This is a genomic window from Micromonospora sp. NPDC093244 (assembly GCF_040683695.1).
GTDB lineage: Bacteria > Actinomycetota > Actinomycetes > Mycobacteriales > Micromonosporaceae > Micromonospora.
This window is the reverse complement of sequence record NZ_JBFBEO010000009.1, coordinates 1-57,671: the sequence shown is the minus strand read 5'-3', so window position 1 is coordinate 57,671 and position 57,671 is coordinate 1. Positions and strand designations below refer to the sequence as shown.

Sequence of the window (57,671 nt, the reverse complement as noted above, 5' to 3'; positions counted from 1 at the left end):
ACCGGCCGCGAAAGGGCTTAGGTTAGCCTACCCTTCATGACAGTCGGATCGGCGTCGAGCACCCTGACCCAGACCCTGCCCATCGCCCCCTGGCGGCTGTTCGCCGTCGAGGTCCGGGCCGTACGCCGGCTCAGCCCGTCCTTCACCCGGGTCACCTTCACCGGGCCCGATCTGCACCGCTTCGCCGACAACGGCTACGACCAGCGGATCAAGCTGGCCCTGCCACTGCCCGGCCGGCACGGGGTGAATCTCCCCGAGGGCCCGGACTGGTACGCGAAGTGGCGCGCCCTGCCCGAGCACGAGCGCAACCCGGTGCGCACCTACACGGTCCGCGCGGTCCGCCCGCACGTGTCCGAGGTCGACGTCGACCTCGTTCTGCACGGGGACAGCGGCCCGGCCACCCGCTGGGCGCGGCGGGTACGCCCGGGCGACGAGATCGCCCTGCTCGGCCCGGACGCCGGCTACGACGGTGACCACGGCGGAGTCGAGTTCAAGCCCTCGTCGACCGGGCACCTGCTGCTGGCCGGCGACGAGACGGCCGTGCCGGCGATCAGCGCCATCTGCGAACGCCTCCCGCTCGACGCGTGCGGCACCGTCCTGCTGGAGGTGCCCGACGCCTGTGACGTGCTGCCGCTCGTGACGCCGCCGGGCATCGAGGTGCGGTGGCTGCCCCGGGGCGCAGGCGGGCACGGCAGCCACCTGGTGCCTGCCGTCGCCGCGGCGGCGGGACAGCTGCTGGCCGGCGGTACGCCGCAGGTGACCGCGCAGTCAATCACTGACGTGGACGTGGACGCCGAGTTCCTCTGGGAGGTGCCCGAGGAGGTGCCGCCGTCGCGGCTGTACGCCTGGTTGGCGGGGGAGGCGGGTGTCATCCGGACCCTGCGTCGACACCTCGTCGTCGAGCGTGGTCTCGACCGGCGGGCGGTGGCCTTCATGGGTTACTGGCGGCTCGGCCGGGCTGATCCGGTCTGATTCGACAGGTCGGGACGTTTCCCGATCGCACGGCGGGTAATCAGCCGCGCCCACGCAGTCGGGCGGGGTGCCTCCGCATCCTCGTCCTGGAGCAAAGGAGCGGCCCGCCGTGTCGGATCAGAAACCCACGGTCGTCCTCGTACACGGCGCGTTCGCCGAGTCGGCGAGCTGGAACGGTGTGATCGAGCGGCTCGGTTCCGCCTACTCCGTGGTGGCCGCCGCCAACCCGCTGCGCAGCGTCACGGCGGACGCCGCGTACCTGCGGGACGTCATCCGGGGGATCGGCGGTCCCGTCCTGCTCGTCGCTCACTCGTACGGCGGAATGGTCGTCACGGAGGCGGCGGCGGGCGACCCGACGGTGCGTGGCCTGGTCTACGTCAACGCGCTCGTCCCCGAGACGGGGGAGTCGGCGCTGGCGCTGTCCGCCAAGTTCCCGGGCAGCACGCTCGGCGACACCCTGGTCTCCTACCCGGTGTCCAGCGGGGGCAACGAGGTGGCGATCGGCCAGGACGCCTACCACACGCAGTTCGCCGCGGACGTCAGCGACGACATGGCGGCGTTGATGGCCCGGACGCAGCGGCCGATCACCGAGCAGGCGCTCGGCGAGGGCCTGCCGACGCAGGCCCCTGCCTGGCAGACGTTGCCCAGCTGGTTCGTCTTCGGTGACGCGGACCGCAACATCCCGGTCGCCGCGCATCGCTTCATGGCCGAACGGGCAGGTGCGCGCGGGACCCGGGAGGTGGCCGGCGCGTCCCACGCGATGGCGGTGTCGCAGCCCGGCGAGGTCGCGGAGTCAATCATCGAGGCGATGCGGGGCGTCGGAGCCTGATCATCGCGGGCGTGGCGTGCGCGCCGGCGTCGCCGCCCCGGCGGCCACGCTCGTTCCGCTACGAGCCGTCCGGGGTGTCGGCGGTGGGAGCCGTGTAGCCCAGCTCGGAAGAGATCTGGTTCGCGGTCGCGAGGAGCAGCGGAAGGTTGCTCTTCAGCTGGTCGAGGTTGGCGATGACCTCGATCGCGGTGATCGAGGCGGCGGCGATGACCAGTCGCCGCGAATCCCGGATCGGCGCGGCGACACACATGACGTAGGCGTCGTGCTCACCGTTGTCGGCGGCCCAGCCGCGTTCGCGGATGCCTACCAGTTCCGCTTCGAGCAGGTCGTGGTCGGCGAGGGTGGTGTCGGTGAACCTCTCGAAGACGACGTGCGAGAGAAGGCGGTCGCGTTCCTCGGGGGGCAGGTAGGCAAGGATCGTCTTGCCCACGGCGCTCGCGTACACCGACACCGCGCGGCCCACCCGGGAGGGCAGCTTCACGGCGTCGAACGCCTGGCTGTCGACCTTGTCGATGTAGATGATCTCGTCGCCGGTGAGTTGGGCGAGGTGCACGGTGTGGCCGGTCGCGCGTTGCAGGGCGCGCAGGGGCGCGGCGGCGAACTGGCGCAGGTCCATCGAGCCGAGCGCGAGTTCGGACAGTTCGATCAGCCCGCTGCCGAGCACGTAGGTGCCGGCGCCGGTGCGGCGTACGAAGCGTTCGGCCTCCAGCGTCCGCAGGATCCGCAGGGCTGTGGACTTGTGGACGCCGAGCACGTCAGCCGCCTCGGTGAGTGACAGCGGGCGTTCCGCGGATCGGCGGATGAGGTCGATCGCGCGGCGAATGGATTGGGCCACCGGCCAGGTCTCCCTTCGTGCGACGGCTGTCCCACCGGCGCTGCTCGTTGCGTAATGTGCAATGTAGCGGACGCGATACGCAACAACTCCTTGACGTCGTTGCATATGTCGCTACGATCGTTGCAAATGTGTTCCGCGGTGTCGTCTCTGACCACCGTCTGGGACGAGCGGTCCTTCTTCGACCCGGGGAGCGGTTCATGACGGTGCCCGAGCCCCGAGGGCGGGCCGCCGACGCGGACTGGTTCGGGACCGCCGCCGAAGCGCTGCCGACCGACGCCGGCGACAGTGTCCTCATCGGCCGGATCTGGGATCCGTCGGTCGACGGCCCCTCACCCGTCACCGTCCGGGACGGCCAGGTCATCGACATCAGCCACCGGTTCCCCACCGTCCGGGACATCTGCGAACTGCCCGATCCCGCCGCGACGGTGGCCGCGCTCGACGGGCGGGTGCTCGGCAGCATCGGGGCGGTGCTGGCCAACACCGGTGCCGGGACCCGCGACCGCACCCAGCCGTGGCTGCTCGCCCCGGTCGACCTGCAGGCGCTCAAGGCCGCCGGGGTGACCTTCCCGGTCTCGATGATCGAACGTGTCATCGAGGAACGGGCCCGGGGAGACCTGGCGCTCGCGGCGGACCTCCGTGGCCGGATGCTCGCCGACGTCGGCGCCGACCTGCACAGTCTGGTCCCGGGTTCGGCGCAAGCGCGGCAACTCAAGGATCTGCTGGTCGCCGAGGGCATGTGGAGCCAGTACCTGGAGGTGGGGATCGGCCCGGACGCCGAGATCTTCACCAAGGGGCAGATCCTCTCCGCCGTCGGCACCGCCGTTCCGGTGGGCGTGCTCGCCACGTCGACCTGGAACAATCCGGAACCCGAGGTCGCGCTCGTCGTCCAGTCCAGCGGCCGGATCGTCGGTGCCACCCTCGGCAACGACGTGAACCTGCGGGACGTCGAGGGCCGCTCGGCGCTCCTGCTCCCGCTGGCGAAGGACAACAACGCCTCGTGCGCCCTCGGTCCCCTGATCCGGCTGTTCGACGAACGGTTCGACATGCGGCGGGTGCGCGAGCTGGAGGTGGCGCTGACGATCCGTGGGGTGGACGGCTTCCAACTGGAGGCGGTCTCGGAGATGACCCGGATGTCACGTGACCCGGAGACGCTCGTGCGGCAGATGATCGGCCCGCACCACCACTATCCCGACGGCGCCGTCCTGATGCTCGGCACGATGTTCGCGCCCATCCAGGACCGGGACCGGCCCGGTGAGGGCTTCACCCACAAGATCGACGACGTGGTACGGATCGGGTGCCCGGCGCTCGGCACCCTGGTGAACCGGGTGCGGCACGCCCAGGAGTGCGCGCCCTGGCACTTCGGCATCCGCGACCTGATGGGCAATCTGGCACGGAGAGGACTGCTGTGAACGTGGTCAGCACTGTCGACCCGCGCGACGGTAGGCGTCGCCCGACGGACCTCGTCGAGACCGACGAGTCCAGGCTGGAGGCGACCGCGGCCCGGGCGGCCGCGGCGGTGCCGTGGCTGTCCGGGCTGGGCCGGATCGGCAGAGCGCAGATGCTCGACGCGATCGCGGCGTCCCTGGAGTCCCGCCGGACGGACCTCGTCGCGACCGCGCAGGCCGAGACCGGACTGGCCCACGCCCGGCTCGACCAGGAACTCACCCGGGCGGCACTCCAGTTCCGGATGTTCGGCGAGGTGCTGCGGGACGGGGCGTACGTCGAGGCGGCCATCGACCACGCCGCCGACACGCCGCTCGGGCGCGGCCCGGACCTGCGGCGGATGCTCGTACCCCTCGGGCCTGTCGCGGTCTTCGGTGCCAGCAACTTCCCGTTCGCCTTCTCGGTCGCCGGAGGCGACACCGCCGCCGCCCTCGCGGCCGGTTGTCCCACGGTACTGAAGGCACACCCGTCACACCCGCTGACCTCGCACGCGTCCGCCGAGGCCATCGCGTCGGCCATCCGCGAGCTGGGCGCGCCCGAGGGCGTGACAGCCATCGTGTACGGGGAACAGGCCGGCCGCGCGCTGGTGCGCCACCGGGCGATCCGCGCGGCCGCACTGACCGGCTCCCTCGGTGCGGCCCGCGCCATCCAGGCGGCCATCGACGAACGGCCCGACCCCATTCCCCTGTACGCCGAGCTGAGCAGCCTGAACCCGACAGTCGTCCTGCCCGGAGCGGCGGCCGACCGGGGAGACCAGATCGCCGAAGGGCTGTTCGCCTCCTTCACGGCGTCGGGCGGTCAGTTGTGCACCAAGCCGGGGCTGGCGTTCATCCCGTCCGACCCCGGCGGCGACCATCTGGTCGAGGGGCTACGGGAGCGGGTCGACGGCTCCGGCGGCGCGGTCCTGCTCAACGAGCGCATCCGGGACGCGTACGAGAGCGGGGCCGCCGCGTTCGAGCGGGCCGGCGCCCGCGTCGCGGCGCGGCCCCGGGTCGAGCCCGGCGCGGGGTTCACCGTCGCGCCGACCCTGCTGGAGGTCGGTCTGCCGGGCCTGACCGCCGAGATCGCCGACGAGTGCTTCGGTCCGCTCCTGGTGGTCGTCCGGTACCGCGACGTCGCCGACCTCGACACCGTGCTGGCCACCGTCCCGCCGTCGCTGACCGGCTCGGTCCATCACGGCCCCGGCGACGACGCCGACGTCATACGCCGACTCGTCGACGGGCTCGCGGAGCGCGCGGGTCGCATCGTCTTCGACGGCTATCCCACAGGCGTCCGGGTGTCCTGGGCCCAGCACCACGGCGGGCCCTGGCCGTCGACAAACACCGTGCACACGTCGGTGGGCGCCACGTCGATCCGACGATTCCTTCGCCCCCTGGCCTGGCAGGACGCCCCGGCCTGGATCCTCCCCGAGGAGCTGCGGGACGAGTACACCGCCATCTCCCGGCGGGTCGACGGGAGATGGGAGCCGGCAACGGCCCGTCCTGGCCGGTAGCTCACCCGTCCCACCGGCCCGGTGGCCGGACCTGTGAACAGAGAGGTGCGTTGATGTCGACGACGGATCGGCCGCTGCGCAGCGGCGAGTGGTTCGGTGCGCAGGGCCGCAACGGGTTCATCCACCGGTCCTGGATGCGCAACCAGGGTTTCGCCGACGACGTCTTCGACGGTCGCCCGGTGATCGGCATCGCCACCACCTGGTCGGAGCTGACCCCCTGCAACGCCCACCTCAGGGACCTCGCCGAGTCGGTGAAGCGGGGCGTGTGGGAGAGCGGCGGTCTGCCGCTGGAGTTTCCCGCGATGAGCCTGGGCGAGCCCCTCATGCGCCCCACGACGATGCTCTACCGCAACCTGCTGGCCATGGAGCTGGAGGAGTCGGTCCGCGCCAACCCGCTCGACGGGGTGGTCCTGCTCTCCGGCTGCGACAAGACCACTCCCGGCCTGCTGATGGGCGCGGCGAGCGTCGACCTGCCGACCCTCATGATGACCGGCGGGCCGATGCTCAACGGCAAGTTCCGGGGCCAGGACATCGGCTCGGGCACCGTCGTCTGGCAGTTCACCGAGGAGATGCGGGCCGGTCGGATGACCGCCGCCGACTGCGCGGAGGCTGAGGTCGGCATGTCCCGCAGCCGGGGCCACTGCATGACCATGGGGACCGCCTCCACGATGGCCTGCGTGACCGAGGCGCTGGGCGTGCAGCTGCCGGGAGCCGCCGCCGTACCGGCCGTCGACTCCCGCCGGTACGCGCTCGCGCACGCCGCCGGCCGCCGGATCGTCGCGATGGTCGACCAGGACCAGCGGCTGTCGTCGGTGCTCACCCGGCAGGCGTTCGAGAACGCCATCCGGGTCAACGCCGCGATCGGCGGATCCACGAACGCGGTGGTCCACCTGCTCGCGATCGCCGGACGCCTCGGCGTCCCCCTGTCGCTCGACGACTTCGACACCCTCACCGCCGACGTGCCGATGGTGGTCAACCTGATGCCGTCCGGGGCGTACCTGATGGAGGACTTCGCCTACGCGGGCGGCGTACCGGCAGTGATGGCGGAGATCGCCCCGCTGCTGCACCTCGACCACGTCACAGTGAGCGGGGCGACAGTGGCCGACAACATCGGCGACGCCCGGTGCTGGAACCGGGACGTCATCGGCACCATGGCCGAGCCGTTCCAGGCAGCCGGCTCGGGCACGGTGGTGCTGCGCGGGTCGCTCGCGCCGTCCGGGGCCGTGCTGAAGGTCTCCGCCGCCTCGGCCCACCTGCTCACGCACACCGGGCCGGCGCTCGTCTTCGACCGGATCGAGGACTACGTCGTCGCCGCCGACGACCCGGACCTGGACGTCACCCCCGAGACGGTGATCGTGGTACGCAACGCCGGACCGCGCGGCTACCCCGGCTTCCCCGAGGTGGGTAACGTGCCCATGCCCCGCCGGCTGCTCGCCGACGGCATCACCGACATGGTGCGGATCTCCGACGCCCGGATGAGCGGCACCGGGTACGGCACCTGCATCCTGCACGTGGCACCGGAGGCGTCAGTGGGTGGTCCTCTCGCGCTGGTGCGTACCGGCGATCTGGTCCACGTCGACGCGTCGGCGCGCCGACTGGACCTCCTGGTCGACGACGAGGAGTTGACCCGACGCCGTTCCGGCTGGCAACCGCCACTGCCGACGGCCGAGCGCGGCTGGACCCGTCTGTACAGCGAGCACGTCCTTCAGGCGGACCAGGGCGCCGACCTCGACTTCCTCGTCGGCGGCAGCGGCAGCGCCGTACCCCGCCACTCGCACTGACGGTCACGAGAGGAGCTCCACGTACCCGTCCGTGCCGTTGACCCGGATCCGCTGCCCGTCGCGGATCAGCGTGGTCGCCTGTGCCACCCCCACCACGGCGGGCAGCCCGTACTCCCGGGCGATCACCGCGCCGTGGGTCATGAGGCCGCCCACCTCCGTCACCAGCGCGCGGACCGCGACGAACAGCGGGGACCAGCTCGGGTCGGTGAAGGCGGTGACCAGGATGTCGTCCGGTTGGAGGTCGGCCTCGGCCAGGTCCAGGATGACGCGGGCGCGCCCTTCGACCGTCCCACCGGACACCCCGAGGCCGACCAGCGCGCCGGTCGGCACGTCGTCGCGCCGGTACGCCCCGAAGAGCGCCTCGCCCTCGGACGTGAGCACGCGGGGCGGGGTGAGCTGCCGGTACGACCGGAACTCGTCCCTGCGTCGGCGGATGAGCCTGTCGTCGGCGCGTCGGGTGCGCACGACGTCGTGCAGTTCGTCGAACGTCAGGTAGAAGATGTCATCGGTCGCGCTGAGCACACCGGCCCGTACGAGTCGTCCGGCCTCGGCCAGCAGGGCCTGCTTGTAGACGAGGTAGCGGCTGACGATGGCGTACTTGGGATATTCGCGGTACCCGATGAAGGTGCGGACCCGGTCGATCATCCGTTTGGTCTCGTCGGCCTTGCGCTGCCCGTCCGGCAGCGCCCTCAGGCGTTCCAGGACATCCTGCTCCTTCTCGAGCGCCGCCTGGCGTCCCTGCTCGAAGCGCCGCTCACGCGCGCCGGGTTCGAAATTCCTGACGTTGTCGAGGATGAGCGGCGCGAGGGTACTCGGGCGCTCGACCCAGCGCGTCCTGCTGATGTCGATCTCGCCGACGCAGCGCATGCCGTACCTGTCGAGGTAGGCCTGGAGGGCGGCGCGGGCCTCCTGGCCGCCCGGCAGCCGGGCCAGGTCGTCGAGGAAGTTCTCGTCCGGAGCCCTGTGCAGGAAGGCCACCACCTCCGGGTGGGGGCGGACGACGTCGGCGACGTCCAGGAGCGCCAGCCCCATCTCGGACGTGATGTTGTGGGGCGCGGACAGGGTGAGTGCGTCTGCCGCGTTCTTCTCACCCAGCCACTCCTGTAGCTGGTCGTTGAGCCACCAGGTGGCCTCCATTCCCGCCATGACCGCCTGCATGTTGAGCGGATCGGCGAGTGCCCGCTTGTGCTCCCCGAAGGCCTCCAGCAGGAAGGTGAACAGCGCCGGACCGCTGACCGTCGCGATGTCGCGCCGCAGGTCGGCGATGGACGTCTGGCTGCGCTCGATCAGTTCGGTGACGATGGCCGGATCGGTGTCGATCGGGGTGGGGGCGGGGCCGGGTGGCCCGGCGGGAGCGGCATCGGTGACGATCGGGACGAAGTCGGCGCGGTCGAGGATGGTCTCCAGGGCGTCCCGGGTCAGCGGATCGTACCTGCCCACCAGTGCCAGGAGGGCGGCGCGGCCGGCCGGCGAGGACAACTGCCGGGTGGCGTCGACGAACAGTCGGCCACCTGCCGCGTGCATCGGCACCATGGCCGTCAACTGCCACATGGAGAGCCCCAGGGGCGTCATGGCGTCGGTCATCATCTGCTGGTGACCGACCGAGAGGTAGACGTGGTTCTCCGCGTCGCCCGCCTCGGGGACGGGGAACAGCGTGGTGACGGGCCGGCTCTGGACGATGTGGAAGTCGGAGTCCACCAGGCACCATTCGATGTCCTGCGGGTGGCCGAGGTGGGCCTCGATCCGCCGGCCGAGCCGTACGAGCCGTAGGACCTGCTCATCGGTGAGGGCCGGCTCCTCCTGCCGGTCGTTGTCGACCGCCTGCCGCGTCGTCCCGCCGGTCGGCACGGGCTGGATGGCGAGCGGCTTGGCGGCGATGGCCCGCTCGACGACGCGGTCGTCGCGTACCCGGTAGGCGTCCGCGTTCACGAGCCCGGAGACCAGGGCCTCGCCGAGGCCGACGACGGCCTCCACGGATGCGACCCTGCGGTTGGAGGTGACCGGGTCGGCGGTGAACAGGACGCCCGCCGCCTGCGGGACGAGCATCCGCTGTACGACGACGGCCATCTCGACCGCCCGGTGGTCGATGCCGTTGCGCTGGCGGTAGGTCACCGCGCGCTCGGTGAAGAGGGAGGCCCAGCACCTGCTGACGTGCCGCCGGATCTCCGCCGCCCCGATGACGTTGAGGTACGTGTCCTGCTGGCCGGCGAACGAAGCGGTCGGCAGGTCCTCCGCCGTCGCGCTGGACCGGACGGCGTACGCCGCGTCGTCGCCGAGCCGGGTGAGCGCCTTGTCGATCGCCGCCGACACCTCGTCGAGGAGGGCGACACCGTCGAGGGTACGGCGGATCCGGGCGCTCACCGCGCCGATCGCCTCCCGGTCGTCCGGGTCCAGCCCGCACAGGTGGTCGAGCAGGTCCCCGATCGCCGGCGCCCCGGCCAGGACCAGCCGGAAGGCGTCCGTCGTCACGCAGAACCCGTCCGGCACGCGGACACCGTCGATGCGGGACAACGCCCCGAGGTGCGCGCCCTTGCCGCCGACGAGGGCGATCCGCGACTCGTCGACCTCGCGCAGGCCCACCACATACCGTTCGCTCATCACGGCCCCTTTGAGAAATGTCGCTCTGTTTCACCGGCGGATCGGTCTGGCGCCGTGCGCGTTTTCGTCCGCTCGCGGCTCCGGCCGACGATTCTGCGCCGCACCCCGGGTCTTGTGGCAAGCCCCCGGGTGCGATATACGTTTTAGAGGGAACAATTCCGCGCCGTCTTCGCCGCTGCGGACGAAAACTCTTCTCGCGAATGCGTCTCTCAGAAAACGTCCGGGACGTCACCGTGCCTCGCGCGGGAGGATGGTCATGGCTGGTCGGCGGCAGGTGCTGTTCATCCAGGGCGGTGGCGCGGGCGTGCACGACGACTGGGACAGGGCGCTGTCCGAGAGTCTGCGACGGGAGTTGGGCGACGGGTACGAGGTCCGTTATCCGCGGATGCCCGACGAGGGCAACCCGACCTACGCGACCTGGAGCCCGGCCATCCGGCGGGAGGTCGCGGCCCTGGACGACGGGTCGGTCGTGGTGGGGCACTCGGTGGGCGCGACGATCCTCGTCCACACGCTCGCCGACCGACCGCCGCGGCGGCACCTCGCGGCCATCGTTCTGCTCGCCGCCCCGTTCGTCGGTCCGGGCGGGTGGCCCTCCGACGAGTTCGAGATGCCGGACGACCTCGGCGAACGGTTGCCGTCCGGCGTGCCGGTGCACGTGTTCCACGGGCTCGAGGACGACACCGCGCCGCCCGCGCACGCCGACCTGTACGCCCGGGCCATCCCGCACGCCCGGCTGCACCGGCTGCCCGGCCGCGATCACCAGCTGGGCGACGACCTCGCCGAGGTGGCGGCGGTGCTGACGCTCCTCGATCCGTGTACCCCCTGATCTCCTCCAATCGGAGGCTGCCCGCCGGCGCGCGCCGAAAACTGGTGCCCGTCCGGCGGTAACCGAACCGACCGGCCAACCCGTCAGGTCAGGTGACAGGGTCGCCGTGTCGGTGGCCGACCGGGGAGGAGTACGGGACATGCACGACGTCCGCAGGCTATTGGGGGACGATCTGACCCGGCATCCCGCCCCGCCGCTTGGTGATCTGGTCCAGCAGGCGATGGTGCAGGGTCGCCGGCTGCGCCGCCGACGCCGCCTGGCGGGGTTCGGTGGCGGGTCGGCGCTCGTGCTGCTGCTCGTCGTCGGGTTGGCCGTCGGGCCGTTCGACAGGTTCGGGGCGGTCCCCGTTGATGTCGGCGCGCCGGCCGGACCGGTTGTCGGATCATCGGCCGGGACGCTGGCCACCGCCTCGCCACCGCCCCCGCTCGGGGCGCCCGGCGCCGCCACCGCCCCGGGGCCGCTCCGCTGGGCGCCGGGGCCGCCGACCGCGACCCGGGTGCTCGGCTCCGTGGCGGTCGGGCGCAAGCCGGTGAGCGATGCGCGGACCACCACCCCGCAGGCCGCCCTGGAGCTGCTGACCCGGCTGTTGCCGAAGGGCAAGACCAGCCACTACGCGATGCTGCCCAACGACGGGGCGGGCCCCGGTATGCCCTTCGTCCAGCTCTACCTGGATCGGGGCAAGGGGCCGGGGATGCTGCGGCTCTCCATCTACCAGGACGAGCGCGGTGGCGACCCACCTCCAGGGACGGTGGAGCTGACCGAGCTGCCGGACAACTGCGTGCAGGACAGGATGGTCACCGTGCACCACGGCCGTGGCCTCCGGATCGACCTGCTGATCTCCGCTTGCCTCGAGGGGGACGGGATCAACAATCCGTCGGCGATCCACGCCCTCTCCGTCCAGGAGGCGGTCGATGTCGCGGCCAACCCGCTCTGGGGTACGGAAATGCCATCCGACATCGTCGCCTCCGGTGCCAAGACCTTCACGCCACTGGCCCGGTCGAATGGCTGACGAGGAGTTCGTCGAATTCGCGCAGGCGGCCGGCGGCCGCCTGCGCGACGCCGCGTTCCTGATGTGCCGCGACTGGCACCTCGCCCAGGATCTCACCCAGACGACGCTGGCCAAGGTGTACGCCAACTGGAGGCGGGTCCGTCGAGCCGACGACCCCCACGCGTACGCCCGCAAGATGCTGGTGCGCTGCGTGATCGACCAGCAGAGGCGTCGATCCAGCCAGGAGTTGGCCGTGTCGAGGCCGCCGGAGCGGGCCGAGGAACATCCCGCGGAACTGCGGATGACGCTGCTGGACGCGATCGCCACCCTGCCACCGCGGGACCGGGCGATAGTCGTCCTGCGGTACTGGGACGACCTGAGCGTGGAGACCGTCGCCGAGGCCGTCGGCGTCTCGATCGCCGTGGTCAAGAGCCAGAGCATGCGCTCGCTCAGCCGGCTGCGCGAGCTGCTCGGCGAGAGCCGGCTCGAATTGTTCGCCGAGGAACGCCACTGAGCGGTCCGGTCCGGTTCGGCGGTGATCGTCGCCGGTCGGCGGGTGCGCGTCGCGTACGCGTCACATTGTCGTGGGTCTGGGGAGGTCCATCGTGTCCGTGTCGGTCAGAGGGTGTGGCGCAGGCCGACGCCGGGTCGCCGTGCTGGCAGCGCTGCTGTCGGCAGTGGTGGTGTTCGGTGGCGGCTGCCAACGTTCCGAGTCGGACGACGTGGCCGGTACGCCACAGACGGCGAACGCCACGTGGCTCGACGCCGGCATGTTGCTGAGCCCTGGTGATCTGGGTGCCGCCTGGCGGGAGGGCGACGCTCCGGCCGGGTCGCCGCCGTGGCCGTGGGAGCAGAGCAGCTGCCCGCACTATCGCGGCGGCGACTACCCGGCCCGGTCGTACCGGCAGAGTGCCGTGGAGCGCTTCTACCGCCCGGCGGACGGGTCGTCGCCGGCACACCACGTGGTGGAGAGATTCGCGCCCGGATGGGCCGAGCGCAACGTCGAGGACGTCCGGCGCGTCCTGGTGCGGTGCGCGGACTACCGGATGCTCGGATCGCATATTTCATTTACCGTCGTCGATCAGCATTACCGCGCGGGCGCCGGGATGCTCATCCGGGGTCGTATCGAGCACGAGGACCGTCCGGCGACCGTCACGTATTTCGTCGTGCTGAAACGAGGCGAGGTGGTGTCGACGTTCAGCCTGCCGGATCCGGGTAGTCGCGCCGCATTGGATTCCGTCGCGGCGAGAGCGGCGGCCCGCCTTGGCTGAACGGAACGGCAGAGGGCTGCCTCGCCGCTGGGTCGTCTCGGCGGTCACGATGTCCGTCGCCGGCGTCGCCACCGCCGCCTACGGCGCCACGCGCGGTGTGGGCCACGAGGGTGCCGCCGCCTCGCCGAGTCGGACGCCGGCCCAACCGGTCCCCACGACGCCGGCGGTCGACTGGATCGGGCAGGCGCGAACGCGGATCGAGACCTACGTGCGGCAGTACGACGGCCACCTGGCCGTCGCCGCACTGGACCGGCGCGGGTCGGCGGCGGTGACCGTCGGGGCGCGACGTTTCGAGACCGCCAGCATCGTCAAGGTCGACATCCTCGCGGCACTCCTGCTGCGCCAACGACCGCCGGGCAAGGCCCTGAGTTCGGCCAACCGGGAGTTGGCCGAGGCGATGATCCGGTCCAGCGACAACGACGCGGCGAGTGCGCTGTGGCAGAAGATCGAGGGATCGCGGGGGCTCACCGCCGCGAATCGCACACTCGGTCTGCGGGAGACCAAACCCGGCTCGCAGTGGGGTCGGACCACCACCACTGTGGCCGACCAGATCCGGCTGCTGGGCGCGCTGACGTCGCCGACCGGGCCGCTCACCGCGCAGGACCGCCGTTTCGTCATGGGGCTCATGTCGACTGTGGTGCCGGAGCAGCGCTGGGGGGTCACCGCCGGGCGGGCGCCCGGCAACCGTGGCACCTACGTCAAGAACGGCTGGGACACCGCCGACGCCGACGGTGGGCGCTGGCTTGTCAACAGCATCGGGCGGGTTGTCGAGGACCGCCACGACTGGCTCGTCGCCGTGCTCTCCGACCATCACGTGAGCCGGGAGGCAGGTGTCCGGGTCGTCGAGAAGGCCGCCACGTACGTGCTTCGGGAGCTGCGCGCCGCCGCGGCGCACGACACCCCCGCCCAGGGGTAGCTCGCGCGGCGCGCGGCGTCGGCCGGCTTGCGCGACGGGGTTGTGTTCCCTGGGGATTACGACTTGACGAACAGCATGTTATCGCTCACAGTCGATGGACAAGGACGACGGCACCCGAGGCTTACCGGGCGAGCCTGCTGCGTCGACCTCGAATCACACGTGCGCCAGGACATGCCGGAGCAGTGTTAACGCAAACATTCTTGTGGCATGCGCCAGGCCGTGCGTCGCGGTGCGCCCAGCTCGGGTGAACCGTTCGGCTCCTGGTTACTGGAGGAGGACCATGTCTGCCCTTGATAGGTCTCCATCGATCGTATCGCCGTCACGGCGGCGGCGAGGATGGTTGCTGCGACTCGTCACCGCCGGCGTGGCGGCGTTGGTCGCCGGTGGTGCCGCCGCAGTGGCGGTGACGTCACCCGCCGCCGCGGCGACTGTCGACACCAACGCCTGGTACGTGCTGGTCAACCGCAACAGCGGCAAGGCCCTGGACGTGTACAACCTGGCCACCAACGACGGCGCCCGGATCACGCAGTGGACGCGGAACAACGGCAACCAGCAGCAGTGGCAGTTCGTGGACTCGGGCGGCGGCTACTACCGGTTGAAGTCGCGGCTGTCCGGCAAGGTGCTGGACGTCTACAACTTCTCCACCGCCAACGGCACCAGCATCGTGCAGTGGAGCGACGGCAACGGGACGAACCAGCAGTTCCGGCTGGCCGACTCGGACAGCGGCTACATCCGTCTGATCAACCGGAACAGCAACAAGGTGGTGGAGGTGCAGGGCGCCTCGACCGCCGACGGAGGCAACATCGTGCAGTACGACGACTGGAACGGCAGCAACCAGCAGTGGCAGCTCGTCCGTGTCGACGGTGGAGGCAACCCGACCACGCCGCCGCCGACGGGTACGTGCAGTCTGCCGTCGTCGTACCGGTGGTCGTCTTCGGGTGTGTTGGCGAACCCGAAGTCGGGGTGGGTGTCGTTGAAGGACTTCACTGTGGCGCCGTACAACGGTCGGCACCTCGTGTACGCCACGACGCATGACACCGGCACCCGGTGGGGTTCGATGAACTTCGGCCTGTTCTCGAACTTCTCGGAGATGGGTTCGGCGAGTCAGAACACGATGAACTCCGCGACGGTGGCGCCGACGTTGTTCTACTTCGCGCCGAAGAACATCTGGGTCCTGGCGTACCAGTGGGGTGGCACGGCGTTCTCGTACCGGACCTCGAGCGATCCGACGAACCCGAACGGCTGGTCCGCGGCGCAGACCCTGTTCACCGGGAGTATCACCGGCTCGGGCACCGGCCCGATCGATCAGACGTTGATCGCGGACAGCACGACCATGTACCTGTTCTTCGCCGGTGACAACGGCAAGATCTACCGGGCGAGTATGCCGATCGGGAACTTCCCGGGCAGTTTCGGCTCGTCGTACACGACGATCATGAGTGACACCACGAACAACCTGTTCGAGGCCCCCCAGGTGTACAAGCTCCAGGGCCAGGACCGGTACCTGATGATCGTCGAGGCGATCGGCTCGCAGGGCCGCTACTTCAGGTCGTTCACCGCCACCAGCCTGTCGGGGTCGTGGACGCCGCAGGCCGCCACCGAGAGCAACCCGTTCGCCGGTAAGGCCAACAGCGGGGCGACCTGGACCAACGACATCAGCCACGGCGAACTGCTCCGCACCAGCGCGGACCAGACATTCACCGTCGACCCGTGCAACCTGCAACTGCTCTACCAGGGCCGCTCGCCCAGCTCCGGCGGAGACTACGGCCTCCTGCCCTACCGACCCGGCCTCCTGACCCTGCAACGCTGACGCGACACCACGCACGGCGGGCACGGCCAACAGGCCGTGCCCGCCCTGCCGTGCGGGAGGTGGTGCTGGGCCACCGCCTGAATGACGTCGACCCGACGCCGCCGCGTGCCAGAGTGGGACATGCCATTGAGCGCGTACCACCTCAGAGCGTCGATCGCCGTGTCCGACATCCAGACGGCTGTCGCCTTCTACGAAGGCAAGCTGGGCCTACCGGTGCTGCGGTCCGGTCCCAGTGCCACCATCGCCGGCGGCAGCCGGATCTACGGCTCCGGTGGCGGGCCGGCGCTGAACGTCTACCAGTCGGTCACCGCCGGGAAGACCCAGGCCACTCTGGCGACGTGGTACGTCGACGACCTCGACCGGATCGTCGACGAACTCACCTCGGCCGGTGTCGAGTTCGTCCGCTACGAGCAGTTCGACCACGACGCCCGGGGGATCACCCCGCGCGCTGGAGGCGGACGGATCGCCTGGTTCCAGGACCCGGACGGCAACACCTTCGCAGTCGAGGCCGACACCTGACCGTCGGTGCGTTAGGCGTCACCTTGACGCTGGCGGCTAATCGTATTAGCTTAAAGCTAACGCAAATAGCTAACCGGGGAGAGCTGATGACCGAATACTTGACCGCCGACTGCGGCACCATCGCGTACGAGGTGACAGGCGACGGACCACTCGTCGTCCTCGCCCACGGCATGGGGGACAGCCGCGAGGCGTACCGTTTCGTCGCCCCACGCCTGGCGGCCGCCGGCTACCGGGTGGCCGCGGTCGACCTGCGGGGCTGCGGCGAGTCGAGCGTGGGATGGCCGTCGTACAGCCGCACCGACATCGCCGGCGACCTGCTCGCGGTGATCAGGCACCTCGGCGGCCCGGCCGTGCTTGTCGGTCACTCGATCTCGGGTGGGGCCGCCACCATCGCCGCCGCCCAGGCACCCGACCTGGTCACCGGCATCGTCGAGTTGGCGCCGTTCACCCGCAAGCAGTCGATCAGGCTGGGCGACCTGCGGGTCGGCCGTTACCGCAGGGGCATGATCCGACTGCTCGGGGCCGGCCTGCTGGGCAGCGTGCCGCTCTGGCGCAGCTACCTCGAGGTCGCGTACCCGGGCAGGAAGCCAGCCGACTGGACCGCCCGGATGGCCCGCGTCGATGCCATGATGCGCGAGCCCGGCCGGATGAAGGCCCTGCAGAAGATGGGCCAGTCGTCGCCTGTCGACGCCGGGGCGCAGCTGGCGAACGTCCGCTGCCCCGTGCTCATCGTCGAGGGCACGCTCGACCCGGACTGGGCCGACCCGCGCGCCGAGGGCGAGGCGATCGTCGCCGCGCTCCCGGCGGGTCTGGGCCGGCTCGACACCATCGAGGGCGCCGGCCACTACCCGCACGCGCAGTACCCCGACGAGGTGACCTCGCTGGTGCTGACCTTCCTGCGCGCGAACGCCCATGCCTAGGGCCGGCCTCGCCCCGGCGGCGGTCGTCGCTGCCGGGGCCGCGCTCGCCGACGAGGTCGGCTTCGCCAACCTGTCGATGGGTCTGGTGGCCGAACGGGTCGGCGTCCGGACACCGTCGCTCTACAAACACGTCGACTCGCTGGAGGCGCTGCGTCGGGGCATCTCCATCCAGGCCCGACACGAACTCGGTGACACGCTGGTCCGGGCGACCGTCGGCAGATCCGGCCCGGACGCCGTCCGCGCGTTCGCCGACGCCTACCGCCGCTGGGTCCTCGACCATCCGGGCCGCTACGCCGCCACCGTCCGCGCGCCCGACCTCGATGACGAGGAGGACCGCCGCGCCGGCGACGAGGCCCTGCGGATCCTGCTCGACGTCCTGGCCGGCTTCGGGTCGCCGGGCGCCGATGCCATCGACGCCGCCCGTGCGCTGCGCTCGGCGCTGCACGGCTTCGCCAGCCTGGAGAGCGCCGGCGGCTTCGGGCTGCCCCGCGACGTCGACCGCAGCTACCGGTTCCTCGTCGAGACTCTGATCAGCGGCCTGGGAGCCGACCGGGCCGGTGACGGCGCAGGGGAGGCCTGACCGCCGCTCCCCGCCGTCGTCAGACCAGCAGTTGCTCCCGCAGCCGTGCGCCCAGGTTGATCGCGCCCACCGCCTGGGGCCCGGCCGGATCGTGCACGCCGACCGTGTTGTTGCGGCGCATCAGCTCACGGACCGCGGGGGGCAGTCGGGGCGGATCGTCCATGGCGGCGAGGACCTGCGCGGCGCTCGAGATCAGTCGATCGACCAGGGCGGCGGCGTCGGTGTCCACCCGTACCCGGCCGTACTCCCAGCCGGCGGTGGTGAGGTCCAGCACCTCGAACACGCGGGTCACGACCGGGACCGGATCGGTCACCCGCTCGAGACGGCGCGCCTGGCCGCCGACCACGGAGACAGCGGCGGCCAGCTGGGCGTACGGGTGGTAGCCGCACGGCAGCGCGAACAGGGGCCACCGCAGCGCCGGACCGACCTCCTTCCACAGTGGCCGGTAGTTGCGGCGGTTCACCAGCAGTCGTCGACCCGTCCGTCGGTGGTAGTCCTGGGCCTGGGCCTGCAGGTCGGCGTGGGCCTCGTCGGCGACCTGGCTCACGATCCCCGCCGCCACCACCAGGCCGTCATCGCCGTCGAGGACTCCGGTGACCGCCTCGACCTGCTGGGCGAACGGGATCCGCGCGTGGGCGCCGTACCTCTGCCGGACGTCCCGCAGCAGCGCCTGCTGCCGCTGCGGATCGAGCTGGACCCGCCCGCCACCCAGCAACCGCTGGAGCCAACCCATCTCGCCTCGTTTCAGCAGAGCCGTCCCGGACCGCGGCAATGCTAGTGCGTCGGACCCCGCCCGGTGCTGAAGGGGTGGCGACCGGCCACGGTCGTCGGCAGGCGGGCCACCCTCCCAGGGTTCGCGAGGGCGGCCCGAGTCGCCGCGTGGTCAGTTCCGCAGCGCCCACTGCTGGTTCTGTTGTCCGTTGCAGGACCAGAGGATGAGCTGCGCACCACCGGGTCAACGACATTCATTGACATGAATGAAACAAACATCATACGATTCGGTGCGCATCGATTCGCCACCGCCGCCACCACCGTCGCCCGTGGCTAGTCGCCAATCCCCGCGCCTCCACGATTCCGAGGAGCCACCTCGTGCGAACACCGTCCCCGAGTGGGCCAGGCAGAGCCCGCCATCCCAACCCGAGGCGCAGTCGCGCCCGACGTCTGACCACCCTGGCGGGTGCTCTGCTGGGCATCCTCGTCGGCATCGGCGTCACCCCCGCCGCCCCGGTGGCCGCCGCCATCGAGCCGGGGCGGAGCACCCCGATCGTCGGCACGCCGTCCGGCCGCTGCCTCGAGGTGCCCAACTCCAGCACCACGAACGGCACCCAGACGCAACTCTGGGACTGCAACGGCAGCGCGGGGCAGACCTGGACGTGGACGTCGACCAAACAACTCCAGGTGTACGGCAACAAGTGCCTGGACGCCTCCGGCCGCGGCACCGCCAACGGCACCCAGGTGATCATCTGGGACTGCAACGGTCAGAACAACCAGCAGTGGAACGTCAACAGCAACGGCACCATCACCGGCGTACAGTCCGGGCTCTGCCTCGACGCCAACGGCGCCGCCACCGCGAACGGCACCAGGATCATCCTCTGGGCCTGCAACGGAGGCGCCAACCAGCAGTGGGCCTCGCCGACCACCACCCCGCCGCCGACAAACCCGCCGACCGGCGCCCGCCCGTGCGACATCTACGCCTCCGGCGGCACCCCGTGCGTGGCGGCGCACAGCACCACCCGGGCTCTCTTCGAGGCGTACGCCGGCAACCTGTACCAGGTCCGGCGCTCGTCGGACAACACGACACGCAACATCGGGCTCACGGGCACGGGCGGCACCGCCAACGCGGCGACGCAGGACTCGTTCTGTGCCGGCACGACCTGCGTGATCACCGTCGTCTTCGACCAGTCCGGTCGCGGGAACGACCTCTGGTACCAGGGGTCGAGCGTGGTTCCCGGCTCACCGCAGAGCAGGCCGGCGGTCGCCACTTCGGAGTCCCTCACCGTGGGCGGCGCGAAGGCGTACTCGCTCTACATCAACCCCGGTAACAGCTACTGGCGCGACGGACACCTGACCGGGGTGCCTACCGGCGCGGCTCCCGAGGGCATGTACATGGTGACAAGCGGCACCCACGTCAACAGCGGCTGCTGCTTCGACTACGGCAACAGCGAGACGACGCGCAAGGCCGACGCCGCCGGCGCGATGGACGCCATCAACTTCGGCAAGCAGTGCTGGTTCGGCGGCTGCTCCGGCAGCGGACCCTGGGTGCAGGCCGACCTGGAGTGGGGCCTCTTCCCCGGTGGAAGCAGCTCCTGGAACCCGAACCAGCGCGCGTTCACCAGCAAGTTCGTCACCGCGACGCTGAAGAACAACGGCACCACCCGCTTCGCCATCAAGGGCAGCGACGCGCAGGCGGGCAGCCTCTACACGCTGTGGGACGGGTCGCTCCCGCCCGGATACAGCCCGATGAAGAAGCAGGGCGCGATCATCCTGGGCAGTGGCGGGGACTGCTGCAAGCCCGACGGCGGTGCGAACCTCAGCGCCGGCACGTTCTACGAGGGGGCAATGGTCGCCGGCTATCCCAGTGACGCCACCGAGAACGCGGTGCAGGCCAACGTGGTCACCGCTGGCTACCGCTGACCTGTACGGGAAGCGAGCGGCACACCCGTGCGCCGGTCACCAGTCGATGGTGGCCGGCGCACCCGCGCGGCCGGTCAGGAGACCGCCGCCTTCACCAGCTCGACGACCCGCTTCTCCACCTCGGGGCTCCACGCGCGCAGCGCGTACGCCACAGGCCACAGGTCACCGTCGTCGAGGTTGGCCGAGTCCTGGAAACCCAGTGTCGAGTACCTGTAGTTGAACTTGGCGGAGTCCTGGAAGAAGACGACGATCTTGCCGTCCTCGTTCGCGTACGCGGGCATCCCGTACCAGGTCTTCGGCGCCAGGTCCGGGGCGGTCGCGGTCACCGTCACGTGCACCCGCTCGGCGAGCGCGCGGTCCTCCGGCTCCATCTGCGCGATCCGGTCGAGGACCGCCTGGAGGCCGTCGGCCCGCTTTGCGCCCTTACGGCCCTCGGCACGCAGCTCGGCGGCGCGCTCCTTCATCGCGGCGCGTTCCTCCGCGGTGAAGCCGTCGGATGGGGTCGTGGACGTCTTCGCGGACATTCGCGGGCTCCCTCTCTCTGGTGAGGCTCGGCGTGCTGCCGTCTACCTGGTAAAAGGCTAGGCTCGGCGGCCCGCGGACGCTTCTTGATTCCTGATCGATGACGGGTGCGGCGTGACCTTCCTCCGTGACCGCGCCACATGACCGGGCCGTCCGTACCCGACTGGGCGGCACACCGTCGGACCAGCGTCCGCCGGACACGCACAAGCCCTGGTCGGAACGTGTCCGACCAGGGCTTGTGCGGTTGTCCTACCGGCGGCGTCGCCGGTCAGGAGACGAAGCGGGTACGGCGGCGGCGCGCCATCAGGAACAGGACGGCGCCCGCGGCCAGCAGGGCGACCCCGCCGCCCAGCGCCAGGCTGGACTGGCCGGTGATCGGCAGCGACGGGCCGTCGCCGGCATCTCCGCCACCGGCGCCGCCACCGGCAGGGTTGACGACAAGTGCGGCGACGTCGTTGTCGGACGTGACGTCAGGGGTCGAGGACTTCGCCGTGACGGTGCCGGTCAGCTCCCCGGCGGTGTCGACCCGCAGCCCGAAGTTCCAGGTGACCGCCTCACCCACGTCGAGCGGGTGGACGGCCGTTCGGCAGACGTAGCCGGCGTCGGCCTTCGCGCAGCCGTCCGGCACCGCCGTGACGGTGGTGCCCTTCGGCGGTACGACGGTCACGGTCGCGGCCGGCTCGCTGATCCCGGAGGCGTACGCGGGGCCGAGGTTCTTGACACCCACCTTCGCGGTGACCGTGGCGCCGACACTGGCGCGGACCTGCCCGCCGACGGCGCTCACGTCGGAACGGTTCGTGCCCTCGACGGTGAGGATCACGTGCTGCGAGTCCAGGAAGACCGAATCCTCGGTCTGGGCGCCCTGTGCGCGCAGACCGTCGGTCTTGCGGACCAGACCGAGGGTGCCCTGCGTGCCGCGGGTCGGCTTGGTGGCCCGGACCATGTCGAGGTTGTCCCGCCCGTCGACCGGAGTCGACCAGGTGAACCCGGCCCCGGCGACACCCGGCGCCGGCACCTGCGGCCGAAGCTGCAACGGCAGATCCTCGGACAGCCGGTACTCCTGACCGGGGGCCAGCGTCGCCTCGAAGTGGCAGTACGCGGCGAAGCTGCCGTACTGGCAGTTGTCGTAGCGCTTCGGCACTGTGAACATGGCCTCGTAGTAGAAGAACAGGTCGACGCCGGTGATCGCGTTGTCCCCGGCGTTGCGCACCGTGAGCGGGTTGGTGAAGACGTCACCCGGCTTGGCCTTCTTGCTGATGATCGGCCCGACCTCCAGGGCGACCTTCTCGCTGACGGTCACCGTCGACGTCCTGGTGTACGTCTGGTCGCGGCTGGCCACCTTGACGCTCACCTCACCCTCGTCGCCGACCTTCGCCGCCGCCAGCGGCCGGAAGGTGAGCGTGGTGATGCCCGCGAACAGGTTCTCCGAGGCGAGCGTGTCGAACGTGCAGGTGATCGTGGTGCCCGACTGCTTGCACGGGTCGAGGCCCTCGAACGTGAGCGCGGCCGTGGCGACACCGGCGAGCTTCGCGGTGTCGATGGTGACCGTGACGTCGTTGAGCGTGAAGTCGGTGTCGTAGTTGTAGAGGTAGACGGACTGGGTCTTGCCGATCGAGCCGGGCACCAGAGCGGTGTGGTCGAGGCGGAGTTGCGTGCCCTTGGGCAGCGCGACCGCGGACGGCGGCGCCACGGCGTTGGCGCCGAGCGCCCCGATGGCGCAGGCGCCGAGCCACGCGGCGACCCGCAGCAGACGTGAACGACTCACTGATGTTCCTCCCCCGTTGATGAACGGGGGAGATCGTAGCCGCTGTGACCTGTGCGTGGGGGGCGTCGGGACGACGGACCGTCCTTGCTGGACGTAGGCTTCGGCCTATGTCCAGCTGGCCATGGCAGGGCCGGGCGACGAACGTGTCAGTGGTGTTCGTGGTCGGCCTGGTCGCGCTCGTCGGCCTCGTGGTGCAGTCCGAGGGCGTCGACACCGCCGCCGACCGGGTGGCCCTGCTGGTGGTGCTGGCGTCCTCCGGGGCGCTGTACGTGCGCCGCCGTCACCCGGTGTGGGTGGGCGTGGTGGCGCTGGTGGCCGTCGGCGCGTACGGGGCACTGCTGCACCGGCCGGGGCCGATCATGCTGGTCTTCGTCGTGGCGCTCTACACGGTCGTCGACGAGGGTCACCTCGCGGTGGCGATCGGGCTCGGGGTCGCCTCGGTGGTCGCCTTCGCCGCGGCGGACGGCGGCAACCGTGTCGGGCCCGACTCCAACGGTGCGACGCTGCTGCACGCCGGCTGGCTCGTCGCGGTCATCGTCGGCGTGACCCGCAACCGCCGGGCGTACGTCGCGGAGGCGCGGGCCCGGGTGCTCGAAGCGGAGCAGACCATGCGGGAGGAGGCCCGTCGGCGGGCCACCGAGGAACGCCTGCGCATCGCCCGTGAACTGCACGACGCGCTCGGCCACCACCTCTCGCTGATCAACGTGCAGGCCAGCGCCGCGCTGCACCGCCCGGATCCCACCCGGTCCGTGCAGGCCCTCACCGCGATCAAGCAGACGAGCAGGGACACGCTTCGCGAGTTGCGCGCGACGTTGGACGTCCTGCGGCAGGAGAGCGGGACACCCGCCGCGGCACCCGGCCTGAACCGTCTCGAGGAGCTGGTGCACGTGGCCGGAGGGTCCGGGTTGGCGATCCGTGTCGACGTGACCGAGACGCGGCCGTTGCCGCCGGAGGTCGACCTGGCGGTGTACCGGATCGTCCAGGAAGCGCTCACCAACGTGGCCCGACACGCGGGCGCGACCGCCGCCGTGGTCCGGGTGCGGCCCGAGGGGGACGACGTGCTGGTCGAGGTCGACGACGACGGCAGCGGGTCAGCCGGGCCGCCCGGCAACGGCATCATCGGCATGGGTGAGCGTGCGCGGTCGCTCGGCGGTTCGCTCACCGCGCGCCCGGGGCCGGAGGGCGGCTTCCGGGTGCGGGCCCGCCTCCCGCTACGACCAGGCGATGTGCCGGCGGGAGCGTCGGCGTGATCCGGGTGCTGCTCGCCGACGACCAGACCCTGGTCCGTGCCGGCTTCCGGTCCATCCTGGAGGGCGAGGACGGCATCGAGGTGGTCGGTGAGGCCGCCGACGGCGCCGAGGCGGTACGTCTCGCCCGCCTGTCGCGGCCGGACGTCGTCCTGATGGACATCCGGATGCCCGGGCTGGACGGCCTGGCGGCGACCCGCGAGATCACCGCGCGCTCCGAGATCCGGGTGATCATCCTGACCACGTTCGACCTGGACGACTACGTCTACGGCGCACTGCGGGCCGGCGCCAGCGGTTTCCTGGTCAAGGACACCGAGCCCGCCGAGCTGATCCACGGCGTGCGGGTGGTGGCCCGTGGTGACGCGCTGATCGCGCCGTCGATCACACGCCGGCTGATCTCCGAGTTCGCCGCCCGGGCCCGGCATCCGGACCCGGGCCCACGGCTGAACGCGCTCACCGACCGGGAACGCGAGGTGATGGCGCTTGTCGCGGCCGGGCTGTCCAACGACGAGATCGCGGCGCGACTGGTGTTGAGCCCGGCCACCGCCAAGACGCACGTCAGCCGGATCATGACTAAGGCGGGGGTCCGGGACCGGGCCCAGTTGGTCATCCTCGCCTACGAGTCCGGTCTGACGGTCCCCGGATGGCTCGCCCGCGACCGCCCGTGACCCGGCCGCCGGTCCCGCTCAGCCGGCACGCCGGGAGCGGGCCAGCGCCAACCCGCCGAGAACGATGCTGACGAGGCCGACCACCAGGGCCACGTAGGCGCCGCCACGTCCGTTGCCGGTGCCGATGCCACTGTCGGAGGTGGCCACGACGACGCCGCCGAGGACGACACCGACCAGCCCGGCCGTCACGGCCACGGCCGGCCGGAGCCGCGCGTTTCCGGCACCGGTGGCGGGGCGGGCCAACGCGAGCCCTCCGATCACCACGCCGATCAGTCCCAGCACAGCGGCCACGGAGGCGCCGAGCCGACCGGCGCTCATCGTTGTGACGCTGGCGGCGAGCAGGTGAGTGTCGTACATGGCGGTTCCCTTCGCTCACGGGCGGATGCCGTTGCAGCGTATGGAGCCGCAGGGTCACCGGTCGTCAGGCCGGAGTTGTCGATGGGCCTACCACCACGGGTGTACTGACGCGACGCGACGCACCACCCCGGTTGCGGCCCGCACACGCCAACGCCGCCGCCTGCCGAGGAACCGACAGGCGGCGGCGCTGACGCGACGCTCAGGAGTACGGGAGCCGCAGCACCGACTGGTTGCCGATGCCCACAGTGCTGGGGTTGCTGCCGATCGCCGACCAGACCTCCACCCGGACCGTGCCGTTGCTCAGCGCGCCGAGCGTTCCGGTGGCCGAGGCGAGGCCGGCGGCCTGGGTGTAGTGCTCGTAGCCGGAGACCGGGTCGGTGGCGAAGTACCGCCACGTCTCGACCCGTTCCCAACTGCCGTTGCCGGTCAGGTCGTAGGAGACCCGCACCTGCACGCCGTTGCCGACCGCCGTACCGGCATCGACGAACAGGTCGAACGCGGTCTGCGCGCCCGAGTAGGCGAGGGTGAGCCCGGTCGCCGTGAACACCTGGGCGTTCGTCGGCGTACCGTCGTGGTTTCCGTTGGCGGCCGCGACAGTGGTCGTGGCCGCGCCACCGGCGGCGCCCAGACCGCCACCGGGCAGCAGATACCGCGTCGGGCTGCCCGTCGGCGGCGGAGTCGTCGGTGGCGGCGTGGTCGGCGGCGGAGTCGTCGGCGGGGGATCGGTGGGCGTCGGGGACACGCCGCCGGCCGCGTTGCCGCCACTCCAGGTGTACGCCCCGGTGGTGGCCGTCCTGCCGGCGCCCACGGTGAGCGTGGTGCCGTTGGAGAACGTCACAGTGACGGGTGACGCGGTCGGGTTCGACGCCACGTAGGTACGCGCTCCGTTGCGCGAGAAGACCGCCGACAGCGGATGGTTGCCGGTGACCGTCGTGTCGACTGTGCCCAGCGCCGCGAGGTTGCGGATCCAGTGGAAGGTGTGCGCACGGCTCTCGCCCTCCTCCGGGGTGTAGCCGGGGTTCGCCCGCAGGTTCGCCAGCGCCGCGTCGGGATCGCCGAGGGCCTGGAACTGCCAGAGGATGTCCTGCCACACCGTGGGTTGTCCGCCGTTGTTGCGGACCAGTTCGGCGTAGTTGGTGCGTACGTACGCCGGGTTGTTGCCGAGGTAGAGGTGTCCGCCGGTGACGGGCAGCAGGTTGATGCCCTGGATCATCTCCGGGTCGGCGCTGAACCAGGTGGCGTACGCGCCGCCGTCGCCCCAGACCATGCCGACCGTGGAGTGCCCGAAGGCGGCGGGGAAGTTCTGGTCGCTGACGTCGAACCAGTACTCCTGGATGGCGGCGGCCTGCGTGGTGTAGAGGAAGACACCCGCGTCACGGACGGCCGTGTTGCCGGTGACCTGCCCCCACTGGATCAGGGCGTTGGCGAAGTTCATCCCCTCGGACGAGGACTCCTGGTTGTTGCCCGAGCCGAACGAGCCGTGCCCGGACGCCCAGTCGTGCCCGGCGTAGATGTCGAAGTCGCGCAGGTAGGGAAAGCGGGTGTCGTCGCGCCGGTAGTTGTTGGCGTCGCGGATCAGCAGGTCCACCATGCCGCCGTAGCGGCTGGTGCTGGCCCACGACGGGTCGAACTTGGCAAGTGTCGCGGCGGCGGCGATGTAGTAGCCGTAGTGGAAGTGGTGGTCGTTGAGTTCCTGGTCGGAGCCGTACGACGCCGGGTAGCCGATCAGGGTGCCCCAGTTGTTGTCGTAGTAGAAGACCCGGCTCGTCTTGCCGCTGGACGCGGTGAACCAGTCGGTGAGCGTGCTGCGGATGGCGTTCAGCGCGCTGTCGCGCGTCGTGGTGTCGTTGACCAGGTCGGCGATCTCGGCGATCCGCGCGGCCCGGCCGAGACCCTTGCCGGTCCAGTACGTGTCGCCGCCGCGCTGGTCCATCGGGTTTGCGCGCACGGCGGCCAGTTGGCTGGTGAGCGTCGCCAGGTCGCTTCCGCTGCCGTCGCCGACGGCGGGCAGCTCCGGCAGGACACCCTGGTACTTCATGGCGGTACGGAACTGGTTGACGCCTGTGAGCACCTTCATCCGACCGCGCGCCGACGGGTAGGTGGGCGTGATCGCGGTTGACCCGCTCAGCGACTTCCACTGGTGCGGGTAGAGGCTGACCACCGTCTGCGTCGCGGTGCCCTCCCGGGCGGTGGTGGTGAACGCGTACGTGGTGGTCAGGCCGCTGGTCGCCGGGTTGTAGGCGTACGACACCTGGGTGCCGGTGACGTGGGCGTGCGCGTACCGGCCGTAGGTGGCGGCCAGGTCGGCGCGTTCGGTCGCGCTCGACGTCGGCGGCAGGAGAGCGACGGAGAAGTAACCCCGGCCGTTCAGGGTGGACGTGATCCGGCCGGACGCCACGGTCCAGCTCGCGCCGCTGGGGGCGTACCCGACGTAGTCGTGGCCGTTGACCCGGAAGCCGATTGTCGCGCCACTGCTGGACCAGACCTCGGGGGTGCCGGCGGTGCTGATCTGCGCGTTCCCGCCGCTGGTCTGGAAGTACGCGAAGGGCAGCCCGTGGCCGATTGTGGCGCGCATGGTGCGCGTGCCGTCACTCCAGTACGGGCTGACGGTCCAGTCGGTCCAGCCGTCGACCGTGACCACTGGTGCGCCGAGGCCGGCCACGCCCACCCGGATGTCCTGGACGTACGGGTAGTGGAATTCACCGACGCCGGTCGCGGTGCCGCTGATGGCGGGTGTGGAGTTGGCGGAGAAGCCGAGGCCGTCGGTGTAGGTGTCGTACGAGATCGGGTGGGCGTGCAGGGGCTCGCTGAAGGAGCAGTCGGTGCGCTTGAACAGCAGCGAGGACCACCAGTCGTTGGTGGGTACCGCGCCGGCGGGGGCGTTGGCGGTGACGAACTGCCGGGGGTTTGTGGACATCGGTCCGCACCCCGTGGGCAGCGGCCCGACCGGGGTGGTGGTGTAGCTGCCGGCGCCGACGGGTGCGGCCGCCGCGGGGCCGGTGACGGGGATGGCCAGGCCGCCGACGACAAGCGTGAGGGCTGTCGTGACGGCCAGGATCCATCGGCGGTGGGGGACGGGAGGTTTCATGGTGCCTCCATCGCGCGTCGGTGCCGGTGGGGGCCGGCCCGACGCCTTCGTCTTAATTGAGGAGAAGGTCTGCTGAGAGAGCGCTCTCTCACCCGGCACGGTAATCGAACGCCGAGAATCTCGTCAATGTGTCCGGCTGGTTGCGTGCTGATGTCGCGATTTGCCGCCGGCGGGGCCGACCCGATCCCGGGGCCCGACGCGCGGCCGTCAGCCCAGGTCGTACCAGCGGGCCCACTCGTTCGCCACGGCGACCCGGACCGGGTCCGGGTCCGCCCAACTCCAGTTGGGGTGGGCCCGGTTGGTGAGAAGGACGAGCACGAGCCGGCGGTCGGGGTCGACCACCAGGGAGGTGCCTGTGAAGCCGGTGTGCCCGAAGGTGGTCGGACGGCTGATCCGGCCCATGAACCAGGGCTGGTTGAGCACCACGCCGAGGCCGTGGTCGCTGGTGCGACCCGGACGCTCGGCGTCGACCGCGGGCAGGCCCGCGTTGGCGTTGGTCAGCATCAGCCGTACGGTGCTCTCGGCCAGGAGCCGTTGCCCGCCGTACACGCCGCCGTCGAGCAGGAGCCGACCGATGACGGCGACCTCCTGCGCGGTGCTGAAGACGCCCGCGTGCCCGGCGACGCCGCCGAGGTGGTTGGCGACGTCGTCGTGGACGACCCCGCGCAGCAGCCCACGCGAGGATCGCGCGTCGGTGGCGACCATCCGGGCCGCGCGTTCGGCGCTGCTGATCCAGGTGTTCGGGGTGAAGCCGGTCCACAGTAGACCGAGCGGGTCGGTCAGGTTGGCCTTCAGTGCCTGGTCGAGCGTCTGGCCGGTGACCTTCTCGACGAGCTTGCCGGCGACCATCAGACCGACGCTCGAGTACCGGAACACGCTCCCCGGTACGGCGCCCGCGACCAGCGGAGTGGCGAGCACCGCCCTCCACCTCGCGTCCAGGGTGCCCGAGCCGGTGCCGCTGGCGCCGACCGGCAGGCCGCTCGTGTGCGCCAGCAGCATCGCCACGGTGACCGCCGACTTGCCGGTGCCTGTGAAGTCCGGCAGATAGCGCACCACAGGCGCGTCCAGGTCGAGGCGACCCCTCTCCACCTGCTGCAGCACGAGGATCGCGGTGTAGACCTTGGTGATCGACGCCAGGTCGAAGATCGAGTCCGGACGCATCTGGACACGCTGCGCCGCCGGCAGGAGCACCGGTCCCGCGTCGAAACGCAGGGCCTCACCCACGGTGACCCGCGCGCTCGTCTGCCCGTCCGTGCTGACCAGAGCCACCGCCCCCGCGTACGACGGGTGCGCGGGATTGTCGGCTGTGGGTTCCAGGTGTTCGGTGAGTAGGCGGGTCAGCCGTTTACCGAGCGTTGTCGCCACAGTGCCCAGGGAAATGGTGGCACCGCCACGACCGACGGCCACTGACGCGGCCGGCCGAGCACCCGTCTGTTCCACCGGGTGGGTCGCCTGGCGACCGGTGAGTGCCGCGGCGGCGGACAGGCCGAGACCGAGCAGCGAACGACGATTGAGGCGCACGGGGTGGATCATCCCAACCGGCCGGGCGTGTCGACAGCAGTCGACACGCCACGACTGCCGGACGAGATCAGCGGAGACCGGCGAACAGATCGTCCTCCGGCAGCGGCGCGTCGGTGGTGTCCCGGACCCGGACGAACGTCTCCATGCCCATCAGCTCGGTGAACCGCTCCCGGCCCAGCTGGAGGAAGAAGATGTTCTCGGTCTGGCTGGCGTGCGTGGCCAGGGCGTCGAACTTCTGCCCGCCGTACGCCCGGGTGTCCACCCAGGTGGAGATCTCCTCGTCGGGCAGGCCCAGCTGCGGCTGTGGCTCGTCCGGCTCGGCCCACTCGACGCCCATCTCCTGCATGATCTTGCCGAACTCCGCGAACGCCGTACGCGGCACCGTGGTCCAGTACACCTTCGCGGGGATGTCGGTCTTCGCGACGGCCGCCATCGTGATCCGGTGCGCCTGGATGTGGTCCGGGTGGCCGTAGAAGCCGTTCTCGTCGTAGGTGACCACGACGTCCGGGCGGTACCGCCGGATCAGCTCCGCCAACCGGTCCGCCGCCTCGTCCACCGGAGTGGTCCAGAACGAGCCGGGGAGGTCGTTGGTAGGCCACCCCATCATCCCGGAGTCGGCGTACCCGAGGGTCTCCAGGTGGGCGACCTTCAGCGCCGCGCAGCTGGCCTCCAGCTCGGCCTGGCGCATCGCCACGACGGACGCCGGGTCGTGCCCCGGGTCGCCGGGCTTGACCCCGCCCGGACCGTCACCGCACCGCCCGTCGGTGCAGGTCACGAGCACGGTCGTGACCCCCTCAGCCGCGTAGCGGGCCAGGACGCCGCCGGTGCTTGTCGCCTCGTCGTCGGGGTGGGCGTGCACCGCCATCAGGGTCAGGGTTCGTTCAACCATGCCGTCAGCCTACGAGGACCGGCGGGAATCGGTGGTGACCCGCGCCACGGCGCCACCGAGCGCGACCGCCGGGGCTACGACCAGAGTCGGCGCGACTTCGCCCGGTTGATCTGGCACATCGCGTCACCGAAGTGGGCGTTCGACGACGCGACATTCGACCGCAGCGGCACGGGCACAACCTGCCCCGGGAGGCGCCCCGCGCCTTCGCTGAGGCGGTGCTCGACGTCTGCGCTCAACGCTGAGTCCTCGGACGTTCCACGCGGACCGGGTCGCCGCGGACCAGCTCGTCGTGCACGCGCCAGCGGGCGGTACGCACCGCGCGCCGTGCGGCGTCGTCACCCTCCTCGACGCGCTGACGCAGCAGGCGCAACGCGATGCGGCGGTTGAGGGTGAACTGCCGCTCCGCGTCCACCACCACGACGATGCCCGACGGCCGGTGGGTCGCCCGTACCGCCGTGCTGGCCTTGTTCCGGTGCTGACCGCCCGGCCCGCCGGTCCGGCAGCCGACGATCTCGACGTCCGACTCCGCGAACGGCGTGGACGGGGCGTCGCCATGGGGCCGCCGCGCCGTGACGTACCAGTTCTTCCGGCCCGTGCCCGCCCGGTACGGGCTGGGTGCCTGCCAGCACAGGGTGCCGGTCCACGAGGCGGCGAACGCCTCCGCGTCCCCGCCGGAGATCCCGATGAGCACCGACCGGTAGGTGCCGGGCCGCTCACCCGGCACGGCCTCGACCTGCTGGACCGTCAACGCCTGACGGCCGGCGTCACAGGTGAGGCGGTGCAGCAGCCGGCCCACCGCCCACGCGCACTCCTGCGGCCCACGACCGGCGGACAGCAGCAGGTACGTGCTCACGGCCGGCCCCGCCCGTGCCGCCGGTCCCGCCGCCCGCTGCGGGACGCCGCCCCGAGGTCCGGCGTCTTGTACGTCACCAGGGGTGTCGTGTCGACCACCGGCGTGGCCAGATCGTGCGCGACGAGGTCCGCGATCACCTGCTCGATGCGTTTGTACGCCGTCGGCGCCTCCTCGAACAGCAGCTGCCGGTCGCCGCACACCACGACCGAGCCCACCGGCGTACGACGCAGCTCCTCCACCGTGTGCTTCGCCCGGCTGCGGCGCAGGGCGTCGGCGCGCGACATCTTGCGACCCGCGCCGTGCGCCACCGAGTGGTTGGCGTCCGCCCCGGCGTGGGCGGCCACGAGGCAGGAGGTCGTGCCCCGCGTACCGGCGATGAGCACGTCCCGGCCGTCGCCCGGCGCCGCGCCCTTGCGGTGCAGGTAGACCCCGTCGCGAACCTCGACCAGGTTGTGGCACTGGTCGACGATCGGTTCGGTCGGCTCGGCCCCCAGCGCGTACGCGACCCGCGCCGCGAGGATCCGACGGTTGAGCGAGCCCCACCGTACGGCGGCGTCGTGCAGCGCCAGGTAGGCCTCGGGGTCGACGGCCCGGCCGGCGCCGTGGACTTCGGTATGCGCCCGCAGGATCCGTTCGCCCAACCCCCGTGAACCACTGTGGACGATAAGCACGAGCGCGCCGGTGTCGAGCCCGAGACGGCTCGCGTGCCCCGCGTCGAGGACTGTGTCGACGCGTGCCAGTTCGACGAAGTGGTTGCCCCGGCCGACCGTACCCAGCCCGTCGAGGTGGCCCGCGGGGATCTCCGCCGGTACGACGGCCCAGGCCGGATCGTCGGCGTCGCGCCGCGGGTCCAGCGCGCGGTCGAGGTCGGGGAACCGGGTGGCGAGGCGTTCGGGTACGGCACGCCTGAGTCGGATGGGGAACACTGCGATGCCGCAGCCGATGTCGGAGCCCACCAGATGCGGGTACAGCACCGTCGACGCCATGGCGGCGCCGATCGGGGCGCCCTTGCCGGGGTGCAGGTCCGGCATCGCGGCGACGTGAACCATGCCGTCGAGGGCGGCGACCTGCTGACACTGTGCGAGCGCGTCGGACTCGATCCAGCTCGTGGGAGAGGCGAAGACGGCGACGGTGGCGGGCGTGCGGGAGTACACCTGGGACAAGGGGTGCTCACTGTTCTGAAGAGACGGACGGACGGCGGCGCGGCCCGGGAGTCGTCACCGGGGGCGCGAGCGGGGGTGTGTCCGTCAGTACGTCATGGGTGTCACTCTCGCGGAATCCGCGAGCACCCGGCAAGCGAGTTTTCCTCGCGGCATACGCTGCCGCGATGAGCGCACCGCGACGCATCCTGGTCTACGGCGTGTACGGCGCCGGCAAGTCCACCCTCGCCGCGCGCCTGGCAGAGCACCTCACGGTGCCCTGGTATCCGGTGGACGACCTGCTGTGGCAGCCGGGCTGGGTCGAGGTGCCTGTCGCGCAGCAGCGCAGCCGGATCGAGGAGATCTGCCGACGGGACCGTTGGATCATCGACGGGGCGTACCACGGCTGGCGGGACGTGCCGTTGGCCCGGGCCGACCTGGTGGTCGGCCTGGACTACCCGCGGTGGCGTTCGTTCTGGCAGTTGCTGCGCCGTACCGTGCGCCGTCTGGTGACCCGTGAGGTGATCTGCAACGGCAACCGCGAGTCGCTGGGCAGTGTGCTGTCGCACGACTCGATCCTGATCTGGCACGTCGCCGCGTTCGGCCGGGCGAGGCGACGGATGCGCGCCTGGCGGGATGACCCGTCCGTGCCCCAGGTGCTGCTGTTCGACTCACCGGCGGCCCTCGACGAGTGGCTGGCCGGACTGCCCCGCGGGTGAGCGTACGGGCCGGGCCTCAGCTCGCCGTCGCCGGTCGGACCGCGCGTCCCCGGACGCAGGGCGAGGACGGGCTGTTGCTTGTCGCCGGGAAACGGAACCGCAGCAGCTCCTCGATGACGAATCCCTGTGCCGTCACGGCGGCGACCGTGTCGCGGCCGGTGTGGCAGCCGGCGAAGAGCGTCGGCCACACAGTCGCGTCGAGCAGCCGCTGGACGCGCCGCAGACGGCCGGACTCCTCGGCGGCGACGTGTTCGAAGAACCGCAACTGGCCGCCGGGGCGCAGCACCCGGGCGGCCTCGGCGAGCGCGACCGCCTGGTCGGGCACGGTGCACAGCACCAACGCGACCACTGCCGCGTCGAACTGGCCGTCCCCGGCGGGCAGCGCCTCGGCCAGACCGTCGACGACCGTCACCGGCACGGGCGCCGTCGACGCCGCGCGCAGGGCCGCGGCCCGCAGGCGTGGCTCCGGTTCGACAGCGAGGACCTCGGTCACCGCGGGCGGGTAGTGGGGGAACATCCGACCGTTGCCCGCGCCGATCTCGATCACCCGACCGGACAGCCCGGCGACCAGCTCCCGTCGGTGCTCCGCCGTGCCCGCGCGGTCCATGGCGACGCTGAGCCGCTCGTACACCCGGGCGAACACGGGGTGGGAAACCGTGGCCATGCCGACCTCCAGTGGTGGTGAACTCCGCGCACCGTTCTCCGGCGATTGTCACGCAAGCGCGCACGGTCTCCGTCTTACTGGTCAGGGGAGGAGGCCCAGACGCCGCACCAGCTCCCGCACCGCCCGAGTGAACGGCTCGTCGGACTCACCCGGCCAGTGCCCCTCGATCGGGGGCGGCACGCTGTCGCTGGGCGGTGTCACCACGTCACGGGGGTCGCGCTGGCGGCGGTCCACCGCGTCCGCCGGGTCATCCGTGCCGGGCGGAACCGGCGACCGGTGGGCGGAGAAGAGCCAACCGCCGATGGGGTCCGTGTCGCGCCACAGGTTCACCCAGCGCCAGCCGACCCGCCTGCCGATCTCCCGCAGCGCGGCGTCGTCGACGTAGGCGGGGAAGAGCCGCGCGTACAGCCGCCGCAGCGGCGAGCCGTGGGTGAGCAGGGCGACCCGGTTGCCGACGTGTGGCGGCAACTGGAGCACCGTCGCGGCGAGCAGGACCGAGCCGTGACTGTGCCCGGTGAGCAGCACCGCGTCCCCGCGCCCCACGAGGTACGTGATGCGCCGGGTCAGCTCCGGCACGGCCCGTTCGGAGTAGCAGGGCGGCGCGAACGGGTGGGCGGCCCGCGGCCAGAAGGTGCCGAGGTCCCACAGGACGCCCACGTGCCGCCGGAACGGGACCGTCCGGTACGCGAAGACACCGCCGACGACCAGGCCGAGGATGATCGCCGCGATCGCCCAGCTGGTGGACGCGATGCCGAAGGTGACGGCGTGGGCCGGCAGCCCGGCGAACCGCTCCACGACGTCACTCGGGAACTGCCCGAGCAGGCCGATGGTGGCGGTGGCCGTTCCGAGCCCGGCGAAACAGCCGTAGGCGACCGCAAGCGGCACCAGCTTCTCGGTGAACCGGGCGCGAGCTATGGCGTTTCGGACCTGCCGCAGTCGAGGCGCCGCCTCCGCCGGCGGATCCGGGTAGTCGTGCGCGACGATCGCCGCCGCGGCCCGGCGCCGGGCGCGTCGGGAGACGAGCACGAGCAGGCCGGCGACGACAAGCGTGAGCACCACCGCGCGCAGAAAACCGAAGACCACCCAGGTGTACGCCGGGGGAGGGCCGGTGGCGATTCCCTCCCCGGTCGGCAGATCGCGGTCCAGGAAGTCCGCCGCCCGGTAGACCAGTTCGGCGGAGTACGCCACCGCGACACTGATTCCCGTCGCCGCGACGAAGAGGGCCCCCAGCCCGAACATCGACGTGACGCCCCGCCCGCGGTCGCGCCGCCACAGCAGCACCACGCCGAGGACGGCCAGCAGCGCCGTCTGCGCCAGGAACACGCCGGCCAGTGTGGTGTCGTAGCCGGGAAGCCCGCGCTCGTGGCTCCACGGCTGGGAGCTGACCAGCGTGTGGACCATGACGACGACGGTCAGGACGACCGCGACGGTCCGCAGCGCGGAGGTGATCCGGTCGAGGCGGCGGTCGGTGGCGCCCCTGTCGATCAGCGGCGGTGTGCAGAGCAGGCCCACACAGGCGGCCAGGACCACGGCGGTGGCCACGCCCAGCCCGATCGTGGTGACGGTGGCGCCGGTCGCGGCCCGGGCGAGCAGCAACGTCAGGTCCAGCGTCGCGAACGCGGCGGCGACGTGGATGGAGCGCAGCCGCCCCACGAGCGGCTCGGCGTCCCACTGGCCGATGGCGCCGAGGGGAAGGTCGGAGACGTCCCGCTCGGGTGCGCGGAACGCGGCGAACGCCCGTCCCGGCCGGTTGCTGGACCGCCAGACCAGGCCGATGGCGGCGGCGGGCACCAGCGCGAGCACCGCCAGTCGCAGCCCGACCGGTTGCCCACCCAGCCAGGACAACCAGCTGCGGCCGGCCAGGCAGCGGGGCGAGGCCGCGCACGTCCAACCGACCAGATCCAGGGCGACGCCGGAGATGGCGAGCACGTACAGCGCGGTGAGGGTGAGCGCCAGCACCCGGCACAGGGACTTGACCACGGCCTCCGAGCGGGGGTCCGCCGGACGCATCCAGATCGCGACGTTGACAAGCATGAACGGCAGCAGGAAGACCAACGCCAGGGTGCGGGCCACCGTCCCGGACGGCAGGTCACCCCAGCGGTACGCCTCGAGCGTCACCCCGTGCGTGGCGCCGGTGTCCGTACGCCCGGGTCGTTGCCTGTAGAAGCCTCCGCTGCGGTCGCCCGCGACCTGCGTGATCTGCCGCAGGTCAAGCACCTGGTCGGGGCTGGCGCCGGAGACGCCGTGCACCCGCACCTCCACGACGTCGCCGGGGACGTCCGGCCCGCTCAACCGCGCTGATCCATCCGACATCGCCCTCCGACGCGTCCTGACCGGCATCGGGCAGGTCCTTGCGCCGAGGCCGGGCCACCAACTCCGCGTTCTACCCGGCCGGGGCGGCCCCAACCGCCGGCCGGCGGCTCACGCGCTCGCGACCGGGTCGGCTCACTCGGACCGCCCGGAGCGGGCCAGCTGCCGGTAGGCGCGCGGTGAGACGCCGGTGGCGGCAGGTACTTCGACGACAACCAGGAGGTGGAGGTCGTACCCGGCGGGTCGGACGCCACCGGCGGGGTGGCCGCTCACGCGCTTGACCCGGCCGCCGCCGACCGGCTCTGGACGTACGCCGAGAAGGCGGTTGTCACGCGCTGAGCACGATGCGGCCATCGGCGGCGCGGTACGGGATTGATCCGGTTGACCCCGGGTACGTGCCGCCATGGTCGATGTCGGTCGGCAGGGAGCGGACGGGGGCACGCCGACCCGGACCGGCCTGGCGGCGAGGCTCACCGGGCTGCGTGAGCGTTCGGTGGTCGAACTGCGGGACCGGGGGCGTCGGGTCCGCGCGATCGGCGGGCTCGCCGTGCAGGCCGGACTGGCCGCGGCGCTGTCCTGGCTGGTGGCGCACGAGCTGCTGCACGTCTCGCAGCCGGTGTTCGCCCCGATCTCGGCGGTGTCGACGCTCGCCGCGTCCGTCGGCCAACGGTTGCGCCGCACCATCGAGCTGGTCATCGGCGTCACGGTCGGGGTGCTGATCGGCGATCTGCTGCTCCTGGTGATCGGCACCGGCTGGTGGCAACTCTCCCTGATCGTCGTCCTGGCCGTCCTGGTCGCGTTGTTCCTGGTCGGCAGCGCCGCGGTGATGATCCAGGCCGGCGCCACGGCGGTGCTCATCGTCGCGCTGACTCCGGCCGTGCGGGACCTGGAGATCCCCCGCTTCGTGGACGCCCTCATCGGGGGATCGGTGGCGCTGCTGGTGACGGCCGTCCTGCTGCCGCTGAACCCGTTGCGGGTGCTCAACCGGGCGGCTCGGCCGGCGCTGGACCTGCTCACCGCCCAGCTCGACGCGACGGCGTCCGCCCTGCGGGAGGGCGACGTCGCCCGTGCGCGTGCCGCGTTGACCGCGCTGCGGGAGAACACCGATGAGGTGAACGCCCTGATCGAGGCGACCAAGGGCGCTCGGGAGGCCAGCACCCTGTCGCCTGTCAACTGGCATCACCGGCACGGGCCGGTGAGCCGCTACGCCCGGATGGCCGAGCCGATCGACCGGGCGATGCGCAACAGCGGGACGTTGATCCGCCGGGCGGCGACCCTGATCGAGGACGGCGAGCCGGTCCCGGAGCCGATGCCCAGGGCGGTCGCCGACCTGGCCGAGACGGTCCGGCTGCTCAAGCAGCAGTTCGCCGCCGGCGACGAACCCCTGCGGGCGCGGGAGGCGGCGTTGCGGGCGGTCTGCGCGGCGGGTGACGCGTACCGGGCGGGCGTCGGGTTCTCCGGCGCCGTCGTGGTGGCGCAGGTCCGGACGACGGTCAGCGATCTGATGGTGTGCACCGGGCTGACCCAGGAGGCCGCGAACCGGCTGGTCCGGCGCGCCTTCGGTGAGCTTCGGCCACTCGCCGCCTCCAGGGATGACGACGGTCTGGCACCACCGGCGACAGCAGATTGAGCCATAGGTGTTGCACACTGAGCCAAAGTGGTGCCATGATGGTGCCATGGAGCTGAGGTCGTACGTCGAGAACCTGCGAACCGAATTCGCCGTTGCGGCGGAGGGAGTCGACCCGGAGGCACGGGTGCTGGCCGAGAGGCTCTTCACCCAACTGGAGGCGGCCACCCGCCTCACGTTGCTGGAGGCGCTGTCCGACGCCGCCGACGAGATCACCCGGGAGCTCGCCCCGGGGTCGGTGCACGTCCGGCTGCGCGGCCGCGAACCCGACTTCGTGGTGACACCGGCCAACCTCCCGGTCGACCCGGCGGGCGAGGTCACCGGACCATCCCCGATGCCGGCCCCACTGCTCCCGCCCGAGGGCGACGACGGCGGCACATCGCGGATCAACCTCCGCCTGCCCGACCACTTAAAGGCCAGCGTCGACGAGGCGGCCAGCCGGGCCGGGCTGTCGGTAAACGCCTGGCTGGTACGCGCCGTCGCCGGCGCGGTCGCGGCCGGCGGGACGGACCGGCAGCCACCCCGCCGACCGGAACCGCCCCGATCCGGCCAGCACTTCACCGGCTGGGCGCGCTGACCCCCGTACCCCCTCTCCTTCCTCCGCCGCCCACCGGCGGTGACCTTCGCCGACCACCTTCCGGGAGACCGCCATGCCTGTTTTCGACACGCCAGAGCCGATTTCCGTCCAGATCGAGATGCCGGTGGGGGACGCGTGGATCGCCGCCACCGACCGCACCGACACCGTGGTCCAGGTGCGACCCCGGGACCCGTCGAGCAAGGCCGACGTGAGCGCGGCCGAGCAGACCACTGTCGAGTACGCCGCCGGGAAACTGCTGATCAGGGTGCCCAAGAGCTGGCGCCGCTACGGCTTCGGGTCCGGCCCGTCGGTCGACGTCCTGATCGAGCTGCCCACCGGGTCGCGGCTGCACGCCGAGGCGTCCTGGGCGGCGTTCCGCTGCGAGGGCCGGCTCGGTGACTGCCGCATCAAGACCGGCAGCAGCATCCGGCTCGACGAGACCGGGCCGCTCGACATCGACAGCAGCCACGGCGAAGTCGCCGTCGAACGCGTCGCCGGCTCCGCCCGGGTGAAGGCGTCCTCCGGCAAGGTCCGCATCGGTGCGGTCGACGGCACCGCCGAGATCAAGAACTCCTCGGGCGACTGCTGGATCGGCCAGAGCGGCGGGGACGCGCGGATCAACACCGCGTACGGCGACATCACCGTCGACGCGTCGACGGCCTCGGTGAACGCCCGTACCGCCTACGGCAACCTCCGGTTGGGCCAGGTCGTACGCGGAGCGGTCGAGTTGCAGACCTCGTACGGGGCGATCGAGGTAGGCGTGCGCCGCGGCACCGCCGCCTGGCTCGACGTCAGCTCCCGACACGGCCGCGTGCACAACGCGCTCGAGACGACCGACAGCCCGGCGCAGACCGACGAGACGGTCGAGGTCCGGGCGAACACCTCCTACGGCGACATCACGATCCGCCGCGCCTGATCCACCTCCACGAATCGAGGCAACCCATGACCAGATCCCGACCAACCGCGATCAGCGCGACAGGTCTACGAAAGTCCTACGGGGACAAGGTGGTGCTCGACGGCATCGACCTGGAGATCGCCGCAGGGGCGATCTTCGCGCTGCTCGGCCCCAACGGCGCCGGCAAGACCACCACCGTGCGGATCCTGTCCACCCTCATCGACGCCGACGGCGGCGAGGCCCGCATCGCCGGGCACGAGCTGAGCCGGCAGGCCGACGCCGTACGCGCCCTGATCGGCGTCACCGGCCAGTTCTCCGCTGTGGACAACCTGCTCACCGGGCGGGAGAACCTGCGGCTCATGGCCGACCTGTGCCACCTGGACCGGGCGGCCGGGCACCGACGCGTCGAGGACCTGCTCGTCCAGTTCGACCTCGTCGACGTGGCGGGCAAGCCGGCGTCGACGTACTCCGGGGGTCTGCGCCGACGGCTCGACCTCGCGATGACGCTTGTCGGCGAACCGCGCGTCATCTTCCTCGACGAGCCGACGGCAGGCCTCGACCCGCGCAGCCGCCGCGCCATGTGGCAGATCATCCGCGACCTCGTCGCCGGCGGCGTCACCATCCTGCTCACCACGCAGTACCTGGAGGAGGCCGACCAGCTCGCCGACCGGGTCGCGTTCCTCGACCACGGCCGGCTGATCGCCGAGGGCACCCCACGCGAGCTCAAACGGCTCATCCCCGGCAGCCACGTCGTCCTCCAGTTCGCCGACCAGGCGGAGCTTGACGCGGCGGCGCACACCCTCACCGAGTCCACCCGCGACGACGCGGCGCTCACCCTCCAGGTGCCCAGCGACGGCGGGGTCGGGTCGCTGCGCTCCCTGCTCGACCAGCTCGACCGTGCCTCGATCAGCGTGGCCGGTCTCGCGCTGCACACCCCCGACCTCGACGACGTCTTCCTCACCCTGACCGGCCAACCCGACCACGAAAGGGCCATGGCGCGATGAGCACCCTCACCCTCGCCGTCCGCGACTCGGGCACGATGCTGCGGCGCAACCTCCTGCACATGCGGCGCTATCCCTCGTTGACACTCATGCTCATCGGCATCCCGGTCATCCTCCTGCTGGTCTTCGTCTACGTCTTCGGCGGCACGCTGGGTGCCGGCCTCGGGCCCTCCGGAGGTCGTGCCGAATACGCCAACTACGTCACCCCCGGCATCCTGCTCATCTCCGTGGCCAGCGCGGCGCAGGGCACCGCCATCGGGGTCGCCATGGACATGACCGAGGGGATCATCGCCCGGTTCCGGACCATGGCGATCTTCCGACCGTCGGTCCTCACCGGCCACGTACTGGGCAGCGTCATCCAGACGATGCTCGCTCTGGTGGCCGTCGTCGGAGCGGCGCTGCTCGTCGGGTTCCGACCCGACGCCACACCTGTCGAGTGGCTCGCCGTGGCCGGTGTCCTCATCATGATCACCGTGGCGGTCACCTGGCTCTCGGTCGCCCTCGGCCTGGTGAGTGAGAGCGTCGAGACGGCGAGCAACCTGCCGATGCCTCTGGTGCTCCTGCCCTTCCTGGGCAGTGGGTTCGTCCCCACCGACTCGATGCCGACGGCGGTGCGGTGGTTCGCCGACTACCAGCCGTTCACGCCCGTCATGGAAACCCTGCGGGGCCTGCTGTTCGGCACCGGGATCGGCGTCAACGCGATCCTCGCGGTCGCCTGGTGCGCCGTCATCACGGTGCTCTGCTTCCTCTGGGCCAAGGCCCTGTACAACCGCAGTCGGGCCGCCTGATCCGGCGCTCGACGCGCGGCCACCCGCACCGCCGGCGGCCCGGCTCCCGCAAGGGGCCCGGGCCGTCGGTCGTGCCCGCGTCGGCGAGCGTGCGGAGGCGCGACGGAAACGTCGAATGTTATCGATAACACCGATCATCGCCCCGGCGCGGCGGGGTGCGCGCCTTCCTGCGGGGCGCTCGGCCCCGAGCCCGGCGGTGCGCGGGCGTCGTTCCATTGATCTGATCATGCCGGCGCGGCGCTCGGATGATGTTATCGCTGACATCGCCGGTGCCGGTGCCGGGCGTCGTGACTGGATGGTCCTCGCGCGGCTGTGCGGGGACGCTGCGCTCGTCGTCCGGCCCGCCGACGGCCCGCCCGTCCGGTCGCCGGCCGGCGACCGGCCCCTCGTCCGGCGTCCGCGGCGGGCGCCGGGATCGAGTGTTTTGCACCGTTCCGGTATCAACGCGCCCGAGTCGATCCGGCCCTGTCGTTCCGTTACGTAGCTGTTGCGGTCAGATGTCTTGACGACGCTGGATGTGAGCGTTAACACTATCCCCGTTAACGGTGGAGGTGAACATGAACCGTGTGGACGGAGCTGACGACCGCTATGTCGTCGGTGTCGACTTCGGCACCCTGTCCGGACGAGCTCTGGTGGTTCGCGTCGGTGATGGTGCCGAACTGGGGACCGCGGTGCACGAGTACGGCGACGGAGTCATCAGCACGGCGCTTCCGGGAGGTCGACCGCTTCCCCCGGACTGGGCCCTGCAGAACCCCGAGGACTACCGCGACGTGCTGCGGTACGCCGTCCCGGCGGCGCTGGCCGCAGCGGGGGTGGACCCGGCGGCGGTGGTCGGCATCGGCATCGACTTCACCGCCTGCACGGTGCTGCCGACCCTCGCGGACGGCACTCCGCTGTGCGAGACCGCCGAGCTTCGCGACAGGCCGCACGCCTGGGTGAAGCTGTGGAAGCACCACGCCGCGCAGCCGCACGCCGACCGGATCAACGCGCTCGCCCACGAGCGGGCCGAGCCGTGGATCGGCAGGTACGGCGGCAAGATCTCCGCCGAGTGGCAGTTCGCCAAGGGCCTGCAGATGCTGGAGGAGGACCCGGAGGTCTACCACCGGGCCGAGCGTTTCGTCGAAGCGGCCGACTGGATCGTCTGGCAACTCAGCGGCACCGAGACCCGCAACGTCTGCACTGCCGGTTACAAGGGAATCCTCCAGGACGGCACCTATCCCTCCGAGGGCTTCCTGACCGCGCTCAACCCGGACTTCGGCGACTTCGTGGCCAAGCTGGACGGTCCGCTGCTGCCCCTCGGGGCGCGCGCCGGCGCGTTGACCGCCGAGGCCGCGGCGTGGACCGGCCTGCCGGAGGGGATCGCGGTGGCCGTGGGCAACGTCGACGCGCACGTCACGGCGGCGGCCGCGCAGGCCGTGGAGCCCGGCCGCCTGGTCGCCATCATGGGTACGTCCACCTGCCACGTGGTCAACGGCACCCAGGTCGCCGAGGTGGCCGGGATGTGCGGGGTCGTCGACGGCGGTATCAGCCCGGGCGCCTGGGGTTACGAGGCCGGCCAGAGCGGAGTCGGTGACATCTTCGGCTGGTTCGTCGAGCACGCGGCCCCGGCCGGCGTCGACTCGCACGAACGCCTCACCGAGCTGGCCGCGAGCCAACCGGTTGGCGCGCACGGTCTGATCGCGCTGGACTGGTGGAACGGCAACCGTTCCCTGCTTGTCAACCACGACCTCAGCGGGATGATCGTCGGCATGACTCTGGCCACCCGGCCGCCTGACATCTACCGGGCGCTGCTGGAGTCCACCGCCTTCGGCACGCGGATGATCATCGAGGCGTTCGTCGAGGCCGGAGTCACCGTGAACGACCTGGTGATCGCCGGTGGCCTCACCAACAACGCGCTGCTGATGCAGATCTACGCCGACGTGACCAGGCGACCCCTGAACATCATCGCCTCCGCCCAGGGGCCGGCGCTCGGCTCGGCGATCCACGCCGCCGTCGCCGCCGGCGAGTACCCGTCGATCCACGAGGCAGCACAGGCGATGGGCCGGGTGCACGAGGCCGTCTACCGGCCGGACCCGGAGCGGGCGCGCGCCTATGACGCCCTCTACGCCGAGTACCGGGCGCTGCACGACCACTTCGGACGCGGCGGCGACGACGTGATGCTCCGCCTTCGGGCGATCCGGAACGCCGCGGTCGGCACCGCCCCCGCGCATGGGACCGCGCTGGAGGTGGTGGCGTGAACGCCGAGGTGAGTCGACAGATCGGCGCTCTGCGTGAGACCGTCGCCCGGCTGCACGCCGAGTTGACCCGGTACAACCTGGTCGCCTGGACGTCCGGGAACGTCTCCGCGCGGGTCCCCGGCCACGACCTGATGGTGATCAAGCCGAGCGGGGTGAGCTACGACGACCTCACCGCGGACACGATGGTGCTGTGCGACCTCGACGGCGTACTCGTCGAGGGGGACTTCGCCCCCTCCAGCGACACCGCCGCGCACGCCTACGTCTACCGGGCCATGCCGGACGTCGGCGGGGTCGTGCACACGCACAGCTCGTACGCGACCGCCTGGGCCGCGTGCGGGGAGTCGATCCCCTGCCACCTCACCGCGCAGGCCGACGAGTTCGGCGGGGAGATCCCGATCGGCCCGTTCGCGTTGATCGGCGGCGACGACATCGGCAAGGGCATCGTCGCCACGCTCGCCGGGCACCGCTCACCCGCGGTGCTGATGCGCAACCACGGCGTGTTCACCATCGGGCGGGACGCCCGCGCAGCGGTCAAGGCGGCGGTCATGTGCGAGGACGTGGCCCGTACCGCACACCTCGCCCGCACGCTCGGGCAGCCGGTGCCGATGGCGCAGGCGGACATCGATGCTCTTTATGACCGTTACCAGAACGTCTACGGTCAACAACCAGTCGCACCGGCGGGTTCCTGACCGTCCACCGGTCATCCGGGATCCTGCCGGTCTGCACCACGACGCACCAGCACGCACCACCCGCGTACGCCGCTTCCGCACCTCGGCGGTTGGCGCGGTCACCCACCACACCCAGCCAAGGAGAACTGATGAGAAAGTTGCGAACGCAGCGCGTCATCGCGGTCCTCGCCAGCGTGCTGCTCGTCGGCGGCGTGGCGGCCTGCGGCAACAGCGACACCGGCGGCGGCGGGTCCAAGGACGACGGCAAGATCACGCTGGGCTTCTCGCAGGTCGGTGCGGAGAGCGGGTGGCGTACGGCGAACACCACCTCGATCAAGGAGTCCGCTGCCGCCGCGGGTATCGACCTGAAGTTCGACGACGCGCAGCAGAAGCAGGAAAACCAGATCAAGGCGATCCGCAACTACATCCAGCAGAAGGTGGACGTGATCGCCTTCTCGCCGGTGGTGGAGTCCGGATGGGACACGGTGCTCAAGGAGGCCAAGGACGCCGGCATCCCGGTCATCCTGACCGACCGCTCGGTGGATTCGGCCGACAAGAGCCTGTACAAGACGTTCCTCGGCTCGGACTTCGTCAAGGAGGGCCGCCTCGCCGGCGAGTGGCTGGTCGAGCAGAAGAAGGGCGCCACCGGCCCGGTCAACATCGTGGAGTTGCAGGGCAACACCGGCGCGGCCCCGGCCAACGACCGCAAGAAGGGCTTCGGCGAGGCGATCGCCGTCAACCCGAACCTGAAGATCATCGCCTCTCAGCCGGGTGACTTCACCCGGGCGGGCGGCAAGCAGGTCATGGAGCAGTTCCTCAAGGCCAACCCGAAGATCGACGTGCTGTTCGCGCACAACGACGACATGGGCCTGGGCGCGCTCGAGGCGATCACCGCCGCCGGCAAGGTGCCCGGCAAGGACATCACCATCATCACCGTCGACGCCGTCAAGGACGGCATGCAGGCGCTCGCCGACGGGAAGTTCAACTTCATCGCGGAGTGCAGCCCGCTGCTCGGCCCGCAGCTGATGGACCTGGCCAAGAAGGTCCACGCGGGCGAGGAGGTGCCTGCTCGGATCGAGACCGAGGAGACCACCTTCACCCAGGAGCAGGCCAAGGAGGCCCTGCCCAACCGCAAGTACTGATCGACGACGGGGTCGCCGCGTTCGCGCGGCGGCCCCGCCGCGTCGCTCCCATACCCGTAACGGACCGGGCCTGGCCCGCGACCACCCCCGTACCCTGCCCGCCCGAGCGACCCCCAGGGACGACCGGGCGGGCGCCGCGGGAGCGTAGCGGCCTCTCCGTGCCGACAACCCAGAAGAGGTCTGATGGGATGACGGATAGCCGTCCGGTCCTGACGATGACCGGGATCAGCAAGTCCTTCCCAGGGGTGCGCGCACTCCACGACGTCAACTTCCGGCTCTTCCCCGGCGAGGTGCACGCCCTGATGGGCGAGAACGGCGCCGGCAAGTCGACCCTCATCAAGGTGCTGACCGGCGTCTACGACACCGACGCGGGCGCGATCACCCTCGACGGTGACTCCGTGTCGTTCACCGGGCCGATGCAGGCGACCGCCGCCGGGGTGAGCACCGTCTTCCAGGAGGTCAACCTCTGCACCAACCTCTCGGTGGCGGAGAACATCTTCATCGGCCGTGAGCCTCGGCGCCTCGGCGCGGTCCACTGGGCTGAGGTCCGCCGTCGCGCCCGCGCCCTGCTGGCCCGCCTCGACCTCGACCTCGACGTCAGCGCGCCGCTCGGCTCGTACTCCCTGGCGATCCAGCAGATGGTCGCCATCGCCCGCGCCATCGACATCAAGGCGCGGGTCCTGATCCTGGACGAGCCGACGTCGAGCCTCGACGCCGGCGAGGTGGCGCAGCTGTTCCGCATCATGCGGCAACTGCGCGACGAGGGCATCGCCATCCTGTTCGTGACCCACTTCCTCGACCAGGTCTACGAGATCGCCGACCGGATCACCGTGCTGCGCAACGGCGGGCTCGTCGGCGAGTACCTCACCACCGAGCTGCCCCAGCTCTCCCTGGTGGAGAAGATGATCGGCAAGGAACTCGACGCCCTGGAGGGCATCGAGGAGCACTCCCGCCGGGACCTGGCCGCGCTGGAGGAGGGCACCCCCCTGGTGGCGGTGTCGAACTTCGGTCGGGCGGGCGCTGTCGAGCCGTTCAGCCTCACCATCCACGCCGGTGAGGTGGTGGGTCTGGCCGGCCTGCTGGGTTCGGGGCGTACCGAGGTGGCGCGGCTGCTGTTCGGCGCCGACCGGACCGACGGCGGTCAGGTCGCGATCGACGGCACGGCGAGCAGCCTGCGTACTCCCGCCCAGGCCATCGACCACGGCGTCGGCTTCTGTTCGGAGAACCGCCGCGCGGAGGGCATCGTCGCCGACCTGTCGGTCCGCGAGAACATGATCCTCGCCATGCAGGCGGCCCGTGGCTGGCTGAGGCCCATTCCGCGTCGCCGCCAGGACGAGCTGGTCGACAGGTACGTCAAGGCCCTCAACATCCGGCCGGCGGACCCGGAGGTGCCGGTCCGCAACCTGTCCGGCGGCAACCAGCAGAAGGTGCTGCTGGCCCGCTGGCTGATCACCGAGCCACGGCTGCTGATCCTCGACGAGCCGACCCGGGGCATCGACATCGGCGCGAAGACCGAGATCCAGAAACTCGTGACGCAGCTGTCCGACGGTGGCATGGCCGTGCTGTTCATCTCCGCCGAGCTGGAGGAGGTGCTGCGCCTCAGCCACAAGGTGGCGGTGATGCGGGACCGGCAGATGGTCGCGCAGCTCGCCAACGACGACAGCCTCGACGCCGACCGCATCATGCAGACCATCGCCAGCGGATCCCACCGGGAGGAGGCAGACCGATGAACGCCACAATGAGCCGCTACCGGACGATTACCGGTCACCGGCTGTTCTGGCCCGCCGCCGTGCTGTTCGTCATGCTCGCCGCGAACACCATCTACCGCCCCGGGTTCCTGTCCATCGAGCTCAAGGACGGGCACCTGTACGGCTCGCCGATCGACATCCTGCGGTTGAGCGCGCCGCTGATCCTCGTCGCGCTGGGAATGACCCTGGTCATCTCGACCGGCGGCATCGACCTGTCGGTGGGGTCGGTCTGTGCGATCAGCGGCGCGATCGCCTGCATGTACATCAGCAAGCAGTCCGACCAGAACAGCCTCGTCGTGGTGCTGACGGCCCTCGCGATGGCGTTGGGGGTCGCGCTCGTGCTCGGCGCCTGGAACGGGGTGCTGGTGGCCGTGATCGGGATCCAGCCGATCATCGCCACCCTGATCCTGATGGTGGCCGGCCGGGGTCTCGCCCAGCTGATCACCCAGGGCCAGATCATCACCATCAACTCGGAGCCGTTCCGGGCGATCGGGCTGGGCCACCTGCTCACCCTGCCGCTCGCCATCTTCATCGCCCTCGCCGCGGCACTTCTCGTCGCCGCGTTCACACGGCGTACCGCCCTCGGGATGATCGTCGAGTCGGTGGGCGGTAACGCCGAGGCGAGCCGGTTGGCGGGCATCCGCTCCGGCCGGGTCATCTTCCTCGCGTACGTGCTCAGCGCCGCCTGCGCCGCGATCGCCGGTTTCATGATGACTGCCAACGTCTCGAGTGCCGACGGCAACGCGGTGGGCCTCTGGGTGGAGCTGGACGCCATCCTCGCCGTCGTCATCGGCGGTACGTCCCTCGCCGGTGGCCGGTTCTTCCTCAGCGGCACGATCATCGGCGCGCTGATCATCCAGACGCTGACCACCACCGTGTACGCCATGGACATCTCACCGCAGACCTCGCTGCTGTTCAAAGCGGTGGTCGTCATCGCCGTCTGCCTCATCCAGGCGCCGGCCTTCCGGGCCCGGTTCAGTCGCCGCAGGCGTACCGCACCGCCGCCCGCCGCCATCGCCGACAAGCCGAAGGAGCAGGTGCCGGCATGACCACTGGATTGCTCACCCCCGGCCGTACCCGGTTCCGGGTGCCGAGGAGGCAGATACCGGTCCTGGCGACGCTCGCCCTGCTGCTGGTGATGTACGGCATCGGCGTCTCGCAGTACACGGCGTTCTCCAACGTGCAGGTCATCTTCAACGTCTTCATCGACAACGGTTTCCTGCTCGTGGTCGCGATCGGGATGACCTTCGTGATCCTCACCGGCGGCATCGACCTGTCGGTCGGGTCCGTCGTCGCGATGACGGCGATGGTGTCGGCCTGGCTGCTCCAGGAGGGCCTACCGGCGGCCCTGGTGCTCGTCATCGCCCTGCTCATCGGGCCGACGCTCGGCCTGCTGATGGGCTGCGCCATCCACTTCTTCGACATCCAGCCGTTCATCGTCACGCTCGCCGGGATGTTCTTCGCCCGGGGGATGTGCACGTTCATCTCGGGCTCGTCGATCCCGATCACTGACGGGTTCTGGACCAGGATGTCGCAGGAACGGATCGGCGATCCCCGGGGCAACTTCGTCTCGATCAGCGTGTTGATCGCCTTCGTCGTGGTCGCCGTCGCCGCGTACGTGCTGGCCTACACCCGGCTGGGGCGCAACGTGTACGCCATCGGCGGCAACCCCCAGTCGGCCCTTCTGATGGGTCTGCCGGTGGGACGGACCAGGATCGCCGTCTACACGATCAGTGGTCTGTGCTCGGCCATCGGCGGGATCCTGCTGTCCTTCTACACCCTCTCCGGCGCGCCGCTGATCGCCGTCGGGATGGAGCTGGACGTCATCGCCGCCGTCGTCATCGGTGGCACGGTGCTCACCGGCGGCGCGGGTTACGTCTTCGGCACGGTGCTCGGCGTCCTGGTCCTGGGCGTGATCCAGACCCTCATCACCTTCGACGGGAGTCTCAACTCCTGGTGGACCAAGATCGTGATCGGCGGTCTGCTCTTCGCGTTCATCCTCCTTCAGCGCCTCATCGGAATCCGTTACAAGTGACCGCCCCTCTCGCGGAAGGCAACTCCATGGCACCACACACCGCACCCGAGATCTGGTTCCTCACCGGCAGCCAGGGCATGTACGGCGAGGAGACGCTCCGGCAGGTCGCCGAGCAGTCCCGTCAGATCGCGGCCGCGCTCGACGACTCGCCGCAGATTCCGGCCCGGGTGGTCTGGAAGCCCGTCCTGACCAACAGCGGTGAGATCCTGCAGGTCTGTCGGGACGCCGCCGCCCAGGGCGCCATCGGGGTCATCGCCTGGATGCACACGTTCTCGCCGGCGAAGATGTGGATCGCCGGTCTCGACGCGTTGCAGACGCCGTTGCTGCACCTGCACACGCAGGCAAACGTCCTGTTGCCGTGGAACGACATCGACATGGACTTCATGAACCTGAACCAGGCCGCCCACGGCGACCGGGAGTTCGGGTACATCCAGACCCGTCTCGGTGTGGCCCGCAAGACGGTGGCCGGGCACGTCAGCGACCCGCGGGTGAGCGCCCGGGTCGGGGCGTGGGCCCGCGCGGCGCTCGGTTGGTCGGCGATGCGGTCGCTGCGCCTGGCCCGTTTCGGCGACAACATGCGCGACGTGGCGGTGACCGAGGGCGACAAGGTCGAGGCGGAGCTGCGGTTCGGGGTGTCGGTCAACACCTACGGCGTCAACGACCTGGTCGAGGTGGTCGGTCAGGTCACCGACGCGCAGGTGGACGAGCTGGTCAAGGAGTACGAGGACACCTACCGGGTGGTGCCGAGTCTGGTCGCGGGCGGCGAGCAGCACGACTCCCTGCGGTACGCGGCCCGGCTGGAGCTGGGCATGCGTGCCTTCCTGGACGAGGGCGGGTTCCGCGCCTTCACCACCAACTTCGAGGACCTCGGCGGCCTGCGTCAGCTGCCCGGCATCGCCGTACAGCGGCTGATGGCCGACGGGTACGGCTTCGGTGGCGAGGGCGACTGGAAGACCTCCGTGCTGGTGCACACCCTCAAGGCGATGTCGGTGGGCGTGGACGGCGGTACGTCGTTCATGGAGGACTACACCTACGACCTGACCCCCGGCGAGGAACTGGTGTTGGGCGCCCACATGCTGGAGGTCTGCCCGACCATCGCGTCGGACGTGCCGAACGTGGAGATCCACCCGTTGAGCATCGGTGGGCGGGAGGATCCGGTCCGGCTCGTCTTCGACGCCGCGCCCGGCCCGGCGGTGGTGCTCGGTCTGGCCGACATGGGGGAGCGCTTCCGGCTGGTGGCCAACGAGATCGACGTGGTCGCGCCGCCGCAGCCGTTGCGCCGGCTGCCGGTGGCCCGCGCGGTCTGGCGGCCGCGCCCCGACCTGCCCGGCTCGGCGGAGGCGTGGATCACCGCCGGCGCGCCGCACCACACGGTGCTGTCCCAGGCGGTGGGTGTGGAGGAGCTGCACGACCTGGCCGAGATGAGCCGCACCGAGCTGGTGGTCATCGACGCCGACACCCGGCCCCGTCGCTTCGCCGACGAGATCCGGTGGAACCAGGCCTACTACCGGTTGGCTCGCGGCTTCTGACCGACGCCTCCGGAGCGCCTCTTGACGGGTGGCCCGTCCCTGCCTGAGGGCTGGGGCGGGCCACCGTTCGCGCGTCCGCAGCACGACCGGGGGTCGACTGTGTTACGCCTTGACTAAGACCATGTTATCGCTCACAGTCTATAGCCAAGATGGTCGATGTCTTCGGTTGGTCCGGCCCGGCATGCGTCCTCGCCCCTCGGTTCCGGCAGTTCCGCGCCGCAACCGTCAGGCGATCGGTGTTAGCGATCACATGATCGGGTCCTGGTCAGCTCGGTGCCCCGCCCGGCGCCGCGGACGCCGACCCAGACCGCTCGGTTCGCGTCAGCAGAGGAGGATCATGCTTTCCATCGGTCGGGTTCCCCGCGGTGCGCCACGCCGGCGCGGGTGGATGTCGCGGCTCGTGGCCGCAGCGGCGGCGGTGCTGGTGGGCGGCGCGGTCGCGGCCGTCGCACCCACGGCCGCGTCGGCGGCGACTGTGGACACCAACGCGTGGTACGTGTTGGTCAACCGCAACAGCGGCAAAGCTCTGGACGTGTACAACCAGGCGACAAACGACGGCGCGCGGATCACCCAGTGGTCGCGTAACGACGGCGCCTGGCAGCAGTGGCAGTTCGTCGACTCCGGCGGTGGCTACTACCGGCTCAAGTCGCGGCACTCGGGCAAGGTGCTCGACGTCTACAACTTCTCCACAGCGAACGGCGCCTCGATCGTGCAGTGGGCGGACGGCAACGGGACCAACCAGCAGTTCCGGCTGGCCGACTCGGACAGCGGCTACATCCGGTTGATCAACCGCAACAGCAACAAGGCGATGGAGGTGCAGGGCGCCTCGACCGCCGACGGCGGCAACATCGTGCAGTACGACGACTGGGGCGGCAGCAACCAGCAGTGGCAGCTCGTCCCCGTAGGCGGCAGCAACCCGCCGCCGTCGAGCGGCACCTACACCAACCCGGTCATCTGGCAGGACTTCGCCGACGTCGACATCATCCGGGTGGACAACGCCTACTACATGTCGGCGTCCACCATGCACTACTCCCCGGGCGCGCCGGTGCTGCGCTCGTACGACCTGGTGAACTGGGAGTTCGCCGGGCACTCCGTACCCCGCCTCGAGTTCGGGTCGAAGTACGACATGAGCGGTGGCAACGCGTACGTCGACGGGATCTGGGCGTCGACGTTGAACTACCGGCCGAGCAACAAGACGTACTACTGGGCCGGGTGCATCGACTTCGCGCAGACCCACATCTACACCGCGTCCGCCGTCGACGGCACGTGGAGCAAGCACACCACCATCCCCAACTGCTACTACGACGCCGGGATGCTGATCGACGACAACGACACCATGTACGTGGCGTACGGCAACGGCACCATCAGCGTGGCGCAGCTGTCCGCCGACGGGAAGTCGCAGGTCCGCGCCCAGCAGGTGTACCAGACGCCGTCGAGCATCGGGACGCTGGAGGGCGCGCGCTTCTACAAGCGCAACGGCGCCTACTACATCTGGCTCACCCGCCCGGCCAACGGTCAGTACGTGCTGAAGTCGACGAACGGTCCCTTCGGCCCGTACGAGCAGCGTCAGGTGCTGCTCAACCTGCCCGGCCCGATCTCCGGTGGCGGCGTGCCGCACCAGGGCGGGCTGGTGCAGACCCAGAACGGCGACTGGTACTACATGTCCTTCGTCGACGCGTACCCCGGTGGTCGGATGCCGGCCATGGCCCCGATCACCTGGACCGGCGACGGTTGGCCAGTGCTCCAGACGGTCAACGGCGCGTGGGGCACCTCGTACCCGAAGCCGAACCTGCCGGCGCCGCCGCGCGCGGTGAAGCCACTCACCGGCAGCGACACGTTCGCCGGCACCACCCTCGGCCCGCAGTGGGAGTGGAACCACAACCCCGACAACAGCAAGTGGTCGGTGAACAACGGGCTCAACCTGCAGACGGCTACCGTCACCGGCGACCTCTACAAGGCGCGCAACACGTTGACGCACCGCATCCAGGGTCCGACCTCCACCGCCACCATCGAGTTGGACTACTCCACGATGCGCGACGGCGACCGCACCGGCCTGGCGGTGCTGCGCAACTCGTCGGCCTGGATCGGGGTACGGCGGGACAACGGCTCCACGCGTCTGGTCATGCAGAACGGCCTGACGATGGACGACAGCTGGAACACCACCAGCACCGGCAGCGAGGTGGCGAGCACAGCCGTCTCCGGTGGCCGGATCTGGTTGCGCGCCAACGCCGACATCAGACCCGGCTCCGGCCGGCAGGCCCGTTTCTCGTACAGCACCGACGGGGTCAACTTCACCTCGTTCGGCAACGCCCTGACCCTGGCGAACAACTGGCAGTTCTTCATGGGCTACCGGTTCGCCATCTTCAACCACGCCACACAGGCGCTCGGTGGTGCCGTCACGGTGCGCCGATTCGACCTGACGACTCCGTGACACCAGTCACACACTGATCGGTCGACAGGTCACGAGGACGGCCCTGCGCCCCGTGCGCCGGGTGCGGTCCACGGCACCGCGTCACACAGTCGCCGGCCTGCTCCCCGCCCTTTCCAGGGGCGTGGAGCGGGCCGGCGCTTCCGTTGCCGGTCGGGGCGCGGGGCCGGGATGCCGTGTGCGACGACGGGAAGCCCGGCGCACGGCCAGCTCGGACCTTCCGTCCGCGCCGCATGGCCGAACCGTGTCGGAGGCCTTCGCTGGCGTAGACTGTCGGCGATCCAGCGCTGGTCACCTGGGATTCAGCACCGGCGTGGTGGCTGAGCGAGGGGATCGGGCCGGGCCGCTCCAGTCGACGTCGACGGGCTGCGGGCCGGAGACGTAGCGGGGGGAGTTAAATGGCCGTCCACGGTCCCGCGATGACGGACGTCGCTCGTCTCGCCGGTGTCTCCCATCAGACGGTGTCGCGGGTGCTCAACGGGCACCCCAACGTCCGCGAGCAGACCCGGCTGCGGGTGCGCGCGGCGATCGCCGAACTCGGCTACCGCCCGAACGGCGCGGCACGGGCGCTGGTGACCGGCCGGTCGCAGGTCATCGGTGTGGTCGCCCAGAACACGACGCTCTACGGTCCGGCCTCACTGCTTGCCGCGTTGGAGCAGACCGCGGCGGCGGAGGGTTTCGCGGTCAGCGTGGGCAGCGTCCGCAACCTGGACCACCGGTCCATCTCCGCGGCCGTCGAGCGGCACCTGTCGCACCGCGTCGCCGGCATCGTGGTCATCGCGCCCGTCGAATCGGCCGGTGAGGCGCTGGAACGCCTGCCCCAGGACGTCCCGTTGGTCACTGTCGACGGCGATCCGAGCCGGCCGGTGCCGCTTGTGACAGTCGACCAGGTGGCGGGTGCCCGGGCGGCGACGCAGCACCTGCTCGACGCGGGGCACCGCACCGTCTGGCACGTCTCCGGGCCGTCGGACTGGTTCGACAGCGTCGGCCGGGTCGACGGCTGGCGTGAGGCGTTGGTGGCCGCCGGGATCGACCCGCCGCCGCTGATGCACGGCGACTGGTCGGCCGCGTCGGGTTACCGCTGTGGGCAGATGCTCGCGCGGATGCCGGAGGTGACCGCGGTCTTCACCGCCAACGACCATCTCGCGTTGGGCGTGCTGCGGGCTCTGCACGAGTTCGGTAGGCGCGTGCCGGACGACATCAGTGTCGTCGGCTTCGACGACGTGCCGGAGGCCGCGTACTTCATTCCGCCGTTGACCACCGTCCGACCGGACTTCGACGCGGTGGCGCGGGCGAGCCTGCAGCTGCTGCTGAGGCAGATCGAGTCGGGCACCGGCGGGGCGTTGCGGCAGACCATCGCCCCGGCCCTGGTCGCCCGCGCCAGCGTCGCCCCACCGCCCGCCTGACCGCGCCCGGGCGGTGTGCCCGTATTCGGGTCGGCCATCGTGCCGCTATGGCGTCCGTCGATGAGGGGTCAACCCACTCGATCGACGTATGACGATTCGATGTGGCGCAGGTATTGAACGACCTGAAATCCCGCCGTAACATGATGCCCGTCTCTGTTAGCGTTAACAACATTGGTGTCCGGCTATCAGTCCACGGGTCAGCGATCCCGGTCGCGGGGCGGGCGCCACCGACAAGGAGGCTCGATGAACCGCATCACCCGAGGTCGTCGGTGGGGAAGCGTACTGGCGGCGGGACTACTGCTGGCCGGCGCCCTCGTCGGCCTGCGCGCCCCGGCGGCGCAGGCGTTGGACAACGGGGTGGCCCGCACACCTCCGATGGGTTGGAACTCCTGGAACTCGTTCGGCTGCAACATCAACGAGGGGCTGATCCGCCAGTCCGCCGACGCGATAGTCAACAGCGGAATGCGGGATCTGGGCTACGAGTACGTAGTCGTCGACGATTGCTGGTTCAACCCGAACCGGGACTCCTCCGGCAACATCCAGGGGGATCCGACGCGGTTCCCCAGCGGGATGAAGGCGCTCGGCGACTACCTGCACGCCCGGGGCCTGAAGTTCGGTCTGTACCAGGTGCCTGTCGACAAGACCTGCGCGCAGTACTTCAACTCCTACCCGGGCGCCACCGGCAGCCGGGGCCACGAGGTGCAGGACGCCCGCCAGTTCGCCGCCTGGGGTGTCGACTTCCTCAAGTACGACTGGTGCTCGCCGGAGGGCAGCATCAACGACCAGGTGGCCACCTTCGCCAAGATGCGGGACGCGCTGGCGGCCACCGGGCGACCGATCGTGTACAGCATCAACCCGAACAGCATCCACGCCAAGACCGGCCCGCAGCGCAACTGGGGCGACGTGGCGAACATGTGGCGGACCACCGAGGACATCACCAACGCGTGGGACACCGGCCAGACCAACGGCTACCCGATGGGCATCCAGAACATCATCAACGTGACGGTTCCGCTGGCCTCGTACGCGCGCCCGGGTGGGTTCAACGACCCGGACATGATGGAGGTCGGTCGCGGCGGCATGAACGACACGGAGATGCGCAGCCACTTCGCGATGTGGGCGATCATGGCGTCTCCGCTGATCGCGGGCAACGACGTGCGGAACATGAACGCCGCGACGCAGACAATCCTCAAGAACGCCAACCTGATCGCGATCAACCAGGACTCCCTCGGGTTGCAGGGGACGCCTGTGTCGTTCGACGGTACGCGTCGGGTGCTGGCCAAGCGGCTCGCCAACGGTGACGTCGCCGTCGCCCTGCTCAACCAGGGCTCCTCGACGACGACGATCTCGACCACGGCCGCGGCGGTCGGCAAGTCCGGTACGTCGTTCACGCTTGTCGACGCGTGGACCGGCGGCACCAGCTCCAGCAGCGGGACCATCAGCGCCAGCGTCCCCGCGCACGGCACTGTGGTGTACCGGGTCAGCGGTGGCGGCACCACGACCCCGCCCCCCACCACGTCCAGCGCCCTCGCCAGCGTCTCCTCCGGTCGCTGCCTGGACGTCCCGAACAGCAACACGACAAACGGCACCCAGCCGGTCATCTGGGACTGCAACGGCGCCGCCAACCAGAGCTGGACGGTCAACGGGCAGGCCCTGCAGTCCCTCGGCAAGTGTCTGGACGCTCCGCTCAACGCCACGGCCGGCGCCAAGGTGCAGATCTGGGACTGCAACGGTGGGGCCAACCAGCGGTGGAGCATCAACACCAACGGCACGATCAGCGCCGCGCAGTCCGGGCTCTGCCTGGACGTCAACAACAACGGCACGGCCAACGGCACCACGGTGATCCTCTGGACCTGCACCGCGGCGGCGAACCAACGGTGGACGCGGCGGTAGCCGGTCGGGTCCGCCGGCCGACCGGGCCCCGGCGGTCCACCTGATCCTCCGGCGGTGCGGGGTGCCCGCGGACGACGACGTCGTCCGCGGGCACCGCTCTGTGCGGGCCCCGCGTGCGCCTCGCCGACCTGCGCTTCGCGTCGGTCGGCGCCGAAGTCGCTCTTGCGCGGACGCCTCCGTTACGAGACCGTGACACCGGTATTTCGGATCAAGTGTTGACGCACCCTATGTGAGCGCTAACACTACCCGAAAGGTGACAGTTGGCCCCGGCACTCGGCGGGGGAGTCCAGAGAGGAGAGGCCCGTGGGCAGGAGATTCCTGGTTGCTCTCGGCAGCGCGGCGCTGGCGCTAAGCCTGGCGGCATGCAGTGGCGAGGGCGCCGGCAGTGGTGGCGACAAGAGCGGGGACAAGCCCGCCGACCTGACCATCGGCGTCTCGATGCCGACCCAGACCTCCGAGCGGTGGATCGCCGACGGCAACGCCGTGAAGCAGAAGCTGGAGGCCAAGGGCTACAAGGTCGAGCTCCAGTACGCCGGAGACGACATCCCCACCCAGTCCCAGCAGGTCGACCAGATGATCACCCAGGGCGCCGACGTCCTGGTCATCGCCGCGATCGACGGCACGGCTCTCAACAGCCAGCTGCAGGCCGCCGCCGACGCGAAGATCCCGGTCATCTCGTACGACCGGCTGATCCGCGGCAGCAAGAACGTCGACTTCTACGTCAGCTTCGACAACTACAAGGTCGGCGTCGCCCAGGCCACCTCCCTGCTCGTCGGTCTCGGCCTGCAGAACAAGGACGGCTCGAAGGGCACGGCCAAGGGTCCGTTCAACGTCGAGCTGTTCGCCGGTTCGCTCGACGACAACAACACGCAGTACTTCTTCGGCGGCGCGATGGACACGCTGAAGCCGTTCATCGATGCTGGCACGCTGAAGGTCAAGTCGGGCCAGACCAAGATCGAGCAGGTCGCCATCCTGCGGTGGCAGCAGGAGACCGCGCAGAAGCGCATGGAGGACCTGCTCACCTCCAGCTACAACGACGGCGCCAAGGTCGACGGCGTGCTGTCGCCCTACGACGGCATCTCCCGGGGCATCATCACCGCCCTGCAGAACGCCGGCTACGGCAGCGCCAGCAAGAAGATCCCGGTGGTCACCGGCCAGGACGCGGAGATCGCCTCGATCAAGCTGATCAACGACGGCGTGCAGAACTCCACGGTCTTCAAGGACACCCGTCTGCTCGCCGAGCAGGCCGTGAACGCGGCCGAGGCGTTCCTGCAGAAGAAGCAGCCGCAGGCCAACGACACGAAGACGTACGACAACGGCGTCAAGGTCGTCCCGGCGTACCTGCTGCCGATCGCGACCGTCTACAAGGACGACATCAAGGCTACGCTGATCGACTCCGGCTACTGGACGGCGGACGAGGTCGCCGCCGGTCAGGCCAAGAAGTAAGCCCGTCGTGGGGGCCCCCGGGGGGCGGGGGGGCCGCCGGCCGGGGGGGCGGCGGGCCCCCCGGCCCGGGGGGCGGGGCCAAGGGCGGCCCCACCGACGGC

At 70.7% G+C, this 57,671-nt stretch carries 47 protein-coding genes; 34 read left to right on the top strand and 13 right to left on the bottom strand.

Features of this window, described 5'->3' with window-relative positions:
* Window positions 1-63: 63 nt before the first annotated feature.
* Entirely contained in the window at window positions 64-972 is a 909-nt protein-coding gene (locus AB0N27_RS28305; RefSeq protein WP_364376426.1) for a siderophore-interacting protein, read from the top strand.
* Window positions 973-1,081: 109 nt separating this feature from the next.
* Window positions 1,082-1,801: an alpha/beta hydrolase gene (locus tag AB0N27_RS28300; RefSeq protein ID WP_364376227.1), complete on the top strand. Its 720-nt coding sequence runs from the start codon at window positions 1,082-1,084 to the stop codon at window positions 1,799-1,801.
* Between the two features lie 58 nt (window positions 1,802-1,859).
* Here AB0N27_RS28300 and AB0N27_RS28295 read toward each other — a convergent pair whose 3' ends face one another.
* Window positions 1,860-2,636 (bottom strand): IclR family transcriptional regulator, encoded by a 777-nt coding sequence (locus AB0N27_RS28295; RefSeq protein ID WP_364376224.1) that lies wholly within the window; start codon window positions 2,634-2,636, stop codon window positions 1,860-1,862.
* A gap of 197 nt (window positions 2,637-2,833) precedes the next feature.
* On the opposite strand from AB0N27_RS28295, the gene AB0N27_RS28290 reads away from it, so the two are divergent.
* Genes AB0N27_RS28290 through AB0N27_RS28280 form a run of 3 tightly spaced genes read left to right on the top strand, consistent with a single transcriptional unit; the run spans window position 2,834 to window position 7,352 of the window.
* Window positions 2,834-4,045, top strand: a complete 1,212-nt coding sequence (locus AB0N27_RS28290; RefSeq protein WP_364376221.1) for a fumarylacetoacetate hydrolase family protein — start codon at window positions 2,834-2,836, stop codon at window positions 4,043-4,045.
* Window positions 4,042-5,571 (top strand): aldehyde dehydrogenase family protein, encoded by a 1,530-nt coding sequence (locus AB0N27_RS28285; protein ID WP_364376218.1) that lies wholly within the window; start codon window positions 4,042-4,044, stop codon window positions 5,569-5,571. Before AB0N27_RS28290 ends, AB0N27_RS28285 begins: the two co-directional genes overlap by 4 nt.
* Window positions 5,572-5,624: 53 nt before the next feature.
* Window positions 5,625-7,352, top strand: coding sequence for an IlvD/Edd family dehydratase (locus tag AB0N27_RS28280; protein ID WP_364376215.1), 1,728 nt, complete (start codon window positions 5,625-5,627; stop codon window positions 7,350-7,352).
* A 3-nt stretch (window positions 7,353-7,355) separates the two neighbouring features.
* On the opposite strand, the gene rph is transcribed toward AB0N27_RS28280, so the two are convergent.
* Window positions 7,356-9,950 carry a rifamycin-inactivating phosphotransferase gene (gene rph / locus AB0N27_RS28275; RefSeq protein WP_364376212.1) on the bottom strand — a complete coding sequence of 865 codons (2,595 nt, stop codon included), beginning with the start codon at window positions 9,948-9,950 and terminating at the stop codon, window positions 7,356-7,358.
* Window positions 9,951-10,206: 256 nt separating this feature from the next.
* Here rph and AB0N27_RS28270 point away from each other — a divergent pair, with 256 nt between their 5' ends.
* From AB0N27_RS28270 to AB0N27_RS28230, 9 genes are all read left to right on the top strand, one after another.
* Complete coding sequence (locus tag AB0N27_RS28270) at window positions 10,207-10,776, top strand: alpha/beta hydrolase (RefSeq protein ID WP_364376209.1); 570 nt, start codon at window positions 10,207-10,209, stop codon at window positions 10,774-10,776.
* 139 nt (window positions 10,777-10,915) lie between these two features.
* The gene (locus AB0N27_RS28265; RefSeq protein WP_364376206.1) at window positions 10,916-11,785 is read left to right on the top strand and encodes a hypothetical protein; all 870 of its coding nucleotides are present in this window, start codon (window positions 10,916-10,918) and stop codon (window positions 11,783-11,785) included.
* Window positions 11,778-12,278, top strand: a complete 501-nt coding sequence (locus tag AB0N27_RS28260) for a SigE family RNA polymerase sigma factor (RefSeq protein WP_364376203.1) — start codon at window positions 11,778-11,780, stop codon at window positions 12,276-12,278. Before AB0N27_RS28265 ends, AB0N27_RS28260 begins: the two co-directional genes overlap by 8 nt.
* Before the next feature lie 91 nt (window positions 12,279-12,369).
* Complete coding sequence (locus tag AB0N27_RS28255) at window positions 12,370-13,035, top strand: hypothetical protein (protein ID WP_364376200.1); 666 nt, start codon at window positions 12,370-12,372, stop codon at window positions 13,033-13,035.
* A gap of 49 nt (window positions 13,036-13,084) precedes the next feature.
* A complete protein-coding gene (locus tag AB0N27_RS28250; RefSeq protein ID WP_364376197.1) occupies window positions 13,085-13,951 on the top strand; it encodes a serine hydrolase in 867 nt (288 codons plus the stop codon).
* A 280-nt stretch (window positions 13,952-14,231) separates the two neighbouring features.
* Complete coding sequence (locus tag AB0N27_RS28245; protein ID WP_364376194.1) at window positions 14,232-15,758, top strand: non-reducing end alpha-L-arabinofuranosidase family hydrolase; 1,527 nt, start codon at window positions 14,232-14,234, stop codon at window positions 15,756-15,758.
* A gap of 159 nt (window positions 15,759-15,917) precedes the next feature.
* The gene (locus tag AB0N27_RS28240) at window positions 15,918-16,277 is read left to right on the top strand and encodes a VOC family protein (RefSeq protein ID WP_364376191.1); all 360 of its coding nucleotides are present in this window, start codon (window positions 15,918-15,920) and stop codon (window positions 16,275-16,277) included.
* Between the two features lie 86 nt (window positions 16,278-16,363).
* The gene (locus AB0N27_RS28235; protein WP_364376188.1) at window positions 16,364-17,197 is read left to right on the top strand and encodes an alpha/beta hydrolase; all 834 of its coding nucleotides are present in this window, start codon (window positions 16,364-16,366) and stop codon (window positions 17,195-17,197) included.
* Window positions 17,190-17,777, top strand: coding sequence for a WHG domain-containing protein (locus AB0N27_RS28230; protein ID WP_364376185.1), 588 nt, complete (start codon window positions 17,190-17,192; stop codon window positions 17,775-17,777). The genes AB0N27_RS28235 and AB0N27_RS28230 overlap by 8 nt, the downstream gene beginning before the upstream one ends.
* A gap of 19 nt (window positions 17,778-17,796) precedes the next feature.
* Here the strand turns inward: AB0N27_RS28230 and AB0N27_RS28225 are convergent, their stop codons facing one another.
* A complete protein-coding gene (locus tag AB0N27_RS28225) occupies window positions 17,797-18,510 on the bottom strand; it encodes a hypothetical protein (protein WP_364376182.1) in 714 nt (237 codons plus the stop codon).
* A 356-nt stretch (window positions 18,511-18,866) separates the two neighbouring features.
* On the opposite strand from AB0N27_RS28225, the gene AB0N27_RS28220 reads away from it, so the two are divergent.
* On the top strand, window positions 18,867-20,411 hold the full coding sequence (locus tag AB0N27_RS28220; RefSeq protein WP_364376179.1) for an arabinofuranosidase catalytic domain-containing protein: 1,545 nt from the start codon (window positions 18,867-18,869) through the stop codon (window positions 20,409-20,411).
* A gap of 74 nt (window positions 20,412-20,485) precedes the next feature.
* Here the strand turns inward: AB0N27_RS28220 and AB0N27_RS28215 are convergent, their stop codons facing one another.
* A complete protein-coding gene (locus AB0N27_RS28215) occupies window positions 20,486-20,935 on the bottom strand; it encodes a hypothetical protein (protein WP_364376176.1) in 450 nt (149 codons plus the stop codon).
* Window positions 20,936-21,201: 266 nt separating this feature from the next.
* Window positions 21,202-22,698 (bottom strand): hypothetical protein, encoded by a 1,497-nt coding sequence (locus AB0N27_RS28210; RefSeq protein ID WP_364376173.1) that lies wholly within the window; start codon window positions 22,696-22,698, stop codon window positions 21,202-21,204.
* Window positions 22,699-22,805: 107 nt separating this feature from the next.
* Here AB0N27_RS28210 and AB0N27_RS28205 point away from each other — a divergent pair, with 107 nt between their 5' ends.
* Together AB0N27_RS28205 and AB0N27_RS28200 are read left to right on the top strand one after the other, a co-directional pair.
* Entirely contained in the window at window positions 22,806-23,948 is a 1,143-nt protein-coding gene (locus tag AB0N27_RS28205; protein WP_364376170.1) for a sensor histidine kinase, read from the top strand.
* Window positions 23,945-24,613 (top strand): response regulator transcription factor, encoded by a 669-nt coding sequence (locus AB0N27_RS28200; protein WP_364376167.1) that lies wholly within the window; start codon window positions 23,945-23,947, stop codon window positions 24,611-24,613. Before AB0N27_RS28205 ends, AB0N27_RS28200 begins: the two co-directional genes overlap by 4 nt.
* Before the next feature lie 18 nt (window positions 24,614-24,631).
* On the opposite strand, the gene AB0N27_RS28195 is transcribed toward AB0N27_RS28200, so the two are convergent.
* From AB0N27_RS28195 to AB0N27_RS28170, 6 genes are all read right to left on the bottom strand, one after another.
* Window positions 24,632-24,970, bottom strand: a complete 339-nt coding sequence (locus AB0N27_RS28195) for a DUF6223 family protein (protein WP_364376164.1) — start codon at window positions 24,968-24,970, stop codon at window positions 24,632-24,634.
* 199 nt (window positions 24,971-25,169) lie between these two features.
* Entirely contained in the window at window positions 25,170-28,058 is a 2,889-nt protein-coding gene (locus AB0N27_RS28190; RefSeq protein WP_364376161.1) for a glycosyl hydrolase, read from the bottom strand.
* Between the two features lie 207 nt (window positions 28,059-28,265).
* On the bottom strand, window positions 28,266-29,579 hold the full coding sequence (locus tag AB0N27_RS28185; RefSeq protein ID WP_364376158.1) for a serine hydrolase domain-containing protein: 1,314 nt from the start codon (window positions 29,577-29,579) through the stop codon (window positions 28,266-28,268).
* 67 nt (window positions 29,580-29,646) lie between these two features.
* Window positions 29,647-30,468 (bottom strand): PIG-L family deacetylase, encoded by an 822-nt coding sequence (locus AB0N27_RS28180; RefSeq protein ID WP_364376155.1) that lies wholly within the window; start codon window positions 30,466-30,468, stop codon window positions 29,647-29,649.
* 232 nt (window positions 30,469-30,700) lie between these two features.
* Complete coding sequence (prfH, locus tag AB0N27_RS28175; RefSeq protein ID WP_364376152.1) at window positions 30,701-31,321, bottom strand: peptide chain release factor H; 621 nt, start codon at window positions 31,319-31,321, stop codon at window positions 30,701-30,703.
* Entirely contained in the window at window positions 31,318-32,484 is a 1,167-nt protein-coding gene (locus tag AB0N27_RS28170) for an RNA ligase RtcB family protein (RefSeq protein ID WP_364376148.1), read from the bottom strand. Before AB0N27_RS28170 ends, prfH begins: the two co-directional genes overlap by 4 nt.
* Before the next feature lie 164 nt (window positions 32,485-32,648).
* Here AB0N27_RS28170 and AB0N27_RS28165 point away from each other — a divergent pair, with 164 nt between their 5' ends.
* Window positions 32,649-33,179 carry an adenylate kinase gene (locus AB0N27_RS28165; RefSeq protein WP_364376145.1) on the top strand — a complete coding sequence of 177 codons (531 nt, stop codon included), beginning with the start codon at window positions 32,649-32,651 and terminating at the stop codon, window positions 33,177-33,179.
* A 16-nt stretch (window positions 33,180-33,195) separates the two neighbouring features.
* On the opposite strand, the gene AB0N27_RS28160 is transcribed toward AB0N27_RS28165, so the two are convergent.
* Together AB0N27_RS28160 and AB0N27_RS28155 are read right to left on the bottom strand one after the other, a co-directional pair.
* Complete coding sequence (locus AB0N27_RS28160) at window positions 33,196-33,843, bottom strand: class I SAM-dependent methyltransferase (protein WP_364376142.1); 648 nt, start codon at window positions 33,841-33,843, stop codon at window positions 33,196-33,198.
* Between the two features lie 81 nt (window positions 33,844-33,924).
* Window positions 33,925-36,156 carry a hypothetical protein gene (locus tag AB0N27_RS28155; protein ID WP_364376139.1) on the bottom strand — a complete coding sequence of 744 codons (2,232 nt, stop codon included), beginning with the start codon at window positions 36,154-36,156 and terminating at the stop codon, window positions 33,925-33,927.
* Window positions 36,157-36,556: 400 nt separating this feature from the next.
* On the opposite strand from AB0N27_RS28155, the gene AB0N27_RS28150 reads away from it, so the two are divergent.
* The 16 genes from AB0N27_RS28150 to chvE all read left to right on the top strand — a co-directional run bounded on the left by AB0N27_RS28150 (window position 36,557) and on the right by chvE (window position 57,570).
* A complete protein-coding gene (locus tag AB0N27_RS28150) occupies window positions 36,557-37,783 on the top strand; it encodes an FUSC family protein (RefSeq protein WP_364376136.1) in 1,227 nt (408 codons plus the stop codon).
* Window positions 37,784-37,829: 46 nt separating this feature from the next.
* Window positions 37,830-38,357: a hypothetical protein gene (locus AB0N27_RS28145; RefSeq protein ID WP_364376133.1), complete on the top strand. Its 528-nt coding sequence runs from the start codon at window positions 37,830-37,832 to the stop codon at window positions 38,355-38,357.
* A gap of 73 nt (window positions 38,358-38,430) precedes the next feature.
* A complete protein-coding gene (locus AB0N27_RS28140) occupies window positions 38,431-39,273 on the top strand; it encodes a DUF4097 family beta strand repeat-containing protein (protein ID WP_364376130.1) in 843 nt (280 codons plus the stop codon).
* Between the two features lie 26 nt (window positions 39,274-39,299).
* A complete protein-coding gene (locus AB0N27_RS28135) occupies window positions 39,300-40,256 on the top strand; it encodes an ATP-binding cassette domain-containing protein (RefSeq protein ID WP_364376127.1) in 957 nt (318 codons plus the stop codon).
* Window positions 40,253-41,041 (top strand): ABC transporter permease, encoded by a 789-nt coding sequence (locus AB0N27_RS28130; protein WP_364376124.1) that lies wholly within the window; start codon window positions 40,253-40,255, stop codon window positions 41,039-41,041. Before AB0N27_RS28135 ends, AB0N27_RS28130 begins: the two co-directional genes overlap by 4 nt.
* Window positions 41,042-41,598: 557 nt before the next feature.
* Window positions 41,599-43,278, top strand: coding sequence for a ribulokinase (gene araB, locus AB0N27_RS28125; protein WP_364376121.1), 1,680 nt, complete (start codon window positions 41,599-41,601; stop codon window positions 43,276-43,278).
* Window positions 43,275-43,967 (top strand): L-ribulose-5-phosphate 4-epimerase, encoded by a 693-nt coding sequence (locus tag AB0N27_RS28120; RefSeq protein ID WP_364376118.1) that lies wholly within the window; start codon window positions 43,275-43,277, stop codon window positions 43,965-43,967. Before araB ends, AB0N27_RS28120 begins: the two co-directional genes overlap by 4 nt.
* Window positions 43,968-44,095: 128 nt before the next feature.
* Window positions 44,096-45,088 (top strand): ABC transporter substrate-binding protein, encoded by a 993-nt coding sequence (locus AB0N27_RS28115; RefSeq protein WP_364376115.1) that lies wholly within the window; start codon window positions 44,096-44,098, stop codon window positions 45,086-45,088.
* 188 nt (window positions 45,089-45,276) lie between these two features.
* Window positions 45,277-46,818, top strand: coding sequence for a sugar ABC transporter ATP-binding protein (locus AB0N27_RS28110; protein ID WP_364376112.1), 1,542 nt, complete (start codon window positions 45,277-45,279; stop codon window positions 46,816-46,818).
* The gene (locus tag AB0N27_RS28105; protein WP_364376109.1) at window positions 46,815-47,885 is read left to right on the top strand and encodes an ABC transporter permease; all 1,071 of its coding nucleotides are present in this window, start codon (window positions 46,815-46,817) and stop codon (window positions 47,883-47,885) included. The genes AB0N27_RS28110 and AB0N27_RS28105 overlap by 4 nt, the downstream gene beginning before the upstream one ends.
* Window positions 47,882-48,871 (top strand): galactofuranose ABC transporter, permease protein YjfF, encoded by a 990-nt coding sequence (gene yjfF / locus AB0N27_RS28100; RefSeq protein WP_364376106.1) that lies wholly within the window; start codon window positions 47,882-47,884, stop codon window positions 48,869-48,871. Before AB0N27_RS28105 ends, yjfF begins: the two co-directional genes overlap by 4 nt.
* Before the next feature lie 26 nt (window positions 48,872-48,897).
* The gene (araA, locus tag AB0N27_RS28095) at window positions 48,898-50,400 is read left to right on the top strand and encodes an L-arabinose isomerase (protein WP_364376103.1); all 1,503 of its coding nucleotides are present in this window, start codon (window positions 48,898-48,900) and stop codon (window positions 50,398-50,400) included.
* A gap of 337 nt (window positions 50,401-50,737) precedes the next feature.
* Window positions 50,738-52,831 carry a family 43 glycosylhydrolase gene (locus AB0N27_RS28090; protein ID WP_364376100.1) on the top strand — a complete coding sequence of 698 codons (2,094 nt, stop codon included), beginning with the start codon at window positions 50,738-50,740 and terminating at the stop codon, window positions 52,829-52,831.
* A 416-nt stretch (window positions 52,832-53,247) separates the two neighbouring features.
* Window positions 53,248-54,234: a LacI family DNA-binding transcriptional regulator gene (locus AB0N27_RS28085; protein ID WP_364376097.1), complete on the top strand. Its 987-nt coding sequence runs from the start codon at window positions 53,248-53,250 to the stop codon at window positions 54,232-54,234.
* Window positions 54,235-54,477: 243 nt separating this feature from the next.
* Window positions 54,478-56,124 (top strand): ricin-type beta-trefoil lectin domain protein, encoded by a 1,647-nt coding sequence (locus tag AB0N27_RS28080; RefSeq protein WP_364376094.1) that lies wholly within the window; start codon window positions 54,478-54,480, stop codon window positions 56,122-56,124.
* Between the two features lie 303 nt (window positions 56,125-56,427).
* Window positions 56,428-57,570, top strand: a complete 1,143-nt coding sequence (gene chvE / locus AB0N27_RS28075) for a multiple monosaccharide ABC transporter substrate-binding protein (RefSeq protein ID WP_364376091.1) — start codon at window positions 56,428-56,430, stop codon at window positions 57,568-57,570.
* Window positions 57,571-57,671: the final 101 nt, after the last annotated feature.

Excerpts from the sequence above, each read along its gene's own strand:
- AB0N27_RS28290 (WP_364376221.1), top strand. The coding sequence starts at position 2,834 with ATGACGGTGCCCGAGCCCCGAGGGCGGGCCGCCGACGCGGACTGGTTC.
- AB0N27_RS28280 (WP_364376215.1), top strand. The coding sequence starts at position 5,625 with ATGTCGACGACGGATCGGCCGCTGCGCAGCGGCGAGTGGTTCGGTGCG.
- rph (WP_364376212.1), bottom strand. The coding sequence starts at position 9,950 with ATGAGCGAACGGTATGTGGTGGGCCTGCGCGAGGTCGACGAGTCGCGG.
- AB0N27_RS28270 (WP_364376209.1), top strand. The coding sequence starts at position 10,207 with ATGGCTGGTCGGCGGCAGGTGCTGTTCATCCAGGGCGGTGGCGCGGGC.
- AB0N27_RS28265 (WP_364376206.1), top strand. The coding sequence starts at position 10,916 with ATGCACGACGTCCGCAGGCTATTGGGGGACGATCTGACCCGGCATCCC.
- AB0N27_RS28260 (WP_364376203.1), top strand. The coding sequence starts at position 11,778 with ATGGCTGACGAGGAGTTCGTCGAATTCGCGCAGGCGGCCGGCGGCCGC.
- AB0N27_RS28250 (WP_364376197.1), top strand. The coding sequence starts at position 13,085 with ATGTCCGTCGCCGGCGTCGCCACCGCCGCCTACGGCGCCACGCGCGGT.
- AB0N27_RS28245 (WP_364376194.1), top strand. The coding sequence starts at position 14,232 with ATGTCTGCCCTTGATAGGTCTCCATCGATCGTATCGCCGTCACGGCGG.
- AB0N27_RS28235 (WP_364376188.1), top strand. The coding sequence starts at position 16,364 with ATGACCGAATACTTGACCGCCGACTGCGGCACCATCGCGTACGAGGTG.
- AB0N27_RS28230 (WP_364376185.1), top strand. The coding sequence starts at position 17,190 with ATGCCTAGGGCCGGCCTCGCCCCGGCGGCGGTCGTCGCTGCCGGGGCC.
- AB0N27_RS28225 (WP_364376182.1), bottom strand. The coding sequence starts at position 18,510 with ATGGGTTGGCTCCAGCGGTTGCTGGGTGGCGGGCGGGTCCAGCTCGAT.
- AB0N27_RS28215 (WP_364376176.1), bottom strand. The coding sequence starts at position 20,935 with ATGTCCGCGAAGACGTCCACGACCCCATCCGACGGCTTCACCGCGGAG.
- AB0N27_RS28205 (WP_364376170.1), top strand. The coding sequence starts at position 22,806 with ATGTCCAGCTGGCCATGGCAGGGCCGGGCGACGAACGTGTCAGTGGTG.
- AB0N27_RS28195 (WP_364376164.1), bottom strand. The coding sequence starts at position 24,970 with ATGTACGACACTCACCTGCTCGCCGCCAGCGTCACAACGATGAGCGCC.
- AB0N27_RS28190 (WP_364376161.1), bottom strand. The coding sequence starts at position 28,058 with ATGAAACCTCCCGTCCCCCACCGCCGATGGATCCTGGCCGTCACGACA.
- AB0N27_RS28180 (WP_364376155.1), bottom strand. The coding sequence starts at position 30,468 with ATGGTTGAACGAACCCTGACCCTGATGGCGGTGCACGCCCACCCCGAC.
- AB0N27_RS28165 (WP_364376145.1), top strand. The coding sequence starts at position 32,649 with ATGAGCGCACCGCGACGCATCCTGGTCTACGGCGTGTACGGCGCCGGC.
- AB0N27_RS28160 (WP_364376142.1), bottom strand. The coding sequence starts at position 33,843 with ATGGCCACGGTTTCCCACCCCGTGTTCGCCCGGGTGTACGAGCGGCTC.
- AB0N27_RS28155 (WP_364376139.1), bottom strand. The coding sequence starts at position 36,156 with ATGTCGGATGGATCAGCGCGGTTGAGCGGGCCGGACGTCCCCGGCGAC.
- AB0N27_RS28150 (WP_364376136.1), top strand. The coding sequence starts at position 36,557 with ATGGTCGATGTCGGTCGGCAGGGAGCGGACGGGGGCACGCCGACCCGG.
- AB0N27_RS28145 (WP_364376133.1), top strand. The coding sequence starts at position 37,830 with ATGGAGCTGAGGTCGTACGTCGAGAACCTGCGAACCGAATTCGCCGTT.
- AB0N27_RS28140 (WP_364376130.1), top strand. The coding sequence starts at position 38,431 with ATGCCTGTTTTCGACACGCCAGAGCCGATTTCCGTCCAGATCGAGATG.
- AB0N27_RS28135 (WP_364376127.1), top strand. The coding sequence starts at position 39,300 with ATGACCAGATCCCGACCAACCGCGATCAGCGCGACAGGTCTACGAAAG.
- AB0N27_RS28130 (WP_364376124.1), top strand. The coding sequence starts at position 40,253 with ATGAGCACCCTCACCCTCGCCGTCCGCGACTCGGGCACGATGCTGCGG.
- araB (WP_364376121.1), top strand. The coding sequence starts at position 41,599 with ATGAACCGTGTGGACGGAGCTGACGACCGCTATGTCGTCGGTGTCGAC.
- AB0N27_RS28115 (WP_364376115.1), top strand. The coding sequence starts at position 44,096 with ATGAGAAAGTTGCGAACGCAGCGCGTCATCGCGGTCCTCGCCAGCGTG.
- AB0N27_RS28110 (WP_364376112.1), top strand. The coding sequence starts at position 45,277 with ATGACGGATAGCCGTCCGGTCCTGACGATGACCGGGATCAGCAAGTCC.
- AB0N27_RS28105 (WP_364376109.1), top strand. The coding sequence starts at position 46,815 with ATGAACGCCACAATGAGCCGCTACCGGACGATTACCGGTCACCGGCTG.
- yjfF (WP_364376106.1), top strand. The coding sequence starts at position 47,882 with ATGACCACTGGATTGCTCACCCCCGGCCGTACCCGGTTCCGGGTGCCG.
- araA (WP_364376103.1), top strand. The coding sequence starts at position 48,898 with ATGGCACCACACACCGCACCCGAGATCTGGTTCCTCACCGGCAGCCAG.
- AB0N27_RS28090 (WP_364376100.1), top strand. The coding sequence starts at position 50,738 with ATGCTTTCCATCGGTCGGGTTCCCCGCGGTGCGCCACGCCGGCGCGGG.
- AB0N27_RS28085 (WP_364376097.1), top strand. The coding sequence starts at position 53,248 with ATGACGGACGTCGCTCGTCTCGCCGGTGTCTCCCATCAGACGGTGTCG.
- AB0N27_RS28080 (WP_364376094.1), top strand. The coding sequence starts at position 54,478 with ATGAACCGCATCACCCGAGGTCGTCGGTGGGGAAGCGTACTGGCGGCG.